The following is a 57,181-nucleotide window of genomic DNA, read 5'->3' as shown; positions in this document are numbered from 1 at the left end:
ACTCGGCGCCTCCGTCATGTTCTGCTCCGCCCCGCTCACAGGGCGCCCTTGGTGGACGGGACCACGCCGGCCATGCGGGCGTCGGGCTCCACGGCTTCGCGTAACGCCCGCGCAAGCGCCTTGAACTGGGCCTCGGCAATGTGGTGCGGATCACGGCCGCGGATCACTTCCACGTGCAGGCACAACTGGGCGTGGTAGGCCAGGGACTCGAAGACGTGGCGGGTCATCGACCCGGTGAAGTGACCACCGATCAAGTGGTATTGCTGGCCCTCCGGTTCACCCGTGTGCACCACGTAGGGCCGCCCGGACACGTCCACCACGGCGGACGCGAGTGCCTCGTCGAGCGGCACGGTGGCCTGCCCGAAACGGCGGATCCCCCGCTTGTCCCCGAGTCCCTGGCGCAGCGCATCACCCAGGACGATCGCTGTGTCCTCGACCGTGTGGTGGACGTCGATGTCCGTGTCCCCGTGGGCCTGGATGTCCAGGTCGATCAGGGAGTGCTTGGACAGTGCCGTGAGCATGTGGTTGTAGAACGGCACCGTGGTCTCGATCGAGGACGTACCCGTCCCGTCCAGGTCCAGGCTCACGCGCACGCTGGATTCACTGGTCACGCGTTCCACCGTGGCGGTGCGGTGGTTCTCGACTGCGCTCATGAAAGACGACATCTCCTCGGGGACGGCGCCCGGCGACGGCTCGGCGGGCGGGTCCAGTCTAGATGGCTGGGGTGGGACCATGGGGCCGCGGCCCGACCGGTCCCACGGTTCGAGACGAGCCGGGCCGGCTCAGAATCTTGGCCCGGACGGTCCGGCTCAGGACCGGGCGAGGTAGGACTCCACGGCCTCGAGAAACGCGGTGGTCTCCGCTTCCGTCCCGGCGGTGACCCGTAGGTGGCCGGGGATCCCCACGTCCCGCACGAGGACGCCCTGGTCAAGCAGACCCTGCCACATGGCGTGGGCGTCCCCGCCGCACTCGAAGAACACGAAGTTGGAATCGGATTCGGCGGGGGTCAGGCCCAGTCTCTTGAGCTCGTCCACGATCCGGTCGCGCTGCAGTTTGATGTCCTCGACCGTGCCGAGCAGTGTCTCGTGGTGTTCGAGTGCGGCCAGTGCGGTCGCCTGGGTCACCGAGGACAGGTGGTACGGCAAGCGCACGAGGCGGATAGCGTCCGCGACGGAGCGGTCCGCGGCGAAGTACCCGAGCCGTGCACCCGCTAACGCGAACGCCTTGCTCATGGTGCGCGTGACGATGAGCCGGGGACGGCCGGGAAGCAGGGTTAGCGCCGAGGGGGTTCCGAAGCGCGCGAACTCGGCGTAGGCCTCGTCCACGACGACGATGGTGTTGCGGTCCTCCCCCGCCTCGTACACGGCCTCGACGACATCCAGTCCGAGCGCGGTCCCGGTGGGGTTGTTAGGCGAGCACAGGAACACGATGTTCGGGGCGTGCTCCCCCACCTGGCGAGCCGCCGACTCCGCGGACAGGGAGAAGTCCGCGGCGCGCTCCCCCGCGATGAACCGCGTTCCGGTCCCGAGGGCGAGCAACGGGTACATCGAGTACGTGGGGACGAAGCTCAACACGGAGCGCTCCGGCCCACCGAAGGCCTGCAGGATCTGCTGCAGGATCTCGTTGGACCCGTTGGCGGCCCACAGATTGTCCTCGGTCAGCTCGTGACCCAGATAGGACGCTAGGGTGGTCCGCAGATTGGTGAAGTCCCGGTCCGGGTAGCGGTTCAGGGACGCCGCGGCATCGGTGACGCGCCGCGTGATGGCCCGAACCACGGGCTCGGGAACCGGATGGGTGTTCTCGTTGGTGTTCAGTGCGACACGGACTTCCAGCTGGGGAGCACCGTAGGGAGACAGGCCCCGCAGGTCGTCGCGCAGCGGAAGGGCTTCGAGGGAATCATCACGAGAATTCACCAGACCAGTCTATGGACTCGGCGCATATCCGGTCACACGACGTCTCACGGTGTGTCGATTCCCGGACCAGTCGTGACACCGCCCGGAGCTTGTCGGCGCACCAGGAGTCGCTCACTTGGCACCGACGGATCACGTCACCGACGGGTCACCGTCAGCGGGACGGGACCTCCAGGACCTGACCCGTGTGCAGGGTGGAGGACGTCAGACCGTTGAGCTCGGCGATGTCGTTCATGACCTCGCGGGTGTCCCGCTGCGGGTCCGCGACGGCGGCGATCTCCCACAGGGTCTGGTTCGCCTGCACCGTGACACCGTGGGTCACGGGCGCCCCCGCCGGTTCCGTGGATGCCTTGACCGTGGGCGGCAGCAGGAAGACAGCGGCGACCACCAACAGGGCCGCCGCTCCCGTGACGAAGGGCAGCCCGATCAGGAAGAACCGGCCGCGGCGGGTGAGCTGCAGCGGCGAGCGAGCGGCGCGCGGGGCGGCCTGGACGGACGCGGCGCGGGCCGACGTACGAGCGCGCACGGCGGCGGAGGACGCAGCCGTGGCGGAACGAACGGATCGCGACAAGGTGAGAGCGGTCATGGCTACCTCCTGGTGATCTGACCGGATCCACCCGAAGGTGGCGGTGTTCGAACGCGGAGCGTATTTAGAACACATTTTCGAATCTCTACCCACAGTTCTAGCACGGGTGTACGAATGCTGTCGAGGACCTTTTCGAACACATATTTGAACCCGGGGACGCGCGCGGGTTAAGCTCGAGGTCACACAGGAGTTAGTTGACCCCACGTCTCCGACACGCATAAGCGGCCTCCGCAGCCCACCGCAGGGTGTGCACAGCGTGGACGGTGAAAGGACCCCGCACGTGAGCACTTCTTCCCCGAATCAGCAGGCGTCCGACCGACGCCCGCGCACGCTCACCCCTCGACAAGCACGAATCCTCGGTGCCGTGCAGCGCTGCATCACCACGCGCGGCTACCCGCCGTCCATGCGTGAGATCGGTGACACCGTGGGTCTGGCGTCCCTGTCCAGCGTGACCCATCAGCTCGGCCAGCTCGAGAAGTGGGGCTACCTGCGCCGGGATCCGCGCCGACCCCGCGCCATGGAGGTCCTGCGCCCGTTGAGCGCGGAGGAACTCGACCGCCACCTGGGGCCGGCCGACGAGCCCGCGGGTTCCGTGGAATCCTTGGCGACCCGCGCATCGGGCGCCGCGTCCCCCGCGGTGCACACCATGGGCGACCTGCCCGCCGCGGATGACGACGACGCCATGGTCCCCGTACCGCTCGTGGGGCGCATCGCCGCCGGTGGCCCCATCACCGCCGAACAATCGGTCGAGGAGGTCTACTCCCTGCCACGGCAGTTCGTGGGTCACGGCCAGTTGTTCATGCTCAAGGTCTCCGGGGACTCCATGATCGACGCAGCCATCTGCGACGGCGACTGGGTCGTGGTGCGCCAACAGAACTCCGCGCAGAACGGGGACGTCGTGGCTGCCCTGCTGGACGACGAAGCGACCATCAAGACCTTCCGCCAGCGCGACGGCCACACGTGGCTGCTGCCCCAGAACACCCGCTACGAACCCATCCTGGGTGATCACGCGACCGTGATGGGAAAGGTCGTCTCGGTCTTCCGCTCCCTGTAGCTCGCCCTCCGAACGGTTCCGGGAACCGCGCGTCGCGTCACGCGGGACGGCACCACGGACGTGAGCACAGCGACGTCGAACGCTCAGGAGCGCGCCAATCGCTCTAACGCCCCGAGAACGGTCGAGCGGTCCGTGGTGGGCCACAGCGGCGGGAGGGACTGGGCCAGGAAGGACCCGTAGCGCGCCGTGGCGAGCCGCGAGTCCAGCACGGCGACGACGCCCTTGTCCCCGCTCGCACGGATCAGTCGGCCGGCGCCCTGCGCCAGGCGCACCGCGGCGTGGGTGGCCGAGACCGACATGAACCCGTTGCCGCCTGCCCGTTCGGCCGCGCGTGTACGGGCGGTGCCCAGGGGATCGTCCGGGCGCGGGAACGGGATCCGGTCGATCACGACCAGTCGGCATGACTGTCCCGGCACGTCCACTCCCTGCCACAGGCTCATGGTTCCGAACAGGCTCGCTGAGGGATCGTCGGTGAACTCCTTGACCAGGGACGGCAGGGAGGCGTCCCCCTGGCACAGGATGGGCAGCTCTGTACGATCGCGCAGCGCCTCCGCCGCGTCCTCCGCGGCCCGGCGGGACGAGAACAGACCGAGCGCGCCGCCGCCCGAGGCCTCGAGCAGCCCGAACAGTTCCTCGAGTTGCTCCTCCGAGACGCCACGGCCGGGTTTCGCGAGGTGCTTGGCCACGTAGAGGATGCCCTGGCGGCGGTAGTCGAAGGGGCTGCCCACGTCCACGCCCCGCCACGCGGGGGACCCCGGGCCCTGCAGGCCGAGAGCCCCGGCCGTGGACGAGAACGATGACCCCACGGCCAGGGTCGCCGAGGTCAGCACGACCGTGCGCCCGTCGAACAACCCCTCCCGCAGGGGCCCCGCGACGCTGAGCGGCGCGATGTTCAGGGTCGCCGGTTCGCCTTCGGACGCTCCCACGTATCCCTCGGTGGGCGACCAGCGACCCACGCGGGAGATCCACAGGACGTCATGGGCGGTGTCCGCCGACAGCATGCGCTCGGCGGTGTCCAGCAGCTCGGACAATCGTGAGCGGGCCGCGTGACGTGCCGCGTCCTCGCCCTTGGAATCGCCCTTGGTGTCACTGAGCCCCGTGCGCGCGGCATCCTGAACGCCACCGACCGCGTAGACCTGCTCCTCAGTGAAGCCTCGTGGCAACAGTCCGGACGGGTCGGGGTCGAAGGCGAGATCGAAGGCCTGCGCGGCCTTCTCGAGTGCATCGCTCGACGCCGCGGTGTGCTTGCGCACGGCCGTGGCCGCCGCTCGTATCGCGGCGGCGGACAGCGACGCGGTCACGGCACCCGTGACCCGGTCCCGCAGCTCATGGGCCTCGTCAACGATCACGACGTCGTGCTCGGGCAGGACCGCGAGCCCCTCGAACGCGTTGATCGCGAGCAGCGCGTGGTTGGTGATCACCACGTCCGCCTCGCCGGCCTCGGCCCGGGCGCGCTCGGCGAAGCACTCCTCCACGAGGGGGCACTTGCGCCCCAGGCACTCCTTAGCGGTCACGGAGACCTGCCGCCACGCGGCGTCCGTGACACCCGGCTGGACGTCGTCCCGGTCCCCGGTCTCGGTGGTCTCGACCCATTCCCGCAACCGCAGCACCTGCTGGGCCAAGCCACCGAGGGGGCGATCCGCGCCCCCTGCGGCGGGTCCCGAACCGGGGACGTCGAACAGGGCGCCGTCGTCGTCCGGGTAGCCGCCCTCGACCTTGTGCAGGCACGCGTAGTTGGAGCGGCCCTTGAGCAGCGCGACGACGGGGCGGTCGTCCAGTTCGTCCTCGAGCGCGTCGAGCAAGCGGGGGACGTCCCGGCCCGTGATCTGGGACTGCAGGGCCAGCGTGGCCGTGGCCACGACCACGGGCTTGTCCGCGGTGCGGGCGTGACGCAGGGCCGGGACGAGGTATGCGAGCGACTTACCCGTACCGGTCCCTGCCTGGACCAACAGATGCCGGCCGGTCTCGAGGGCCTCGGCGACCTTGGCCGCCATGAACCGCTGTCCCTCCCGGCGCTGCCCGCCCAGCGCGGTCACGGCGGAGTCGAGGAGCTCGAGCGTGTCCACCGCGCCGGGCAGCGTTTCGGGGCGGACGTCTGAGAGGTCGTGCCCCGCTTCGTCGACGAACGATGCGCTCATGCCCCGGCGGGATCCTCCGCGGTGGGCGCGGCGGCCGGGCTCCCGGGCTCCGCCACGCGGTAGGGCTCGAGTTCGCCCACGAGTTCCTCGCGAACGCGCACACGCAACCGCGTGCCCTCGGGAGTGTGTTCCGTGCGCAGGATCTCGGCGTCCTGGGCGTGCAGCCGGGAGACCACCTCGCCGTGAACGTAGGGCACGAGCAGTTCCATGTCGTGGTTTGGGCGCGGAATGGCGGAGGAGATCAACCGCTGCAATTCCTCGATGCCCTCTCCCGTGCGCGCCGACACGGCCACCGACGGGTGCTCGTGATTGCGTAAACGACCCAGCACCACGGGATCCGCGATGTCGGCCTTGTTCAGGGCCACGATCTCCGGGATGTCATTGGCCCCCACGTCCGTGAGGACGTCCCGCACGGCCTTGAGCTGACCCTCCGGATCCGGGTGGGAGGCATCCACCACGTGCACGATGACGTCTGCGTCCCCGACCTCTTCCAGGGTGGAGCGGAACGCCTCGACCAACTGGGTGGGCAGCGAGCGCACGAAGCCCACGGTGTCCGCGAGCGTGTAGCCGATCCCGTCCGGGGTCTCGGCCTTGCGCACCGTGGGATCCAGCGTGGCGAACAGCGCGTTCTCCACGAGGACCCCGGCATCCGTCAACCGGTTGAGCAGGGACGACTTACCCGCGTTGGTGTACCCCGCGATCGCGACCGAGGGCACGGAATGACGCTTGCGGTTGAGTCGCTTGGTCTCACGCGCCGGCTTCATGGCCGCGATCTCCCGACGCAACTTGGCCATGCGCTGGCGGATCCGGCGCCGGTCCAGTTCGATCTTGGTCTCACCGGGACCACGGCTACCGATGCCCTCACCCGAGGCCGCACGGCCACCGGCCTGCCGGGACAGCGACTCACCCCAACCACGCAGACGCGGGAGCATGTATTCGAGCTGCGCCAGCTCCACCTGCGCCTTGCCCTCCTTGGACTTGGCGTGCTGGGCGAAGATGTCCAGGATGAGACCCGTGCGGTCAATGACCTTGACCTTCACGACGTCCTCGAGGGCACGACGCTGCGAGGGCGCGAGCTCGGCATCCACGATGACGGTGTCCGCACCGGTCGCGGCCACCACGTCCTTGAGTTCCAGGGCCTTGCCCGAGCCGAGGTACGTGCCGGGGTCCGGGGTCACGCGCCGCTGCAGCAGACCGTCCATGACCTCGGAACCGGCGGTCTCCGCGAGCGCCGCGAGCTCACGCAGCGAGTTCTCCGCATCGGCCAGGGTCCCGCTCGAGAACAGACCCGCCAGGACGACGCGCTCGAGCCGCAGCTGCCGGTACTCGACCTCGGTGACGTCCTCGAGCTCGGTGGACAGCCCGGCGACACGGCGCAGCGCGTGACGTTCGGCGAGGTCCTGCTGATCGCCGTCGGATTCGACGTGGACGTGGTCCTCGTCCGCGAGCTCACGGGCGCGGCCCAGGTGATCGTGTCCGCCACCCGCGGCATACGACGCGTCGTGGTCGCGGGCGCCGTGGACGCCCCGTTCATCGTCGAAGACGTCCTGACCGGCGTCGTGGACGTGGGTGGGTTCGGAGCGTGTGCGCGCACGGGCCAGGACACGCGAGACGACGTCCTCCAGTTCCGGTCCGGTCAGTTCCGCGGAGTGTCCGGGCTGCTTCGGAGCGGGATTCTGGTGCTGGTGAGATTGCGTCATATTTCCTTGATCTATGGCTGGAGACGGTTGACCAAGTCTAGCGCCGGGCACTGACACGACGGGCGGGGGCACTAGCATGTGGAGCCATGGCCCCCGAGAATCCCGCGCAGCATTACTTCGTGTCCGACCCGTCCGTCGCGGAGAAACCGCGGCGGATCACCGTGGAGCTGCGGGGCCGCACCGTGGACGTGGGGACGGCCGCGGGGGTCTTCTCCCCCTCGGACCTGGACAAGGGAACCGCCGCGCTGCTGCGCAACGTGCCCGATCCGCACGGGCGGAACCTGCTCGACATCGGGTGCGGGTGGGGGCCGATCACCCTGGCCCTCGCGCTCGCTGCACCGAGTGCCACGGTCACCGCGGTGGACGTCAACGAACGCAGCCTGCGGCTGACTGCGGCGAACGCGCGGGAGCTGGGTCTCGCGGGCGTGGAGACCCATCTACCCGAGGACGTACCCGCGGATCGTACGTTCGACACCATCTGGTCCAACCCGCCGATCCGCGTGGGGAAGCAGGAACTGCACGACATCCTCATGATGTGGCTCCCCCGCCTCGCGCCCGGTGGTACGGCGTGGCTCGTGGTACAGAAGAACCTGGGTGGGGACTCACTGCAGCGCTGGCTCGCGGCCACCCTGGGTGAGGGGTATTGCGTGGACCGGGCCGCAACCGACAAGGGCTTCCGCGTCATCACCGTCCAGCGCGCCTGAGGCGCGCGGAGGCACGCATGCCGGGCCGGGAACCGGGGTCGCGTGTACGGCGTTGGAACCTATACCCCCGGGCGTTGGGCCGAAAACAGGAGCCAAGGGTGCCGCTCCGGGAGCCGGCGCGCAGCGTCGTCGTCGGACGATGCATGCAACAGGGCCGCGCGGCGAGGCCCTCCCGACTCAGCCCACCACGGCACGAACGCGACTGACTCAGACGAGCTGGGCGGTGGCCACCACGCGCACCGGACCCGCGAGGACGACATGCTCGGTGCCGTCCGGGGCGGGCACGAACGTCACGGACAGCACGCCCCCGGGGACGCGCACGAACCAGCGGTCCGGGGAGTCGGGACCGCCCCAGAACCGGGTGGCCGCCGCGGCCGCGCACGCTCCCGTGCCGCACGAGTACGTCTCGCCGACACCCCGTTCGTGGACGCGCATCTCGAGGCGACCGAACTCGGAATCGCCGTCGTCCGAGGGCACCACGAACTCCACGTTGGTCCCCTCGGGAGGTGTGGGTTCCACGACGGGCACGGTGTGTAGGTCCAGCCCGTCCAACTTCTCGCCCTCGGACAGGGCCACGACCGTGTGGGGATTGCCCATGCTGATGGACACCCCCGGGCGCGGGACCGTGAGGCCCTCCGCATTCACGAGGCAATCCGAACCGCGCTCGCGCGCGGCGTCCCCGTCCTCGAAGCTCCACGGACCCATGTCCACGGCGTAGCCGTCGGACGTACGAACCACGGTGCGCATCCCCGCGCGCGTGCCGATGCGCAGTTGGGAACCGCGCGGGAGGCTCACGAGCCCCTCGCGCACGAGGTGGTCCACGAACACCCGCACCCCGTTACCGCACATCTGCGCCACGGAACCGTCCCCGTTGCGGTAGTCCATGAACCACTCGACGTCCGGGTGCGCTTCGGCGAGCTCGCCGGCATCGGCCACGTGCTCGGTGCGCACGGCGCGGATCAGGCCGTCACCGCCCAGCCCGAGGTGTCGATCGCACACCGCCGCGACCGTGTCCGGTGAGACGTCCAGGGTGCCGTCCCGGTCCGTGAAGACCACGAAGTCGTTTCCCGTGCCGTGCGCCTTGGTCACGCGCACGCCCGCCAGTTCCTGCCAGTTCACGCTGCCTACCGTCCCCTCGGTCGTGTCAGTCATCGCCGCCATCATACTGAGCCCGGACGACGTCCATTGCCCGTTCCGGCAGCGCGGACGGTCCCGCGGGATCGTCCGCGCGCAACCAGTGCACGCGAGGATCCGCCCGGAACCACGTGCGCTGGCGCTTCACGAACCTGCGGGTGGCGGTCACGGTCTCGTCCCGGGCGCGCTCGAGCGTACTCGTGCCGTCGAGCACCGCGAGCAACTGGGGGTACCCCAGGGCCTTCCCGGCGGTGGGGCTCTCGCGCAGCCCCCGGGCCGCGAGCGCTCGTACCTCGTCCAGCCACCCCCGCTCGAGCATGGTGTCCACGCGGCGGGCCACCCGCTCGTTGAGCACGTCCCGCTCCATGGCGAGACCGATCTGCACCGTGGGCCGCACGTACCGGCGCTCGGGCATGAACGACGTGAAGGGCCGTCCGGTCAGCCGATGCACCTCGATCGCCCGCACCAGTCTGCGGTCGTCCTTGACCGTGGCCGCCGATTCGGGATCCACGTCCGCGAGCCGCTGCAGCATGCGGGCATGCCCGTGCTCGTGCAGCTCGGCTTCGACCCGCGCTCGCAGCTGCGGATCGGTTCCGGGGAATTCGATGTGGTCGAGCACCGCGCGCACGTACAGTCCCGAGCCGCCCACGAGGACGGGCACGTTGCCGCGTTCCTCGATCTCGGCGATGACGGTGCGAGCGCGAGTCTGGAACGCGGCGACCGACGCTTCCTCGTGCAGGTTCAAGATGTCGAGCAGGTGGTGCGGCACTCCCCCGCGTTCCTCCGGGGGCAGCTTGGCGGTCCCGATGTCCATGCCCCGGTAGAACTGCAGGGCGTCCGCGTTGACGATCTCCCCGCCCACGCGCTGGGCGATCGCGATCCCGAGGTCCGACTTCCCGGTCCCCGTGGGCCCCACGACCGCCACGACCGGGCGTTGCGTCCCCCGGGTCATACCGCGCTCAGGGCTTCCGCAGCGACGGCATGCCCAGCCCCACGGCGGCGGGTTTGCCCGACGACGACGGCACACCACACGATTCCGCCTGGGCGGCCTCCCACGCGTCCCCGCCGCGGGAGCGCCGTACGCTGTACTCGTTCGCGTCCCGCGGGTCCGAGAGCAGGTGGTACGTGGCGGCCCCGGTCACCGGAACCGTGACGAAATCACCCGGGCGCGGTTGTGCGGCTCCGTCCGGGACACTGAAGTGCACGAGCCGCTGATCCGGGCCCCGCCCGCTCAGTCGGTGCGTGGCTTCCGATCTACGGCCCGATTGGGCGCTCACGAGCACCTCCGTGCGCGCGCCCACGAGCTCGCGGTTCAACTCCGCGCTGATTCGGTCCTGCAGGGCGGTCAACCGTTCGAAGCGTTCCTGCACCACGGGGGCGGGGACCTGGTTCGCCATCTCCCCGGCGGGAGTGCCCGGGCGCACCGAATACTGGAAGGTGAACGCGGAGGAGAACCGGGAGGCCTCCACGACGTCCAGGGTGTCCTGGAAGTCCTGCTCGGTCTCCCCTGGGAAGCCCACGATGATGTCGGTGGTGATCGCGGCGTGCGGGATCCGCTCACGCACCCGGTCCAGGATGCCCAGGAACTTCTTGGAACGGTACGAGCGCCGCATGTCTTTGAGGATCCGGTCCGAACCGGACTGCAGCGGCATGTGCAACTGAGGCATCACGTTGGGGGTCTCCGCCATGGCATCGATCACGTCGTCCGTGAAGGCCGCGGGGTGCGGACTCGTGAAGCGCACCCGCTCCAACCCCTGGATGTCCCCGCAGGCGCGCAGCAGTTTGGCGAACGCACCGCGGTCACCGAACTCCACGCCGTACGAGTTCACGTTCTGCCCCAGCAGGGTCACTTCCACCGCACCGGAGTCCACGAGCGCCTGGACCTCGGCGAGGATGTCCCCGGGACGGCGGTCCTTCTCCTTGCCGCGCAGCTGGGGGACGATGCAGAACGTACACGTGTTGTTGCACCCCACCGAGATGGACACCCACCCCACGTAGGCCTGTTCCCGCTTGGTCGGCAGTGCCGACGGGAACGTCTCGAGGGCTTCCAGGATTTCCACCTGGGCCTGCTCGTTGTGCCGGGCGCGTTCCAGCAGGACCGGCAGGGACCCGATGTTGTGGGTCCCGAAGACCACGTCCACCCACGGGGCCTTATCGACGATAGTGGCGCGGTCCTTCTGGGCGAGGCAGCCGCCCACCGCGATCTGCAACCGTTCGTTGCGCCGCTTGACGGGGGCCAGCTGACCCAGCTGGCCGTACAGCTTGTTGTCCGCGTTCTCCCGGACGGCACACGTGTTGAACACGACCAGGTCCGGATCACGGTTCACCGCGGGAACGTATCCGGCGCTCTCGAGCAGTCCCGTGATGCGCTCGGAGTCGTGGGCGTTCATCTGACATCCGAGAGTGCGCACCTCGTAGGCGGGTGCATCGGTGGCGATCACGGGTTCCTGCACGGCATGGGGCATCTGAGTCACCTCACCATTTTAGGGACGGGGTCAAATTGCTGGAACTCGGCCGTCCACGGCCAAAGGGGCACCGATCAGGGCGTGTCCCACACGTGGGCGTCGTCCGGGTCCGGCCGATCGCGCCCGCCCACTGTGGACCCGCCCGCGGCGTAGTCATCTCCCGAGAAGCCGTCTCCTGGGAACCCGTCTGCGGAGAACTCGTCGCCGGCGAACTCGTCACCCGCGGACTCCTCCGATTCGAACTCCTCCGCCGAGGACTTCAGCGCGCCCAGCTCCTCCTTGACCACGGCGAACGCGAGTCCCGGCGGATACCCCTTGCGTCCGAGCATGCTCACGAGCCTGCGGATCAGCCGGTCGCGTTCCTTGCGGTCCGACGGGTCCAAGGAGGCGGGCAACTTCTTGCGCACGAGGACGTGGGCGTCCCGCAGTTCGTCGTGGTCGGAGCGCTGTTCGAGGGCCTCGTCCGCGATCTCACCCGTGATCCCGCGCTGCGCGAGTTCCCGGCGCAGAGCCGAGCGGGACAACCGGCGGGTCTCGGCGCGGGACCTGACGAACATCCCCGCGTAGGCCCGATCGTCCACGAGGTTCACTTCCTCGAACCGGTCGAGCACCTCCCGGGCGACGTCCTCGGGGACGTTGCGGTCCGCGAGTTTGTCCTCGAGCTGGCGCCGCGACTTGGCCGATGCGCTCAACTGGCGCAGGACGATCGCGCGGGCGACCTCGCGGGGATCGGCCTCCGCCTCACCCGGTGACTCCGTGGACGCGGGCGGCGCCGCCGGGCCCCAATGGGAATCGGAGGCCCGGCGGCGCCGGGAACCATAGCGTTCGGACTCAGTCATGAAGGGACGGCGTCAGCTCAGAATGCCGGAAGTTCGGTCTCGTCCTTGGCCGGTGCGAACGGGGCATCCGGATCCAGGTCCTGGGGATCGTCGCCGAACCCCTCCATGTCCTGGGAGGCCTGGTCCGGGTCCTCGCTGATCCCGAGCTTGACCAGGATCTTGCGTTCGATCTCCTGGGCGAGTTCCGGGTTGTCCTTGAGGAAGCGGCGCGAGTTCTCCTTGCCCTGGCCGAGCTGGTCCCCCTCGTAGGTGAACCACGCACCGGACTTCTTCACGATGCCGTGTTCCACGCCCATGTCGATCAGGCCGCCCTCGATGGAGATGCCCTGACCGTAGAGGATGTCGAACTCGGCCTGCTTGAAGGGCGGGGCCATCTTGTTCTTGACGATCTTGGCGCGGGTGCGGTTACCCACGGGGTTCGCACCGTCCTTGAGGGTCTCGATCCGGCGGACGTCCACGCGCACGGAGGCGTAGAACTTCAGCGCCTTACCACCCGTGGTGGTCTCCGGGGAGCCGAAGAACACGCCGATCTTCTCGCGCAGCTGGTTGATGAAGATCGCGGTGGTGTTGGTGTGGGACAACCGACCCGTGATCTTGCGCAGAGCCTGGGACATCAACCGGGCTTGCAGACCCACGTGGCTGTCGCCCATTTCGCCCTCGATCTCCGCCTTGGGCACGAGGGCCGCCACGGAGTCGATCACGATGATGTCGATGGAGCCCGAACCCACGAGCATGTCCATGATCTCGAGCGCCTGCTCACCGGTGTCCGGCTGGGACACCAGCAGGTTGTCCGTGTCCACACCGAGCTTCTCGGCGTAGACCGGGTCCAGCGCGTGCTCGGCGTCGATGAAGGCGGCGATCCCGCCGGCCTTCTGGACGCTGGCCACGGCGTGCAGGGCCACGGTGGTCTTACCCGAGGATTCCGGGCCGTAGATCTCCACGACACGGCCGCGGGGGAACCCGCCGATACCCAGTGCGACGTCCAGCGCGATGGAACCGGTGGGGATGGTCTCGATCTTGTTGGCGGGGCGATCCCCCAGCCGCATGACCGATCCCTTGCCGTAGTTCTTGTCGATCTGGGACAGGACGGTGTCCAGTGCCTTCTGACGATCGGATCCGGCCACCTGAGAGGGTGCCGGTGCGCCCTTGGACTTGGCTGCCATGTTTCACCTCGGTTCTCGGGGGCCGGGGCGGCCCTGTCGATGTCTTCACGTTCCACGGTACAAAGGGGGTCCGACAGCCATAAGCGACCGGACGGGTTGTGGAGCGCGCGTGAGCTGATTCGAATATACCTTCGAAGACGGCGTGGCGCACGCCGCCCACGGCGAACTCAGCGCCGGGGCGGTTGATCCGGACCCCACCACCGGGACTCGGGGATCTCCTGGGCGCGGCACACCGCGAACCACACCGTCTTGGGGTCCGTCCCGGACTCGAGGGCCTCCGCGGCCGTGCGCTCACCCAACTCGGTTAAAACCAGATCCCGAGCGAGAACCCGGCTGTACGCCGCCCCGAATTCGTGGGACATCAGGTCCCAGAACGCACTGACTCGCATGAACAACTTCTCCTCGGTATCGACGCTGCATAGATCCGCTAACTCTCCACGCTGTGCGGACCCCACGGTGCTGCAATGAGCAACGGACCCGCCCACCGGGCGGGTCCGTTCGTTGGTCTGGTGCACCGCGGCCGGTTCGGCCGTAGCGAGCGGGGTCTGACTCAGTGCGCGCCGGCGGCGGTGCCACCGCGCAACTGACGCATCTCCCGCGTGAACTCCTCCGTGAGCTCGGACGGCACGGTGTCAGGGATGAACGTGCCCTCGGCGTAGGCGAGACGATCCGCGACCTCGCGCAGCATCTGGGACATGGGGATGTCCAGTGCCGCACAGATGGACGCGAGCAATTCGGAGGAGGCTTCCTTCTGTCCTCGCTCCACCTCGCTCAGGTACCCCAGCGAGACGCGGGCACTGTGCGAGACCTCGCGCAGGGTCCGGCCCTGACGCTGGCGGACGTTGCGCAGCACCTCGCCTATCTCCTGACGCAGGACACCGACCTTGACATCATTGGTTTTCCCGTGAGCTTCATCGGACACACCCACGTCCTTCCAACGGACAACACCATTGACAGACACGGGTTGCTTCGTCATGTGAATTGCTTCTCCTCGTACGAATTGACGGGGCCTTCTGCATCGCTGACGACGCAGTGGTCGAGGCCTCTTGAGCCCATCGGGCTCAACCTCTGATATCCATAACGGGCTTACGTGTTCGATTGTTCCCGCTCGGCGGCCTAAAAACACTAGGCGTTGGCTGGGAATGAGATTTGAGTCGTCAATGCGTCAAGCGCGCGGCCCACGGTGGCTTGCCGGATCTCGGCCCGGTCACCGCTGAGATCCAAACGCTCCACCCGCTCCACACCCGGACCCGCGATCCCCACGAAGACGGTTCCCACGGGGTGTCCGTCGTGCGGTTCCGGCCCGGCGACCCCGGTGGTGGACACGGCCCAGTCCACGCCCAGGCGCTCGCGCGCCCCGCGGGCCATGGCCACCGCGACCTGCGGGTCCACCGCGCCGCGTTCCTCGAGCAGCTCGTGGGACACACCCAGCACGCGTTCCTTGACGGCGTGCGAGTAGCTCACGACCGCTCCCTCGAAACACGCCGAGGCACCCGCCACGGTCACGATCGCGGATGCGAGCGCGCCCCCGGTGAGGGATTCGGCCGTGCCCACCGTGACCCCGCGGGCGACGGCGCGGCGCACGAGCTCCGCGGCGTCGTACCCCGGCCGGTCCTCTGTCACGCCGCATCCCCGCGCACGGCCCGGTTGCGCAACTGCACGGCCTTGATCACGTAGTCGATGCCCGTGATCACGGTGGCGAGCAACGCGAGCGCGGTGAGCACCCACGCGAACCACAGCCACCACTGCCCCACGAAGGGGGTGAGCGGCAACAGCAGGGCGATCAGCGCCGCGGTCTGCAGGACGGTCTTGGTCTTGCCGCCCTTGGACGCGGCCATCACGCCGTAGCGGATCACCACGAATCGCATGAGCGTGATGCCCCACTCGCGCACCAGGATCACGATCGTGACCCACCACCACAGCTCCCCGAGCATGGATAGCACCACGAACGCGGCACCCGTGAGCAGTTTGTCCGCGATGGGATCGGCGATCTTGCCGAAACTCGTGATGAGGTTGCGCGCCCGGGCGATGTCCCCGTCGAGCTTGTCCGTGAGCATCGCGAGCCCGAACGTGACCACGGCGGCCCAGCGCATGCCCATGGAGTCCTGGCCGTGGGTCCCCCCGGCCACCAGGAACCACACGAAGAACGGGACCATCACGATCCGCAGTGCCGTCAGGGCATTCGGCAGGTTCCAGTTGGAGGCGTTGGGGGCGGGCGCCCCGGGCGCCGCCGCGCCGTCGTTAACCGTCATCGTCCCGTCAACTCCCATGCATCCTCGGATTGGTCGGACCCGTCGTGGTAGTTGTGGGCCACGTTCGACAGCGACGCCGCCACGAGGTCCTCGCCGGACGCCGACGCCGCGAGCGCACCGTCTGCGGCGCCCGGTGCACTCTGCGCGGGTGGTTCCTCGCCGCGGATCAGGGCGAGGGTCGCGGCGAGGTCATCCGGCTTGACGAGGACGTCACGTGCCTTGGACCCCTCGGACGCCCCGACCACGCCGCGTGACTCGAGCAGGTCCATGAGCCGCCCGGCCTTCGCGAAACCCACGCGCAGCTTGCGCTGGAGCATGGACGTGGACCCGAACTGCGTGGTGATGATCAGCTCGGCGGCCTGCAGCAGGACGTCGAGGTCGTCCCCGATGTCCTCGTCGATCGTCTTCTTGGGCGCTTCCTGCACGACGTCGTCGCGGTAGTGCGTGCTCATCTGCGACTTCACGTGCTCCACGACCTTGTGGATCTCCGACTCGGAGACCCACGCGCCCTGCACACGCATGGGCTTGGACGCACCCATGGGCAGGAACAGGGCGTCACCCTGACCGATCAGCTTCTCCGCACCGGGCTGGTCCAGCACCACGCGGGAGTCGGTGACCGAGGACGTCGCGAACGCCATCCGGGACGGGACGTTGGCCTTGATCAGACCGGTCACGACGTCCACCGAGGGCCGCTGCGTGGCGAGCACGAGGTGGATGCCTGCGGCACGCGCGAGCTGGGTGATCCGCACGATCGCGTCCTCGACGTCCCGCGGGGCCACCATCATGAGGTCCGCGAGCTCGTCCACGATCACGAGCAGGTACGGGTAGGGGCGGATGGTGCGCTTGGACCCGGGTTCGGGTTGCACCTTCCCGTTGCGCACGGCCTTGTTGAAGTCGTCGATGTGCTTGTACCCGAAGTGGGAGAGGTCGTCGTAGCGCGCGTCCATCTCCCGCACGACCCACTGCAGGGCCTCGGCGGCCTTCTTGGGGTTGGTGATGATCGGGGTGATCAGGTGCGGCACGCCCTCGTACGCGGTGAGTTCCACACGCTTGGGGTCCACCATGACCAGGCGCACCTCGTCCGGGGTGGAGCGCATGAGGATCGAGACGATCATGGAGTTCACGAACGAGGACTTACCCGCACCGGTAGCACCGGCCACGAGCATGTGCGGCATCTTGGCGAGGTTCGCGAGCACGAAGCCGCCCTCCACGTCCTTGCCCACGCCCATGATCATGGGGTGTTCGGACGCCCGGGCCTTCTGCGAGCGCAGCACGTCCCCCAGCGCCACGGTCTCACGATCCGTGTTGGGGATCTCGATGCCGATCGCGGACTTGCCCGGGATGGGCGAGAGGATCCGCACGTCCGCGGACGCCACCGCGTACGCGATGTTCTTGGACAGCGCCGTGACGCGCTCCACCTTGGTCCCGGAGCCCAGTTCGATCTCGTAGCGCGTGACCGTGGGCCCGCGCGAGAAGCCGGTGACCTCGGCGTCCACCTTGAACTGTTCGAGCACGCTCGTGAGCGCCCGGACCACCTGGTCGTTCGCCTCGGAGCGTTCCTTGGCGGGCGGGCCCTGCACGAGGTCCGCCACGGGCGGGAGGCTGTAGGCGACGTCGCCCTGCAGCTTGAGCTGCTCGGAGCGGGCCGGGATGGGTGTCGCGGGCGTGTGGGTGCGCGGCTGGGCGTCATCGTCCACCTTGAGGGCGGGCGCGTCCGACGCCGCCGCGGTGTCCGCCGCGGGCGCGATCCCCTGCTCCTCGCGTAATTTCTGGGCGGCGCGCTGGGACTTGGTGGGGCGCTTCTCGCCGGGGCGCAAGGCGACCTCCGGGTTCGGGATCGCGTCGGTGTCCTGGACCTCGGACGCCGCGGTAGAGCCCTCCGCCTGCGCGGCGTCGCGCACGGAGGAGGACCCACCGGCAGAACCCCGGCGCGCGGAGCGTTCCGCGTGCGAGCCGACGTCGAACACGCTCGTCGATCCCGCGTCCCGTGCCTCGCGGCGGTTGGCCTCGCCCACGACAGCGCGCTCGAACGCCTCGTCACCGTCGTAGCGTTCCAGCTCGTGGCGCTGCTTGCGTCGCTCGGAGCGCCGGGAGCGCTTCTCGCGTGTGGGCCGGGTGGGATCGAGGTAGGAGCGGTCGTGCGCGGGATCGGTGACGTCGGTCGCGCGGGACTCGTACTGGCCCGTGAGACGGCGGTAGAGCTCGCGCAAGCGCGGCCCGATCTCCCCCACGGGCGTGGCGGTCATGACGAGCACGGCCAACGCCGCGAGCAGCACGAACACCGCGAGCGCGCCCCACCGGGTGATCAGGGACGCCAACGGGTCCGCGGCCAGGAAACCCACGAAACCACCCGCGCGCCACACGGCGTCGAACCCGTCACCCAGACCGGGCGCGCCGCCCAGCAGGTGCGCGGTGCCCGCGCCGGCGACGGACAGCGCGAGCAGACCGATCGCGATGCGGTTGTTGGCCTGCGTGGCCTCGGGGTGACGGAAGACGCGGATCGCGAAGAAGAAGCAGAAGATGGGCAGCACGAGGGCCATGAACCCGAAGGTCCCGCCCACGATCGCGTGCACCCAGGACGCGGGGATCGCCACGAGCGCGAGGTCCACGCCGCGCAGGTTCCACCACTCGACCGCGGCGATCACGACGGCGAGCACGAGCCACACGAGCGCACCGCCGTCGCGGCGCTGTTCGGGAGCCATGTCCGTGCGCACGGTCCCCACGCGGCGCACCGCGGCCCCCACCACGTGTCCGGCGCCGGACCACGCGTTGACCACCCCGTGCAGGGCGGTGGAACCGGCCGAGGGCCCCGTGGATCCGGAGCGTGCAGACGTGGACCGTGCGGGGGCCTTCTTGCCGTTCTTAGGGGAACGCGCGGAACTCGAGGACCTGCCGGAGGCCTTCGAGGAGCGCGCGGGGGAAGTTCGAGACGCCATGCCCCCAGGGTACCCGGACGCGCAGCGGCCCGCCCGGAGTCGGATCCAGGCGGGCCGCTGCTCAGTGCGGTGGTTCGGGGCGTCAGGCCTCGACGACCACGGGCACGATCATGGGCTTGCGCCGCAGCTTGCGGGAGACCCACGAGCCCACGGTGCGCCGCACGATCTGCTGCAACTGGTGGGTCGTGTGGTTTTTGCCGCTCTCGCCGAGCGCGTCCTCGAGGGCCGCGGAGATCCGGGGGCGGATCTCGTTGAACACGGTGTCCTCCTCGGCCACGCCGCGCGCGTGGATGTCCGGGCCGGAGACGATCTTGCCGGTGTCCCGGTTGACCACGGTGATCACGGAGATGAAGCCCTCCTCACCGAGGGTCATGCGGTCCTTGAGGTCCGCGTCCGTGATCTCACCCACGGAGGAGCCGTCCACGTAGATGAACCCGCATTCCACCTGCCCGGTGATTTTGGCCGCGCCGGAATGCATGTCCACCACGGTGCCGTTCTCCGCGAGCAGCACGTGGTCCGCGGGGACGCCGGTTTCCTGGGCCAGGTTGCCGTTGGCGATCAGGTGCCGGATCTCGCCGTGGACCGGCATGACGTACTCGGGTTCCACGATGTTGTAGCAGTACAGCAACTCGCCCGCCCCGGCGTGACCCGAGACATGGACCTTGGCGTTTCCCTTGTGCACCACGTCCGCGCCCAGGCGCATGAGCCCGTTGATCACGCGGAACACGGAGTTCTCGTTGCCCGGGATCAGTGAGGACGCCAGGATCACGGTGTCCCCGGCGTTGACCTGGACCTTGTGGTCCCCGTTGGCCATGCGGGACAGCGCGGCCATGGGCTCACCCTGGGAACCGGTGCACATGATGACGATCTGGTCGTCCCGGTAGTCGCCCACCTTCTTCTGGTCCACGAGCACGTTGGGCGGCACGTCCAGGTAGCCGAGCTTCTCGGCGATCGCCATGTTGCGGATCATGGATCGGCCCATCAGGACGACCTTGCGACCACTGGCCACGGCGGCGTCGAGCACCTGCTGCACGCGGTGGACGTGGGAGGAGAACGACGCCACGATCACACGCTGCTTGGCGCGGGCGACCACGTCTGCGAGCACGGGACCGATGGCCTTCTCGGACGCGATGAACCCGGGAACCTCGGCGTTGGTGGAGTCCGTGAGGAACAGGTCTACACCCTCCTCGCCCAGGCGGGCGAAGTGACGCAGGTCCGTGATCCGCCCGTCCAGGGGCAGCTGGTCCATCTTGAAGTCACCGGTGTGCAGCACGGTCCCGGCCTTGGTGCGCAGGAACACTGCCAGGGCGTCCGGGATGGAGTGGTTCACGGCCACGAATTCGCACTCGAACTCACCGAGGCGCTCCACCTGGCCCTCGCGCACGGCCATGGTGAAGGGCTTGATCCGGTGCTCCTGCAGCTTGGCCTCGATCAACGCGAGCGTGAGCTGCGAGCCCAGGATGGGGATGTCCGGGCGGCGCTTGAGCAGGTACGGGACCGCGCCGATGTGGTCCTCGTGCCCGTGGGTGAGCACGATCGCGACGATGTCGTCGAGGCGCTCACGGATGTGGTTGATGTCCGGCAGGATCAGGTCCACGCCGGGCTGGGTTTCCTCGGGGAACAGGACACCGCAGTCGACCACGAGCAGCTGCCCGTTGATCTCGAACACGGTCATGTTCCGACCGACCTCGCCCAGACCGCCCAGGGGGATGACTCGCAGGGTGTCCTTCGCGAGTGCCGACGGTTCGGAGAGGTCGGTGGTGTTCCAATGGGTCATGAGACCCCTTTCATCTCAGGTGGTCAGCGTGTCGGCGATGACCGACGTGCTCAGGTCCGAGCGGATCTGCTCCAGCTCGGCCTGTGTGGGTGTCACGTGCGGCAAGCGCACCGTGTTGTTCGGCAGGCGGCCCTGCCAATGAAGAATGGTCTTCGCGGCCACGGCCCCGGGGATCCGGGTCATGGTGGCACGCACGAGCGGCAACAACTCCTCATTGAGCCGCTGCGCGGTCTCGAGGTCCCCCGCCAGGGAGGCGTCCACGAGTTGGCGGTAGCGCGGGGTGTCGATGTGGGTGGTCACACCCACGAGCCCGGACGCGCCGAGCGCGATCCACGGGAGGGTGAGACCGTCGTCGCCGGAGTAGAAGAGCAGGTCCGTCTCGGCCATGACCCGGGCGGCGGCCATGAAGTCCGCCTTGGCGTCCTTGACGGCCACGATGTTCGGGTGGGAGGCCAGAGAGATCATGGTCTCGGGCTCGATCGGGATCCCCGAGCGCCCGGGGATGTCGTACACCATGACGGGCGTGTCCACGGAGTCCGCGAGCGAACGGAAGTGCGCCTCGACCCCCGCCTGGCTGGGCTTGTTGTAGTACGGGGTGACGATCAGCAGGCCGTCCATCCCGATCTTCTGCGCCTCGAGGCACAGGAAGCGAGAGTGCTCGGTGTCGTTCGAACCGGTCCCCGCGAGCAGCGGCACGCGCCCGCCCACGGCATCCTTGACGGCACGGAAGACCGAAAGGTTCTCCTGGTCGGTCATAGTGGAGTACTCACCGGTGGTGCCGCACACCACCAGACCGTCACAACCGTCGTCCACGAGTTGCTCGGCGAGGCGACCCGTGGCCTCGAGATCCACCGAGCCGTCGTCGTGGAAGACCGTGACCATGGCAGTGAGCAGGGACCCGAACATGGGCGCGGACCGCTGCGTCCGCGCAGGTGCGCTGTCGTGTGTCATATCCACAGGTTACCGCCCAGAGCGGGCGAGCACCGTTTCCGGATCCGTCCCCCGATGTAGGGCTATGGCGGTGCGCATGGACCTGCGGGCCCGCCGGCCGTCGCCGCTCGCGGAGTACGCGAGGCTCAGTCGGTACCACCCGCCCCAGTCTGCGGGGAACGCCTCGACCTCGCGGCGCACGACGTCGAAGTGCTCGTCCGCGGCGGCCCGCACGTACCGTCCGGACGGGGTCCTCGGCAGATCGTCCGCGGGAAGCTCACCGCGCGCGGCGAGTTCCCGGCCGAGGCGTTCTGTGCGGGCGCCGAAGACGATCTCGCGCACCATGGCCCACGTGCCCACCGCGGGGATCACGAGCATGGCCACGCCCAGCAGGGTGGGCAGCCAGCCCCCCGTGCCGAGCAACAGGACCGCCCGGTGGAGGGCCAAGGCGAGGTACAGGGCCAGCAGCCCGATCATGAGCGCGGCCAGGATACGACCCTTCGCACCCACCTCGAGCACGGTGAACACCGCGGCGAACGCGAGCATGGCGACGAGCCAGATCTTGGAGCCCACGGAGATCGGCAGGATAAGCACCGTGATCACGAGCAGCACGATCACGGCCGTGGCCCACCAGCGCAGACCGGAGAAGGAACGGGCGCGGCTCACAGCCCCAGGTCCATGTAGCCGTCCAAGCCGTGGGTCAGCCCCGGGTGCTTCGCGACCGAGCGCACGCCCAACAGCACACCCGTCATGAAGGACACGCGGTCGAAGGAATCGTGGCGCACGGTCAGCTGCTCCCCCGTGTTGCCCAGCAGGGTCTCCTGGTGGGCCACGAGCCCGCGTAACCGCACCGAGTGCACGTGCACACCGTCCAGGTCCGCACCGCGTGCGCCGTGCGGATCGGATTCCGTGGCATCCGGCGACGGCGCCACACCGGCCCGTTCGCGCGCGGCGGCCACGAGCGCGGCGGTTCGCGCCGCGGTACCGGACGGGGCGTCGAGCTTCTGGGGGTGGTGCAGCTCCACGATCTCCACGGACTCGAAGAACGCCGCGGCCATCTCGGAGAACTTCATGGCGAGCACCGCACCCACCGCGAAATTGGGGGCGATCAGCACACCCGTGTCCGGGGAATCGGCGAGCCACGACTCGAGCTCGGCCAGAGTGGCGTCGTCCCAGCCCGTGGTCCCCACGACCGCGTGGATACCGTGTTCCACGGCGAAGCGCACGTTCTCCCGCGTGGCGCTCGGGACCGTTAGGTCCACGACCACCTGGGCGCCGGAGCTCACGATCTCCTGCAGGTCGTCACCGCGACCGAGGGCCGCGACGAGTTCCATGTCCGAGGCGTCCGTGATGGCCTTCACTGCCTCGGAGCCCATGCGTCCGTTGCGGCCCAGTACGGCCACCTTGATCTGCTCGTTCATGTGATCCCGCCTCATTCCTGGTTCTGCTCGACGTGCGGCCCCACCACGGTGCGCACCGTGGCGTCCGCGGACAATTGCGCTGCCAGTGCCTGCACGTCCTCGGACGTCACGGCGCGGATGCGCCGCAGGGACTCGTCCACGTCCATGAAGATGCCCGTCTTCAGTTCCGCGGACCCCAGCCGGGACATCCGTGACCCTGTGTCCTCGAGGGCGAGGACCGTGGCACCGCTGAGTTGGCCCTCGACCTTCGCGAGTTCTGCCGCATCCATCCCGTCCTGGGCGAGCCGGTCCAGCTCGGCGCGCATGAGCTCGCTGACCTGGTCCACGCGCTCGCCCGTGCACCCCGCGTACATCCCGAAGAACCCGGCGTCCGAGTAGGAGCCCGAGAAGGAGAACGTGGAGTACGCGAGCCCCTTCTGCTCCCGGATGGTGTGGAACAACCGCGAGGACATCCCGCCACCCAGGGCGGCGTTGAGCACGGTCATCGCGAAGCGACGCTCGTCCCCCGACTGCAGTCCGGCGCCGCCCAGCACCACGTGGGCCTGCTCGACCGGGCGCTCGAACGTGTGGGTCCCCACCAGGGGCGTCAGCTGCGCCGGCGAAGAGTCCCGCCGGGCACCGGCGTGACCGGTCGCGTCCGGGTCCCAGCCCGCGCGGGCCAAGGACTCGCGCACGAGTTCGACGACGCGGTCGTGGTCGAGACCCCCGGCCACCGTGACCACGAGGTTCTCGGGGCGGTAGGAGCCGCGGTAGTGCTGCCACACCGCGTCACGGGTCACGGAGCGGATCTCCTCGGGGGTGCCCGCGATGGGCCGCGCGAGCGCGGATCCGTGGAGCACCTCGGCGTTGAACTGTTCGAACGCGAAGTCCGTGGGATCGTCCCGGTCCATGGCGATCTCCTCGAGGATCACGCCGCGTTCGCGGTCGAACTCCTCGGGGTCCAGGACGGCACCGGTGAACATGTCCGCGAGCACGTCCACGGCCATGGGCAACTGCTCGGAGAGCACCCGTGCGTGGTAGCACGTGTGTTCGTGGGCCGTGAACGCGTTGGACTCCCCGCCCACGCGGTCGAAGGCCTCCGCGATCTCGAGCGAACTGCGCCGGGAGGTGCCCTTGAACAGCAGGTGCTCCAGGAAGTGCGTGGAACCGAGCATGCCCGGGGCCTCGTCACGCGAGCCCAGGCTCACCCAGAACCCCACGGACACCGAACGCTGCCCGGGCATCTTCTCGGTGAGCACCCTGGTCCCGCACGGCAGGACGGTGCGCATGATCACGGCGCCCTCGGCGTCGTCGTGCACCACGTGGGTGAAGCCCGGCGCCTGCGCCGCGGCCGAATACGCCCGAAGGCGGGCGGCCCCGCCGGAGACGTGCTCCGCGGGATCGCCCGCCCTCAGGGGAAGGTGAACAACTGTCATCTAGTAACGAACACCCTCTGCTCAGTTCTCGTCGTCGGAGGACTCGGCCGGGGCCTCGGACTCGGCCACGACGGGCGCGAGGGACAGCTTGCCGCGGTCGTCCACCTTGGTGATCTCCACCTGGACCTTCTGGCCCACGGACACGACGTCGTCGACCTCGTTGACGCGCTTGCTGTCGTTGAGCTTGCGCATCTCGGAGATGTGGAGCAGACCATCCTTGCCCGGGGTCAGGGACACGAACGCACCGAACGTGGTGGTCTTGACCACGGTGCCCAGGTAGCGCTCGCCCACCTCGGGGACCTGCGGGTTCGCGATCGCGTTGATCGCCGAGCGCGCGGCCTCCGCGGAGGGGCCGTCCGTGGCGCCGATGTACACGGTGCCGTCGTCCTCGATGGAGATGTCGGTGCCGGTGTCCTCCTGGATCTGGTTGATCATCTTGCCCTTGGGGCCGATCACCTCACCGATCTTGGACACGGGCACGTTCACCGAGATCACGCGCGGCGCGAACTCGCTCATCTCGTCCGGGGCGTCGATCGCGGAGGTCAGCACGTCCAGGATGTAGAGCCGGGCCTCGCGGGCCTGGGTCAGGGCCGAGGCCAGGACCGAGGCGGGGATACCGTCCAGCTTGGTGTCCAGCTGGATCGCGGTCACGAACTCGGACGTACCGGCGACCTTGAAGTCCATATCACCCAGCGCGTCCTCCGCACCGAGGATGTCGGTCAGGGCCGCGTACTGGACCTCGCCGTTGACGGTGTCGGAGACCAGGCCCATGGCGATACCGGCCACGGGAGCGCGCAGCGGCACACCGGCGTTGTACAGCGACAGCGTGGACGCGCACACGGAACCCATGGACGTGGAGCCGTTGGACCCCAGCGCTTCGGAGACCTGACGGATCGCGTACGGGAACTCCTCCCGAGAGGGCAGCACGGGCGTGATCGCACGCTCGGCGAGCGCGCCGTGACCGATCTCGCGGCGCTTGGGCGAACCCACGCGGCCGGTCTCACCCGTGGAGTACGGAGGGAAGTTGTAGTGGTGGATGTAACGCTTGTGCTTGACCGGGGCCAGCGAGTCGATCTGCTGCTCCAGCTTGAGCATGTTCAGCGTGGTGACACCCATGATCTGGGTCTCTCCGCGCTCGAACAGCGCGGAACCGTGCACGCGCGGGAGCACGTCCACCTCGGCGCTGAGCTGACGGATGTCCGTGAGACCGCGGCCGTCGATGCGCACCTTGTCCTTGAGGATGCGCTGGCGCACGGTCTGCTTGGTCAGGGCCTGGTAGGCACCGTTGACCTCGTCCGCGCGGCCCTCGAAGGCCTTGCCCTCGCCCGTGAGCTCGGCCAGCGTGGACTGGTGCAGTTCGTCGGTCGCGGCCTCGCGCTCCTGCTTGCCAGCGATCGAGTAGACCTCCGCCATGCGCTCGCCCACGAAGTCCTTGACGGCCTCGGCGGCGTCGTCCCCGTACCCGCCGAAGCGAGGCAGGTCCAGCTCGGGCTTGGCGGTGCGGGAGGCGAGATCCGCCTGGGCGTCGCACAGGGCCTTGATGAACGGCTTGGAGGCCTCGAGGCCCTCGGCCACGAGCTCCTCGGTCGGTGCAACCGCGCCCTGGCCCTTGATGAGCTCCCAGGCGTTGTCGGTGGCCTCGGCCTCGACCATCATGATCGCGACGTCCGAGCCGCCGTCCTTGGTGCTCACCACGCGGCCGGCCACGGCCATGTCGAACACGGCGTTCTCCAGCTGCGAGTGCTTAGGGAACGCGATCCACTGATGGGAACCGTTCTCCTGGGCCATGAGCGCCATGCGCACGCCGCCCACGGGGCCCTGGAAGGGCAGCCCGGACAGGGTCGTGGACATGGACGCGGCGTTGATCGCCACGGTGTTGTAGATCTCGTCCGGGGCGATGGACATGACGGTCACGACCACCTGCACCTCGTTGCGCAGGCCCTTGCCGAACGCGGGGCGCAGCGGGCGGTCGATCAGACGGCACGTGAGGATCGCGTCCGTGGACGGGCGACCCTCACGGCGGAAGAACGAACCGGGGATGCGACCCGCGGCGTACATCCGCTCCTCGACGTCCACCGTGAGCGGGAAGAAGTCGAAGCCCTCCCGCGGGTGCTTGCCCACGGCCGTGGCCGAGAGCATGGAGGTCTCTTCGTCGATGTAGACCATGGCCGAACCCGCGGCCTGGCGGGCGAGTCGGCCGGTTTCGAAGCGCACGACGCGCTTGCCGTACGAGCCGTTGTCGATAACGGCTTCTGCACTCTGGATTTCGGGACCCTCCAAGGGTCACCTCCGTTTCTTCGTGGTGCGCGATCCGCGCGACACACCGGTCTTCGATCGAGGCGCTCGCAGCGCGTGAGCGTTGCGAAGGCCACTGTCGAGGACCGCGACATGCAGCGCGGTCACGCCATGACGTGATTTCTCGTTGGATTGTCCGGACACGCGGTCCGGGTGGCGGTGTTCGTCACGAACAGCGCCGGTTGCGGCGGTTCCCCGCGCTCCGACAGGGCACGGGGAACCGGTCACATCACTTGCGCAGGCCGAGGCGCTCGATGAGCGCACGGTAGCGGGCGATGTCGGTGCGACGCAGGTAGTCCAGCATGCGACGACGCCGTCCCACCAGGGCCATGAGGCCACGGCGGGTGTGGTGGTCGTGCTTGTGCATCTTCAGGTGCTCGGTCAGATCGGAGATCCGACGGGACAGCACCGCGATCTGCACCTCGGGCGAACCGGTGTCACCCTCGTGCGTCGCGTACTCGGTGATGATCTGGTTCTTGATCGTGGCATCCAGGGCCATGTGTAACTCCTCGAGTCAGTACCGTGACCGCCCGGTGCGTGAGATTCTCGCCCGGGGTCCGGGAGCGAGCTCCCGGGGTCGGACCGCCACGGACCGCAGTCAGACCAGCGTCCATCCTAACCGATCCTCCGCCGGGGCACCGTAAGGGCCGTCACCACTCGGCGGACGACGGCGCGGCGCACCGCTGCAGGGCCCCGCACCCCCACGGTGCGGCAGCGCCGTCGCAATCCCGCGGGAGGGCCAGCGCCGTCCAACGGGAGCGACGTCGCCGCCCCGCGGGAGCGCCCCGGACGTGCGAAGCGGGACCGACCTGGAACAATGGGGGCATGCAGAAGATGAACGTCGAATCATTCAACCTGGACCACCGCAGCGTGGCCGCCCCCTATGTGCGGATCGCGGATCGGAAGGAACTGCCGGGTGGTGACACCCTCGTGAAGTACGACGTCCGCTTCACCCAGCCCAACCAGGCGCACCTGGAGATGCCGGCGGTGCACTCGATCGAGCACCTCACCGCGGAGCACATGCGCAATCACACGGACGCCCTGATCGACTTCTCCCCCATGGGCTGCCAGACCGGTTTCTACGCGCTCATGCTGGGAGTGGAGACCGAGGAGTTCGAGCGCCTGCTCGAGCGCACCTTCCGAGACATCCTCGAGGCGGACGAAGTCCCGGCCGCGAACGAGGTGCAGTGCGGCTGGGGCGCCAACCACAGCCTCGAGGCCGCCCAGGACGCGGTGCGCGGATTCCTGGCCGAACGCGAGCACTGGGACGAGGTCACGCGGTGACGGACGACGCCGCACGGTTCGCCGCGTGCGTGGGCGCACCGGCCGTCGTGGTCGCCATGGCGGAGGAGGCCGAACCGTTCCTCGCGGACGCCGACTCCCGCTGCGAGAACCCCCATGTGATCGGCGGTGCCGAGCTGTACGCCGTCGAGGCCGCGGGGCGCCCCGTGCTCGTGGTGCGCACCGGGATCGGATTGGTCAATGCCGCGTCGACCCTGAGCGCGATGCTGGAACGGTTCGAACCGAGCGCCGTGATCTCCGCCGGTTCCGCCGGGGGCCTGCGCGCGGACGTCAACGTGGGTGACCTGGTGATCGGCACCGAGTTCCGCTACGCGGACGCGGACGCGACCGCCTTCGGGTACGAACCGGGACAGGTGCCCGGGATGCCCCCGGCCTTCGCGGCGTCGTCGGAGCTCGTGACGGCCGCGAGCAGCCTCGCGGCCGCAGAGGGCTACGCCGCGTGGCGCGGGACGATGCTCTCGGGCGGCGCGTTCGTCACGACGCGCAACGTGGGAGCGACCCGCGAGGTGTTCCCCGAGGCCCTGAGCACGGACATGGAGACCACGGCGCTCGCGCACGTGTGCCACGACCGTGGCGTGCCCTTCCTGGCCGTGCGCGCGATTTCGGACCTGTGCGGTCCCGCCGCGGACCAGCAGTTCCACATGGAACTGGACATCGTGGCCCGGATCAGCGCCCAGGCCGTGACCGAACTGCTCGGCGGGCTCCCGCCCGTCCAGCCACCCACACGTCGAGGAGAACGAGGAACGCATGAGTGACGACAAGACCAAGGACCTGAAGGACGCCGCCCCGGACGTCGCCAAGCACGTGCTGCGCGACGGTCACGAGATCCCCCAGCTGGGGTTCGGCACGTACCCCATGGACGACGCCGAGGCCGAGGCCCTGATCCCCGAGGCCGTGTGGCGCGGCTACCGGCTCATCGACACCGCGGTGAACTACGGCAACGAACGCGGCGTGGGCCTCGGTGTGCGCTATTGCGACATCCCCCGCTCGGACCTGTTCCTCACGTCCAAGCTCCCGGGCCGGGACCACGGTACGGACAGCGTGCGGCGGTCACTCGAGGGCACGCTCGAACGGCTCGGCACGGACTACCTGGACCTCTACCTGATCCATTGGCCCAACCCCAGCGTGGACCGCTACCTGGACACGTGGCGCGCCATGATGGCCGCGCGCGACGAGGGCCTCATCCGCTCGATCGGTGTGTCCAACTTCCTGCCCGAGCACCTCCTGCGCCTGGAGCGGGAGACCGGGGAAATGCCCGTGGTCAACCAAGTGGAGCTGCACCCGCAGTACCAGCAAGAGACCCTGCGGGCGTTCCACGAGGAGCACAAGATCCTCACCGAGGCGTGGTCCCCGCTGGGGCGCAAGACGGACCTCCTGCAGGACCCGTGGCTCGTGGAGATCGCACGCAAGGTGGGACGCACCCCGGCCCAGGTGGCGCTGCGCTGGCACGTGCAGTCGAGCATCGTGGCGATCCCCAAGTCCTCGAACACCGAGCGCATGGCGGAGAACATCGACGTGTTCGAGTGGGAACTCACGGACGAGCAGATGGAACGGGTGCGCATGCTGCACACCGGCATCAGCGGTTCGGGGTTCGACCCCTCCATGCACGAGGAGATGTGATCAGCCCCACCGGGTGAGCTCAGTCGGTCCCGCGCGCCTGTTCCCGCAGGATGTCGCGGGACCGATTCACGTCGTCGCGCATCTGGGACACGAGCGCGTCGATCCCCCGGTAGGCCACCATCCCGCGCAGGCGTTCCACGAATTCGACCACCACGGTCTGCCCGTAGAGGTCGAAGTCCTCCACGGCCTCGTCCGGGCGGTCGATCACGTGGGCCTCGACCTGGCGGTTCACACCGTCGAACGTGGGATTCGACCCCACGGAGATCGCCGTGGGCCAGCGGGTGCCGTCCTGGTCCACGAGCCAGCCCGCGTAGACCCCGTCCGCCGGGATGAACCCCGTGGCCTCGGGTGCCAGGTTGGCCGTGGGGAAGCCCAGTTCACGCCCGCGTGCGGCCCCATGCACCACTTCCCCGCGCATGCGGTGGTGCCGGCCGAGCAGTTTGGCAGCACCGCGGATGTCCCCCGCCTCGAGGCACGAGCGCACCCACGTGGACGAGCAGCGACGGTCGTCGCTCCAGCCCACCAGACCGTTGAGTGCATCCGAGTCCTCGGGGACCAGACCCGCGACGTCGTCCACGACCTCGACCTCGAAGCCGTGTTCACGGCCGAGCTCCCTGATCACCGGCAGGTCCCCCGTGTTGTCACGCCCGAGCCGGACGTCCGACCCGATCACGAGACACACCGCGCCCAGCGGTTTCACGAGGTAGTCGACCACGAACTCCTCGGGGCTCAGCTCGGAGAACTCGAGGCTGTACGGCAGCACGAGGACGGCATCCACGCCTGTGGCCTCGAGGGCGTCGAGCTTGTCCTCGAGACCCATGATGAGTCCAGGGTGAGATTCGGGCCGGTGCACGAGAGCCGGGTGCGGATCGAAGGTCACGACCACGGAGCGGGCCTCGAGACGCCGGGAGGTCTCGAGCAGCCGCGCGAACACGTGTTGATGACCGCGGTGGACACCGTCGAAGTTGCCGATGCTCACCACGGAGGGACCGAATCCCGGGGTGACCTCGTCCAGGCTTCTCCAGCGAATCACTGTTCTCCTTGATATCTTCTGCGTGGTCAGGGTGTGTGCGGGCGACGTCTAGAGCCTACCGCTCCGCCGGGAGGGCCGTGTCAGCCACAACCACACGAGCCCTACGATCGGGAGCACGAGCGGCACGTAGCCGTAACCGGCACCGAAGTGGGACCACACGCTCGCCTTGGGGAACAACTGCGGTTCCAGGACACTGAGCAGGCCCACGCCCAGCACACCCACGAGCTCCACGACCACGGCCACCGTGGCGACCCTGTGCCAGCCCGGACCGGACTTGGCCAAGGCGATCGTCGCCAGGACGTAGATCGCGGCGGAGATCGTGGACAGGATGATCGCGAGCGGGGCCGCGGAGAACTCGGTGGCGAGCTGGTAGAGCGAGCGCACCCCCGCGGAGAGCGAGAAGACGGCGTACACCACGATCAGCAGCCGCCCGAACCCCGAGTTCTTCCGGTCGGATCCCGCGCGGGGCCCCGACCGCCCGAAACGGTTCTGCAGCGTGGTGCGTGAGGGCTCAGCCATGCTCGTCCTTCCCCCGGCGGCCCGTCCCGGCCGCTGCGGCGTCACTGGTAGTAGTAGATGAAGTTCATGCGGTAGACCATCACGGCCACCACGGGACCGGCGGCGGCCAGGATGAGGGTGGACCACCGCGAGCGTTCCACGAGGGACCACACGAACGTCCCCGCGGGGATCAGCAGCGCCGTGAGCAAGTAGCCCCAGTACTCGAGCAGGCTCCCGGAGGGATCCGGACCCAGCACGGGCAGGAACACTGAGCCCACCGCGTAGACCAGCAGGAACGCCTCGAGCACGAGCACGGAACCCTGGGAGAAGTCGTCCGGCGCACGGCCGCGCGCGGCCTGCACGAGGCAGATCACGCACGAGAGCGCACCCAGGACCACCGATGCCCAGAACCACCCGTCATAACCCCACAGCATCAGTCGTGCGTCCGTTCCGTTCGCTTGGTTCCGTCCTGTCCCGCTCCGGGGTCACCCGCCCCGGGTTTTTTCACGCCTGTATCATCTGGCGCCGCGGCAGCCGTGAACGTCACCCCCGCCGCGATCCCGAGCACCGACGTCGTGTACCGGCGGTCGGCGGGGCCACGGTCGTCGGCGAGGGCCACGAGTGTCCCGTCCGGTGCGAAGCATGCGACGGGCAGCTCCGCCCGGGATCCCTCGCGCCCCTCGGAGCCCGACGCCGCGGCGTCGCCGGCGGATGCGGTGTCACCGGCTCCTGCCCCGCAACGAGACGCGGCGCCGTCGACCTGCGAAGCGCCGCCAGGATGAACCTGCGTCGCGGCGATCCTGCGCCCGTGCGACAGGTCCGTGGCCTCCCGGGCGGTGAGCTCGCGCACGGGGAACAGTCCGCGCGCGGCGTCGTCGATCGGCAGCGTCGAGACCGTGCCGCCGGCGCGCACCTGCTCCGTGAGCTCGTCGAGCGTGTGCGACTGCTCGAGCGTGAACGACCCCACGCGCGTGCGCCGCAGCGCCGTGAGGTGCCCGCCCACGCCCAGGGCCTCCCCGAGGTCGCGCGCGAGGGCGCGGATGTACGTCCCGGAGGAGCACGTCACGGTCGCATCGACATCCACCGCGGTGGGCTCAGCGTCGGTCGGCTCGCGGGAGATCCCGTGCACCGTGAACTCGTAGACGGTGACCGGTCGCGCGGGCAGCTCCACGTCCTCGCCCTTGCGCACGCGGGCGTACGAGCGCTGCCCGCCCACCTTGATCGCGCTGACCGCGGACGGGACCTGCTGGATCTCACCGGTCAGCTCGGCGACCGCGGCCAGGACGGCGTCATCGGTGAGCGCGGCGAGCCGCTCGGGCGCGGCCGTGCTCGTGACGTCCCCCTCGGCGTCGTCGGTCACGGTCGCGGCACCCAGGCGGATGCTCGCCCGGTACGTCTTGTCCGTGCCCGTGACGTAGGTCAGCAGCTTGGTGGCCTTCTCGACCCCCACGACCAGCACGCCCGACGCCGCGGGGTCCAGCGTGCCCGCGTGACCCACCTTGCGGGTCCCCGCGAGGCGGCGCATGCGCGAGACGACGTCGTGCGAGGTCCAGCCGAGCGGTTTGTCCACGACGACGAGCCCGGCCACCCTCGGGAGCGAGGGTGCCGGGCTCGGGATTTCCTGGCGATCGGTCACCGGGTCAGTCCCGCGACCGGCTCTCGGGGGCTTCGTCATCCGCGTCGGACGTGCGGTAGGCGTCCTCCCCCGCGGCGTACTGAGCGCCCTGGGCCTGTTCAGCCACCTGGGCGTCCTTCTCACGCGCGGTGCGCAGCAGCGACTCGAGACGTGCGGCGTCCGCGGGGATCTCGTCCGCGACGAAGGTGAGCGTGGGGGTCAGGCGAGCGGTGATGTTCTTCCCGACCTCGGAGCGCAGGATGCCCTTGGCGGACTCCAGGGCCCGCGCGGTCTCCTGCCGCTGCGTCTCATCCCCGTAGACGGTGTAGTACACGGTCGCATGCTGCAGGTCGTTGGTGACCCGCGCGTCCGTGACGGTCACGAAACCCACCCGGGGGTCCTTGATCCTGCGTTCGAGCGCCTGGGCCACGATCACCTTGATGCGATCGGCCAGTCGAGCGGCGCGGGCGGCGTCGGCCATGGTGGTACTCCTCGTGTCCGGGCAACGCCGGGGCGTTGCACTGTGCGGGGGTGGTGCGCCGTGACGCGCCACCCGGTGCGATCCGCCCATCACGGAACGGATCGCGGTGCGGGCGGGGGGCCCGCGTGATCCCGTGGGAATCACACGGGCACCCGGACCCGCTGTCACGTGGTCGCGGCCGGTGCGCTCGCGTGAGTGCACCGGCCGCGGGAACCCGTCAGTCGCGCGGCTTCTCGCGCATCTCCCAGGTCTCGATGAGGTCGCCCTCGCGGATGTCGTTGAAGGAACCGAGTCCGATACCGCACTCGTAACCCTCGCGCACCTCGGTGGCGTCGTCCTTGAACCGGCGCAGCGAATCGATGGTGAGGTTGTCCTGCACCACGTTGCCGTCGCGCACCAGGCGGGCCTTGCCGTTGCGGCGCACCACACCCTTGGTGATGTACGCACCGGCGATGTTGCCCCACTTGGACGAGCGGAAGACCTCGCGGATCTCGGCGGTACCGAGCTCCACCTCCTCGTACTCCGGCTTGAGCATGCCCTTGAGCGCGCTCTCGACCTCGTCGATCGCGTTGTAGATCACGGAGTAGAACTTCATCTCCACGCCCTCGCGCTCGGCCAGGTCCGTCACGCGCTCGGCGGGACGGACGTTGAAGCCGATGATCACGGCGTTGTCCACCGTGGCCAGGTTGACGTCGTTCTGGGTGATCGCGCCCACGCCGCGGTGGATGACCCGCAGCTGGACCTCTTCGCCCACGTCGATCTTGAGCAGCGAGTCCTCGAGCGCCTCCACGGCACCGGACACGTCACCCTTGATGATGAGGTTGAGGGTGTCGATCTTGCCCTCGGCCACGGCCTCGTCGAAGGACTCGAGCGTGATCCGCTTGCGGCGCTTGGCGAGTTGGGCATTGCGGTCCGCGGCCTCACGCTTCTCGGCGATCTGACGCGCGGTGCGCTCCTCCTGGGTGGCCAGGAACGTGTCACCCGCGCGCGGCACGGAGGACAGACCCAGCACCTGCACCGGGCGGGACGGCAGCGCCGCCTCCACGGTGCGGCCCATCTCGTCGAACATGGCACGCACGCGACCGTACGCGGCACCGGCCACGATCGAATCGCCCACGGTGAGCGTGCCGGACTGGACCAGCACGGTGCACACCGCGCCGCGGCCCTTGTCCAGGTTGGCTTCGATGGCGACGCCGCGGGCGTTCTTGTCCGGGTTCGCCTGCAGTTCCAGAGCGCCGTCCGCCGTGAGCACGATGGCGTCCAGCAGGTCGTCGATGTGCAGGTTCTCGCGGGCAGAGACGTCCACGAACATGGTGTCGCCGCCGTACTCCTCGGGCACCAGGCCGTACTCGGTGAGCTGACCGCGGATCTTCTCCGGGTTGGCGTCCGGCTTGTCGACCTTGTTCACGGCGACCACGATCGGCACGTTCGCCGCCTGGGCGTGGTTGAGCGCCTCGACGGTCTGCGGCATCACGCCGTCGTCCGCGGCGACCACGAGCACGGCGATGTCCGTGACCTGCGCACCACGGGCACGCATCGCGGTGAACGCCTCGTGACCCGGGGTGTCGATGAACGTGATGAGCCGTTCCTGACCGTCCACCTCGGTGGAGATCTGGTACGCACCGATGTGCTGGGTGATGCCGCCGGCCTCACCCTCGATCACCTTGGTGTTACGGATCGCGTCCAGCAGGCGGGTCTTACCGTGGTCCACGTGACCCATGACGGTGACCACCGGCGGGCGCGGTGCCAGGACGTCCTCGCCCTCAGCCTCCAGTTCCGCCTCGAGGTCGATGTCGAAGGACTCGAGCAGCTCGCGCTCCTCGTCCTCCGGGGAGACCACCTGGATCTGGTAGCCGAGCTCGGCACCCAGCAGCTGGAAGGTGTCCTCGTCCAGGGACTGGGTCTGCGTGGCCATCTCACCCAGGTGGATGAGCACGGTCACGAGCGACGCCGGGTTCGCGTTGATCTTCTCCGCGAAGTCCATGAGCGAGGCACCGCGGCGCAGCCGCACCACAGTGCTGCCGTCGCCGTGGGGAACCGACACGCCGCCGACGGCGGGTGCGCTCATCTGCTCGAGCTCCTGGCGCTTCGCCCGCTTCGACTTGCGGTGCTTGCCGCGGGCACCACCGCGACCGAAGGCACCCTGCGTGCCACCGCGGCCACCGCGGCCGCGGAAACCACCGCCGCCACCGGTACCACCGCCGCCGGCGCCACCACCGCGGCGGGGTCCCCCACCGGGTGCCGGGCGGCTACCGATCGGGGCCACACCCGTGGTGTGACCGGGCATCATGTTCGGCGAGGGGCGGGGTCCACCGGGACGGGGGCCGCCTTGACCCGTTCGCGGTGCACCCGTACGGGGCGCACCGGGACGCGGGCCACCCTGGCCCGCCTGAGCGGGACGGGGGCCACCCGGACGGGGACCGCCGGGACGGGGTCCGCCCTGACCGGCATTGCTCGAACGCATCCCCTGCTGGGACGCGAACGGGTTGTTACCGGGACGCGGTGCTCCGGGCTTGGCCGAGCGCTGCTGGCCGGGGCGCGGCGCACGCTGACCACCGTCGGAACCGCGGCCCATGCCCTGCTGGGACGCGAACGGGTTGTTCCCCGGACGCGGTGCGGACTGACCCGGCTTGGCACTACCAGGCTTGGGTGCGTTGGCACGGGGGCCCGGGGTCGCCGCACTGCGCGGCGTGGCCGAGTCGGAGGCAGCGGGCTTCGCGACCGGGGTCTCGGAGGCCTGGGGCTCGGACGCCGACTTCGCGGGGGCCTTGGGGGCACCCGGGGTCGGCGCGGCGGATCCGGCAGCGGGCTTGGCAGGGGCGTCGGAACCGGCGGGCTTGGACTGGACCCTGCCCCCGGGCTTGGGCGCGGAGGACTTCTCCGCGGGCTTCCTGGCGCCCTGCTGCGCGGGCTTGCCGGAGTTGCCCCCGGCGGAGTTCTTGGACTGCGCGGCGGAATCGCCACCGGCGGGGTACGCCGAACGCAGCTTCTTGGCCACGGGCGGTTCCACCGTGGAGGACGCTCCGCGAACGAATTCGCCGAGTTCCTGAAGTTTGGAAATAGCTTCCTTGGACGTGATTCCGAGCTCTTTCGCGAGCTCGTGGACACGGGGCTTGGCCACTGTTCTCCTGTCTCGGTCCGCACCGAAACAGGTACGAACCGCTTATTTTCCGTTGACGTGGCCACCGGACGCACACGTGCGTCCCGCGTGGCCGCGGGTTGAGTACTCGAAGGCACTCATCGGCCGGCACTCATCGGTTTTCCATGGGCTTCTGACTCGCTTTCCTGGTGTTCGTCCTCCTGCACCGGCAGGAGGACGCGCAGCTGTTGCTCGAGGTCGTCCGTGGTCACGGCGGTACGGAACGAGCGATGGAACGCCCGTTTGCGCACCGCGGTGGCAACGCACTGCCGGGTGGCGTGCACCCAGGCTCCTCGGCCTCCCGCTCGGCGGTGAAGATCCGCCACGACCCGGGGGCCCTGCGGTGTGTCCTCCATCGTCACGCGGACGAGTTGATCAGGGGGGCTCACCTCTCGGCACCCCACACAGGTACGAAGACTGTTGACGCTCATCCCCGCTCCTCATGACCCGTCGTCCGGTTTTCAGGCGGCACGGAACCGCGCGGAAGGACGATGGTCGACCTGATCAGAGCAAAGTCTAGCGCGCCGCGCGGGATTCCCCCGAATCCTGGGGATGTTCAGCGATCCGTCGCGCGGGATTCGGGGACGATGTCGATGCGCCACCCCGTGAGCCGCGCGGCCAGGCGGGCGTTCTGCCCCTCCTTGCCGATCGCGAGGGACAGCTGGGCGTCCGGGACGACGGCGCGCGCGGAACGGGCACCCTCGTCCAGCACGTTCACCCGGGACACCCGTGCCGGGGACAGGGCGTTGCCGATGAACCGGGCGGGATCGTCCGAGTAGTCGATGATGTCGATCTTCTCGTCTCCGAGCTCGTTCATCACCGCGCGCACGCGCGAACCCATGTCACCGATGCACGCGCCCTTGGCGTTGGCCCCGGGGCGCTTGGCGGCCACGGCCATCTTCGTGCGGTGCCCGGCCTCGCGCGCCAGGGTCACGATCTCCACGGAACCGTCCGCGATCTCGGGGACCTCCATCTCGAACAGTCGGCGCACCAGATCCGGGTGGGAGCGGGACAGCGTGATGGACGGACCCTTGAACCCGCGCTTGGCCTCCACGACGAACGCGCGGATCCGCTGACCGTGCTCATAGCGCTCCCCGGGGACCTGCTCGTGCGGCGGCAGCAGTCCCTCCACGGTGCCCAGGTTCACCTGGACCATCTTGGGGTTGTTGCCCTGCTGGATCTGACCGGAGACGAGTTCCCCCTCGCGGCCCTTGAAGTGACCCAGGACGTTGTCGTCCTCGACGTCGCGCAGTTTCTGCAGGATGACCTGGCGCGCGGTCGCGGCGGCGATACGACCGAAACCGGACGGGGTGTCGTCGAACTCGCCCACCCGCTCGTCGTTCTCGTCCAGCTCGGGAGCCCAGATGGTCACGTGTCCACTGCGACGATCGACCTCGGCACGGGCGCCGTTGATGGCCCCCGGCGAGCGCATGTACGCGAGCAGCAGGGCCTGTTCGATCGTGGGGATCAGCACGTCCACGGGGATGTCGCGCTCGCGTTCCAGCAAGCGCAGGGTGCTCATGTCGATGTCCATGTGTCCGGCCTTCCTTCGCACCACGCGGGGGTTCCGCACCGTATTCGGGGCCGGGAACCAAACAGCGCGCCGCACGCGGGGTGCGGAGCGCTGCTGCATGGGTCTGTCTCGTGTTCTTCCGGCTATCGTACATCCCGCGGGGACGTCAGATCTCCACCTCCACCTTGGCTCCGCGCACGTCCACGTAGGCCACGCGCTCGGGGTCCAGGTACTTCACCGGCATTCCCTTCTTGGGTTGGTGCCAGCGCTGGACCACGGCGTGGTCCTCGTGCGCCTCGAGCAGCCGCGCCGAGTAGCGCTCCCCCTCCGCGGGCCGGATCCGCACGAGGTGACCCACGCTGCGCCGCCAGTGCCGCGGCGTCTCCAGGTCGCGCGTGGCCCCCGGCGAGGACACCTCGAGTTCGTACGGCGGGCCGGGCACGGGGTCGTCGCGGTCCAGGGCGTCGGAGACCTGCCGCGCCACCTCCGCCACGCGATCCAGGCTCAGAGAGTCCGTACCGTCCGGCAGGTCCACCAGCACGCGCAGCATCCGGTTCCCGCCCTGGCCCGTGAACTCGCACTGCTCCAGGAAGAGCCCGGCGGCCTCGACCACCGGTTCCACGCTCGCGCGGATGCGCGTCTCGTCCACTGTCGTCATATCCGTCCTCCTCGTGCGGCTCGCGGGGTCACCGCGCCGCGTTCGTCCTGCGTGCTGCTCCCTATCATGGAACAGACCCGTCCCCCGGAGGAATTCGTGAGTTCTCGCCCGCCCGCACCCCCCGCCAGCGCCTGGCGCGTCCTGGCCGTGGCGCTCACCCTGGTCCTGGTGCTCGTGCTCGCCGCGGGTTTGTGGGCTCATTGGCGTTCGTTGTCCGACGACGACGCCGCACGCCTCGGCGCGCGCGCGACCGTCGCCTCCGTGCGTGCAGACCTGGACCCCGATCCCTCGGTCCTTCCCGACGCCGTCCTGACAGATCAGGAGGCCGCGTTCGGTCCGGCGGCAACTCCCTCCCAGGCCCGCCACCTCGAGGCACGCGGTACCGGGGCCCCGCCGAGTTCACTGGCCGACGCCGCAGCCCGGCTCGAGGACGTCGCCAGGACCTCGCCGAACGGGGAGCTGGCGGCCACCGCCGCGAGCGTCGCGGCGTCGTGGTGGGCGGCGGAGCCACCGCCGGCTGGCGCGGACCCCACCGCACGCCGAACAGAAGAGAGCGAGGCGGGTTCGGGGGCCGGTTCCCCCGCGGCATCGAAAGTACCCACCGAGGAAAGGGACGGCGGGGACACCGACGACGACGCGGCGTCGTCGTGCGAACCTGCGCAGCTCGCCGCGGTCACGGCCCTGGACCGTGCGCGGTTCACCACCGAGGCGGCCGCTGCGCGGATCCCGGCCGACGCCGCACAGAGGGGCACCATGGACGCGGTCATGGACACGCTCGATGCCACGCTGCGTGAGCCGGCGGTGACTCCGATGTTGTCGTGCGATCCCGCACCCGTCGCGGGCGGTCACGTCCTGCCCGCCGGCTTCGCGGAGGACCCCGCCCGAGCGGTGGGCGGGACACTGCGCGAGGCGAGCGCCGCCCTCGTGTCCGCCGTGGGGGCGTCGTCGCCCGAGGACCGGGACTGGCTGCTCACGGCGCTGCTGGAGACGGCCGTCGCAGCGCAGCGCCTGGACCCCGAACACCCGGTGCCCGCCCTGCCGGGGAGGGACTGACGCGCGGCGCACGCGCCGGTCAGCGACCCGTGAGGACGTCCCACCCGAGCTTGGCGATCAACACCGTGACCACCGTGAAGAAGACCACGCGGATGAACGCGCTGCCCCGGGCCACCGCGGTGCGTGCGCCGAGGTAACCCCCGGCCATGTTGCTGAGCCCGAGCACGAGACCCAGCCCCCACAGGACGGAACCGTGCGCCGCGAAGACCGCGATGGCGCCGACGTTCGTGGCCAGGTTGACGATCTTGGCCTTCGCGCTCGCCGCGAGGAAGCTGTAGCCCAGTAACGATACGAGCCCGATGATCAGGAACGACCCCGTTCCCGGGCCCATGACGCCGTCGTAGAAACCGATCAGGGCGCCCAGCGCGACAGCCAGTCCGTAGTGCCGCGCGCCGGTGTGTCGCAGCGCGGTGAGCTGACCCATGGACGGCTTGGCCACCGTGAACACGAGCACGGCGATCAGCGCGAGCACGATGATCGGCTTGAACACCGCGGCCGGGAGTGTGGCGGCCACGGCCGCACCCGCCCCCGACGCGACGAGGGCCACGACGGCCATGGGCAGCGCGGTGCGCAGGTCCGGGTGGATACGACGGTAGAACGTCACCGCGGACGTGGTCGTGCCGAAGACCGAGCCCATCTTGTTCGTCGCGAGCGCCTGGACCGGTGTGATGCCCGGGATCAGCAGCATCACGGGCAGTTGGAGCAACCCTCCACCGCCCACCACGGCGTCGATGAACCCCGCGGCGAAACCCGTGAGCACCAGCAGCACGACGAAGCCGGAGGCGGCGGAGTCCAGACCGGAGCCCGCGAGGGAGGACAGGTCCATGACGGAACACCCGGGCCGGGACTACAGGGTGTCGTCCGCGGGGGTGTCCGATCCGCGCCGCTCGGCGGTGAGTTCGGCAACCACGTCCTCGCGCGCGATGTCCCGGGACTGCCTGCTGCGGCGGTCCTTGAGCTCGAGCATCCCGTCCTTGAGCCCGCGGCCCACCACGAGCACGGTGGGTACGCCCAGCAGCTCGGCGTCGCCGAACTTCACACCCGGGGAGACCTTGGGACGGTCGTCGAACAGGACGCTGATCCCGGCGTCCTCGAGGTGCGCGACGATCTCCTCCGCGGCCTCGAGCACCTCCGTGCCCTTGCCCGTGGCCACCACGTGGACGTCCGCGGGGCTGAGGTCGCGCGGCCACAACAGGCCCTTGTCGTCGTGGTAGAACTCCGCCACGGCCGCGAGCGCGCGGGTCACGCCCACACCGTAGGAGCCCATGGTCACGGTCACGAGTTTGCCGTTGCTGTCCAGCACCCTGAGCCCGAAGGCATCGGCGTACTTGCGCCCGAGCTGGAAGACGTGGCCCATCTCCATGCCACGCGCGATCTCGAGGGGCCCGGAACCGTCCGGTGCGGGGTCCCCGTCACGCACGGTGCAAGCCTCGAGGGTGCCGTCCCACGTGAAGTCGCGCTCGGCGACCAGGTGGTAGACGTGGGTCTCGGCCACGTTCGCGCCGGTGATCCACGAGGTGCCCGGCACCACGCGGGGGTCCACGAAGTACGGGATGCCCGTGCGGGACGCGGAACCGAGCAGGGCGTCGTCGCGGCTCAGACCCGGACCGATGTAGCCCTTGACGAGTTCGGGCACGGCACGCAGCTCGTCCTCGGTCGCGGCGGCGACCTCGAGTTCACCGCCCTGTCCGAGGGCCTCACCGATCCCGGCTTCCACGCGCTTGAGGTCCACGTCGCGGTCCCCGGGAACGCCCACGGCCACGAGCTGACGCTTACCACCGGGCAGCGAGACGGACAGCACGACGTTCTTGAGCGTGTCCGCGGCGGTCCACGGCTCGCCTTCGCGGGGGTGCAACTCGTTGGAGCGCTCCACAAGCGTCTCGATCGTGGGGCTCGCGGGGGTGCGGTGCACTTGGGCCGCAGGAGCGTCCGCGTAGTCGATCGGTTCCGGGACCACCGTCGTCACGGCTTCCACGTTCGCGGCGTAGCCTCCAGCCGAGCGCACGAAGGTGTCCTCACCCACGGACGAGGGGTGCATGAACTCCTCGGACCGGGATCCGCCCATGGCCCCCGAGGTCGCGGACACGGCCACGACCGGCAGGCCGAGGCGTTCGAAGATCCGCACGTACGCCGCGCGGTGCTTAGCGTAGGACTCGTCCAACCCCGCGTCGTCGATGTCGAACGAGTAGGAGTCCTTCATGATGAACTCCCGCCCGCGCAGCAGACCCGCGCGGGGGCGGGCTTCGTCCCGGTACTTGGTCTGGATCTGGTACAGCGAGACCGGGAGGTCCTTGTAGGACGAGTAAAGATCCTTCACGAGCAGCGTGAACATCTCCTCGTGCGTGGGCGCGAGCAGGTAGTCCGCGCCCTTGCGGTCCTGCAGCCGGAAGAGGTTCTCACCGTACTCGGTCCAGCGGTTGGTGGCCTCGTAGGGTTCGCGCGGCAACAGCGCCGGGAAGTGCACCTCCTGGGCGCCGATCGCGTTCATCTCCTCGCGCACGATCCGCTCGACCTTCCCCAGGACGTTCAGCCCCAGGGGCAACCACGTGTAGATCCCGGGCGCCGCGCGGCGGATGTACCCGGCGCGCACCAGGAGCTTGTGGCTGTCCACGTCTGCGTCCACGGGGTCTTCGCGCAGCGTGCGCAGGAACAAGGAACTCAGGCGAAGGGGCATGAAGGGATCCTATCCACCCGTGAAGGGATCGATCGAAGCGGCGGGTATCCCCGCGAGTCTATCGCTGAGCGGCACCGGCGCACGCCGGGCCCGGGGGCTCACAGGAGGACCGTGGCGAAATCCCCGTGCCGCCGGAAACCCACTCGGCGGTATGTGGCCAGGGCGGGTGCGTTGAACGAGTTCACGTAGAGGCTCACGGTCGGGACGTACTGCCGGGCGAGCGCCACGGTCGCGGCCATACACGGCACGGCCAGTCCCCTCCCCCGGTACTCGGGGTCCACCCACACGCCCTGGATCTGGCACACGGACCCGTGCAGCGACCCGATGTCCGCCTTGAAGATCACGGTGCCGTGCTCGTCGGTGAGCACCGCGGTCCTGCGATCGCGCACGAGGGAGCGTACTCGCTGGCGGTAACCCTCCGCCCCGGTGGTGAAGGGGGAGTACCCCACTTCCTCGGTGAACATGGCCGCGGCCGCGGGCAGCACGCGAGGGAAGTCCTCGTCCTGCGCCCATCGCACATCGCGGGCGGGCCCCGTGAACAACTCGGGTGCGGGATCACGGTCCATCACGAGTAGCGGTTGCACGGGACGGACGTCGAAGGGTTCGGGCCACGTGTCCCGCAATCGTTCCCACAGTCCGAGCACGGGATCAGCGGGACCGAAGAACGAGGCGAAGCGGGGGCCGCCGCGGGCCAGGACGTCCGCGACGAGGTCCGTCCCGGTCCGGTCGAGCACCACGGGGACCACGTTGGTTCCCGCCCAGCACGCGCCCACGAGCTCGCCGGAGGAGTCCACCACACCGATCACGGGCGGCTGCCGCCGACCGCGGGCGGCCCGGATCCGGGCCACGTGCGCCGCGACGAACACCCCGGACACCGCGTGCCGCGCCAGCAGGCGGTCCAGTGCCGACTGGTTCACGGCGGCGGGTGAGAGCACCCGCGGGGCGCGGCGCAGGATCACCCGGCGGTCACAACCGGCGCGCCCTCGACCGGCTGGCCGTTCTCGTCCAATTCCATGCTCTCGGCCATCTCATTGGCCTGGGCGAGCAGGGTCTCCACGATCTGGTCCTCGGGAACGGTCTTGATGACCTCACCGCGCACGAAGATCTGGCCCTTACCGTTGCCCGAGGCCACGCCCAGGTCCGCTTCGCGGGCTTCTCCCGGGCCGTTGACGACGCAGCCCATCACGGCCACGCGCAGCGGCACGGTCAGGTGTGCCAGGCCCTCGTTGACCTCCTCGGCGAGCTTGTAGACGTCCACCTGCGCGCGCCCGCACGAGGGGCACGAGACGATCTCGAGCTTGCGCGGGCGCAGCCCAAGCGACTGCAGGATCTGATTGCCCACCTTGACCTCTTCGACCGGAGGCGCGGACAGGGACACGCGGATGGTGTCCCCGATGCCCTGACCGAGCAGGATGCCGAAGGCGGTCGCGGACTTGACGGTGCCCTGCAGGGCCGGGCCGGCCTCCGTGACACCCAGGTGCAGCGGCCAGTCCCCGCGCTCGGCAAGCAACTGGTAGGCGCGCACCATGGTCACGGGGTCGTTGTGCTTGACGGAGATCTTGAAGTCGTGGAAGTCGTGCTCCTCGAACAGCGAGGCCTCCCACACGGCGGACTCCACGAGCGCCTCCGGGGTGGCCTTGCCGTACTTCTGCAGCAGGCGCTTGTCCAGGGAGCCCGCGTTCACGCCGATCCGGATGGACACGCCCGCGGCCTCCGCCGCACGGGAGATGCCCTCGATCTGGTCGTCGAACTTGCGGATGTTGCCCGGGTTCACGCGCACACCGGCGCACCCGGCGTCGATCGCGGCGTAGACGTACTTGGGCTGGAAGTGGATGTCCGCGATCACCGGGATCGGGGACTTCATGGCGATGATGGGCAGGGCGTCGGCGTCGTCCTGGGACGGGCACGCCACGCGCACGATGTCGCAACCGGCGGCGTTGAGCTCGGCGATCTGCTGCAGCGTGGCGTTGATGTCCGTGGTGGGGGTCGTGGTCATCGACTGGACGCTGATCGGGTGCTCCGACCCCACACCCACCGCACCCACCTGGATCTGGCGGGTCTTGCGCCGGGGCGAGAGCACCGGTTGGGGCGCGGCGGGCATACCGAGATTGACCGAGGTCACGAATTGCCTCCCAAGGAAGTGGCGTCCGGGGCCCGTGACGCGCGCCCCGCGATGTTGCACTGTCCATTGTGCCCCACTCCTCCCACGTGCTACAGCCGCACGTGATGCGCCGAACACGACGCCGCCCCCGGAATGTTCCAGGGGCGGCGTCGCCATGGTACGGGGCGCGTGAGCGTCAGCGGCGCATGATCCTGCGCGCGAGCCAGTTGCCGAAGAACTGCACGAGCTGGACCAGGATGATGATCACGATCACCGCGGCCCACGTGACCTGGTCGTTGAAGCGCTGATAGCCCAGGCGCAACGCGAAGTCACCCAGACCACCGGCACCGATCGCACCGGCCATCGCGGACATGTCCGTGATGCCGATGACCAGGAACGTGTACCCCAACACGAGCGGGCCGAGCGCCTCCGGCAGGATCACCGTGGTGATGATCTTCCAGCGCGAGACCCCCATGGACCGCGCGGCCTCGATCACCCCGGGATCCACCGTCATGAGGTTCTGCTCCACGATGCGGGCCACCGCGAACGTAGCGCCGATGGTCATGGTGAAGATCGCGGCGTTGGGGCCCAGGCGCGTGCCCACGACCGATTCCGTGACCTGACCCAGGGCGGCCAGCAGGATGATGAACGGGATGGGACGCACGAAGTTCACCAGGAGGTTCAGCGCGGTGAACAGTGGACCGTTCTCCAGGATGCTGCCCCGCCGGGTCACGTAGAGCCCCATGCCCACGGCCAGGCCGATGAGCCCGGCCAGCACGAGGGTCACGGAGACCATATACAGCGTCTGCCCGGTTGCGTCCAACAACTGCGGGCCCAGAGCAGACCACTCCATCACTCACTCACCTCCCGCACCGTGGTGACGGCGCGCAGACTCTCGACGGCGCGGTCCACGGACTCGTCCGAACCGGTCAGGGACAGCGTGAGCGTTCCGAAGGACTGTGACTGCAGGATGGAGATCCCCCCGAAGGCAATGTTGAAGCTGACACCGTCACGGGCGGCGTCCGAGAGCACGTCCCCGATCCGGTTCTGGTCGGTGACGTCCACCAGCACGAGCCGCCCGGGGTGTTCCCGGCGCAGCTTCTCGATCTCGTCCGCGCGCGGCACGGTGCGCGTGACCGAGGAGACGAACTTGCGCGTGGTCTGCGCCCGCGGGTGGGCGAAGACCTCCGCGGTGGTCCCGGTCTCCACCACCCGACCGCTGTCCATCACGGCCACGCGGTCCGCGGTGGCCCGCACCACGTCCATCTCGTGGGTGATCAACACGATGGTGATCCCCAGCTCACGGTTGACGCGCTTGAGCAGACCCAGGACCTCCTGGGTGGTCTCCGGGTCCAACGCCGAGGTGGACTCGTCCGCGAGCAGCAGTTCGGGATTGCTCGCGAGCGCGCGGGCGATCCCCACGCGCTGCTTCTGACCACCCGAGAGCTGCTCGGGGTAGTTCCCGGCGCGCTCGGTCAAGCCCACGAACTCCAACAGTTCCGCGACCCGCGCCTTGCGTTCCTCGGGCTTCCACCCGGCACGCTTGAGCGGGTACTCGATGTTGCCCGCCACGGTGCGTGACGTGAACAGGTTGAACTGCTGGAAGATCATCCCGATCTTGCGGCGGATGGGCGCCAGCTGGGACTCGCTGCGCCCGTCCACACGGTTACCGGCGACCTCGAGCGTCCCGGACGAGATCGGTTCCAGGCCGTTGATCAGCCGCACGAGGGTGGACTTGCCCGCCCCCGAGTAGCCGATCACCGCGAAGATCTCACCGCGGCGGATGTCCAGGTCCACGGAGTCCACCGCGGTCACGGTGCGCGGGCGGCGTTTGGACCCCGTGACGAAGACCTTGCTCACGTCCCGGAAACTGACCAGGGTGTCCGCCGTGGCGGACGGGCTCACTTGGTCTGCTCCTTGAGGTCCTGCGAGTAGCGGGCCAGCAAGTCCTTGAGCTCCTGCTGATCCACCTTGGTGGGCACCGCGGTGCCCTTGGTCTCGGTCTTCTCCGCCTCCTGGACCTTGTCGTCGTAGTAGAAGCTCGCGACCTTCTTCAGGGTCTCGTTGTCCGCGTTCGCCTCGGTCGCGGCGAAGAGGTTGTCGTACACCTTGGCGCTGTCCGCGGTGGGATCGTCCTGAGCCAGCGCGGACTTGGGATCGATGTTCGCGCGGTCCAGGAAGTCGTTGTTGACCACGGAGGCGGCCACTGAGTCCATGGACAGCACGGTCTGCTCGGCGGAGACCGGGCGGACCGTGACCTTGGACTTGGCAGTGTCGATGTCCTGCTCGGTGGGGGCGATCGTGTCCTTGGTGAACTCCACGAGACCCTGCTGGTGCAAGAGGTTCAGGGCGCGGGACAGGTTGATCGAGTCGTTCGGCACGGCGATCTCGTCACCCTGCTTGAAGTCACCCACGGATTTCACGCTCTTGGAGTACAGCCCCAGCGGGAAGATGGACGTGGAGCCCACGGGAGTGATGGTGTCCCCGGAGTTGTTGTTGTAATCGGCGAGGTACGCGATGTGCTGGAACCAGTTCATGTCGATGTCACCGCTCTTCAGAGCGGGGTTCGGCTGGCTGTAGTCACTGAAGTCCACGTACTCGACCGTGATGTCGTTGTCCGCGGCGACCTGCTTCAACGCGTCCTGCACGGGGGTCGAGCCCACGATCCCGACGGTGATCTTGCCGTCCGCGGCCGGGTCCGAGTTGTCGGAGCCGCCGCCGCACGCGGTGAGGGTGAGGCCCAGGGTGGTGGCCAACACGACGGGAATCAAACGCTTGGTTCGCATGATCATGCCTTTCCAGGGGTCTGTGACGGGGACTCGCGGGGCGAACAGTCCCCCCTGGATGAGGGCACACGGGACGGGCACGTGCTGATTTCCGGGGAACCGCACTTGCCGTGATCTGTTGCAACCGCGACCGGATGGTCATCTGGGGCACCCCGCTACGGGAGAGGGTTGCCGTCCGGCCAGCCAGAGCTACGCGCCGGATCTCGTCATCCACTCGGAATTTTAGCACGGCCCTGCCATGGGCCGGCGACCGCCGGAAGGGCCCTATGCCATCCCGGCGATACGTTCGTCCGCGCGGGCCCGGGCCCACTCCTCCGCCCCCAGGACGTCCTCGAGGGTGGGCCGCGTGACGCCGTCGTGATCCTCCAGCACACGCTCGACCATGTCCACGATCTGCGTGAAGCCGAGCGCCCCGCGGTGGAACGCGTGCACGGCCTGCTCGTTGGCGGCGTTGAACACCGCGGGCCACGTCCCGCCGCGCGAACCCGCGTGCTTCATGAGCTCCACGGCGGGGAACGCCTGCGAATCGAGCGGTTCGAACGTCCACTGTGCGGCCCGGGTCCAGTCGCACCCCGCGGCGGCGCCGGTCACGCGGTGGGGCCAGCCGATTCCGAGCGCGATGGGCAGGCGCATGTCCGGCGGGGACGCCTGCGCCAGGGTGGATCCGTCCACGAACTCCACCATGGAGTGCACGACCGATTGCGGATGCACCGTGACGTCGATCCGGTCCAGGGGGACGTCGAACAGTAGGCTCGCCTCGAGCACCTCCAGTGCCTTGTTGACCATGGTCGCGGAGTTCGTGGTGACCATGACCCCCATGTCCCACGTGGGGTGCTGCAGGGCCTGTTCGGGTGTCACACGCGTGAGCTGCTCGCGCGTCATGCCGCGGAACGGTCCGCCGGACGCCGTGAGCACGAGCCGACGCACCTCGGAGGCCGTCCCGGAGCGCAGGGCCTGGGCGATCGCCGAGTGTTCGGAGTCCACGGGGATCAGCGCGTCCTCGAGGCCCGTGTCCGCCGCTGCGCGCAACACGAGCGGACCGCCCGCGATCAGGGACTCCTTGTTCGCGAGCGCCACCCGCCGACCCGCTCCCAGCGCCGCCAGGGTGGGTGCGAGCCCGATGCTCCCGGTGATCCCGTTCAGCACGAGGTCCGAACCCTCCCACTGCGCGATCCGGGTTGCAGCGTCCGGCCCATACAGGACCTCGGGTGCCGCCGACGACGCCGCGCGTGACCGGTCCGCGATCAGCTCACGCAACCGGGTGGCGTCGTCCGCCGTACCGCTCGTGCCCACCGCACGGACACCGAACGTCACGGCCTGCTGAGCGAGCAGCTCGAGGTGACCCGCGCCCGCGGCGAGCGCCACGACCTCGAAGGGCTCGTGGGTGGCATCCGAGACGGGCCGGCGCAGCCCCGCGGCCTCGGACACGACGTCGAGCGCCTGCGTCCCGATGGATCCCGTGGACCCCAGGATCACGAGGCGCCGGGGGGCCTGCCGGGTGGCGGAGTCGAGATCGGGGGTCATGCCGGTGGAGGAAGTCATGACCCCAGTATCGCGTGAGCGCCGCACCCCGCACGCACGGCACCGAGCACACGACTCCGGACGCACGACACGGGAGATACGACAAGGGCGCCACCCGGAGGTGACGCCCTTGTGTGGATGGCCCGTTCAGGACCCGCGGATGATTCAGCGACGGCGGCCGACGACGGCGCCGTAGATGAGCAGCACGATGATCGCGCCGATCACGGACGTGATGATCGTGCCGATGCTGAAGCTGTTGATCCCGTCGCTCAGGCCGGGGATGAAGCTACCCAGCCAGCCGCCCAGGAAGGCCCCCACGATGCCGAGGATGATGGTGACGATGATCCCGCCACCCTGCTTGCCCGGAAGGATCAGCTTGGCGAGCGCGCCGGCGATCAGACCGAGGATGATCCAGCTAATGATGCCCATTTCTCCACCTCTGGTTCTCGTTGTGCGCGTTTGCGGTGTTCCGCAACCGCATGTGGTCAGCGAACTGGTTCACAGTGTAGTACCAGACACCAACGCTACACGGGCCGCCGCGTCCGGATGAAACCGGACACGGCGGCCGTGTCAAGGGGCGGTGAACCAGGTCAGTGCGAGACGGCCTTCTCCGCTCCCACTCCCGTGAGGGAACGCACTTCCATCTCGGACTGCTTGCGCGGGTCCTCCGGCCGGCGCTCGCTGAGCGAGCCCAGGAAACCGAGCAGGAAGGACGCCGGGATCGAGATGATGCCGGGGTTGGACAGCGGGTAGAACGCGAAGTCCGCGCCGGGGATCATGGAGGTCTCCGATCCGGACATCACCGGGGAGAAGATAATGAGCACCACGGAGATGATCAGCCCGCCGTACATGGACAATACCGCGCCGCGCGTGGTGAAGCGCTTCCAGTAGAGCGAGTAGAGGATGGTGGGCAGATTGGCGGAGGCCGCCACCGCGAAGGCGAGGGCCACGAGGAACGCCACGTTTTGACCCTGCGCGCCAATGCCGCCGGCGACCGAGATCAGGCCGATGACCACCACGGTGGTCTTGGCCACCCGCAGTTCCTGACGCGGGTCCGAGGTGCCCTTCTTGATCACGGACGTGTAGATGTCGTGTGCGAAGGACGCGGAGGCCGTGATAGCCAGACCGGCGACCACGGCGAGGATCGTGGCGAACGCGACCGCCGCAATCAGACCCATGAGGATGGACCCGCCGAGTTCGTACGCGAGCAACGGAGCCGCCGAGTTCACACCACCAGGCGCGCCCTTGATCCGGTCCGCACCGATCAGCGCGGCCGCACCGAACCCGAGCACCAGGGTGAAGAGGTAGAATAAGCCGATCAGAGTGATCGCCCAAACCACGGACTTGCGGGCCTCCTTGGCGGTGGGCACCGTATAGAAGCGCATGAGCACGTGCGGCAGGCCGGCGGCGCCCAGGACGAGGGCCAGACCCAGCGAGATGAAGTCCAGCTTGGAGATCTCGCTCACGCCGTACTTCAGTCCGGGATCGAGCATCGCGGGGTTGTTGTTCGTCTCCACGGCCGCGCCGAGCATGGTCGAGAAATTGAACCCGAACAAGACCAGGATCCACACGGTCATCACGGCGACGCCGGATACGAGCAGGCACGCCTTGATGATTTGCACCCATGTGGTGCCCTTCATGCCGCCCACGAGCACGTAGACGATCATGATGACGCCCACGATCACGATCACCAGGGACTGCCCGGCCCGGGAGCCGATCCCCAGCAGCAGGGACACCAGGGCCCCCGCCCCGGCCATTTGCGCCAGGAGGTAGAAGAACGTCACGGCCAGGGTGGAGATGGACGCCGCGACCCGCACGGGCCTCTGCCGCAATCGGAACGAGAGCACGTCCGCCATGGTGAACTTGCCGGTGTTGCGCAGCGGCTCGGCGATCAGTAGCAGGGCTACGAGCCACGCGACGAAGAAGCCGATCGAGTACAGGAACCCGTCGTAGCCCTGCAGGGCGATCGCGCCCACGATGCCCAGGAACGACGCCGCGGAGAGGTAGTCACCCGCGATGGCCAGACCGTTCTGGGTCCCGGAGAACGAGCGCCCACCCGCGTAGTAGTCCGCGGCCGTGGCGGTGGACTTGGACGCCCGGATCACGACCACGAGCGTCACGAGCACGAACGCCAGGAAGATCGAGATATTGATCGCGGGGTTGCCCACGGTGGACGTGGCGGTCTCCGCCAGGTGCACCGCGGGTGTCGAGAGGGCGGGGACGGCGATCATGGCCGGGCCTCCTGGTGGTCGTCGGCCCGGTGGCCGGAAGTGGATTCGAGGTCCTCACGCAACGCGGTGGCCTGCGGATCGAGCTTGCGGTTGGCGAAGCTCACGTACGCGGCGGTGATCCCGAATGTGGTGACGAACTGCAGCAGACCCAGGATCAGACCCAGGTTGACGTTGCCCACGACCCGCGTGGACATGAAGCCCGGCGCGTAGATGGCGAGGACCACGTAGAGCAGGTACCAGACCAGGAACGCGATGGCCAGGGGGAAGACGAAGGATCGGTGGGTCGAGCGCAGCCGTTGGAACTCGTGCGAACGCTGGACCGCGGGGAAGTCGATGCCCCGGGTTGCCGTGGAACCGTTGGGGTCGACAGGGGGCGTGGACGCCATGTGTGCCTCCTTGTGTGATGGCCACCACAGTACGCACTGTGTATCCAATGACACAAGACATGCCCGTCACAACGTCGAAAAACCCCTGAAATTCGCGGTTTGGTTAGCCCACCTTACAATTTTGATCGATCTGTGTATACATTCAGCGTCATGGCGCGCCGCTACGGCCGCATGGCCAGGACGAACTCCACGGCCCGGTCCAGGAACGCGTCCACCTGTTGTTCCTCGTAGCTGCGCTGACCCTGGGCGGATCGAAAGACCGCCGTCCTCACGAGCCGCGGGTCCACCTCGGGTTCACCGCGCAACGCGTCCATGAGCCGGTCGCACAGCACGTCCACGTCCGCCGCCGCGTAACCCAGCGTGCGGTGCGAACTCGGCCGGCGGAAGCGTTCACCGTGCGGGCGGTTGAGCCGCCCCAGCAACAGCCCGGCCAACAGCTCCAGGTGCTCCTCCCAGCGCCGGGCGCCGTGCTCGGCCACGAACGCGGCCTTCTCCCGCGCGAACAGCTCGTCCTCCACGGCGTCCAGGTGGGCGTCCACCGCTCCGGGGTCGTAACCGCCCTTGACGCGGTCGAACACGCGCTCGCGCACCTGCCGGCTGCCCAGCCGACGACGCCGCTGCGCCGCCTCCGCGCTCTCGGGTTCACGGTCCGCGTCGGTCGCCCCGGCGGTGTCCGCGGACGCAGCAGAGTCCTCGGCGGTGACGGGGTCCGTGACATCGGCCGGGTCAACGACCGGCTCAGCGACCGTCCCGGGGCCCGCGACCGGGTCCGCGTGGCCACCGGGGGCGGGCAGCGTCGTCGTATGCATGACCGCGGCGAGGCGGTCCAGGAAGTCGTCCACCTGGGCGGGGTCGTAACCCCAGGCCCGCTCGCCGAGGCGATCGAAACGTTGCTGAGTACTCATACCCGCCCTTCCGCGGCCGGGACGCGACCCGCGAGGGGCGGCGTCCGTGCGTCCCGGGCGCGCGGGCGGTCGGCCCGCGACCGCGTCACCCCAGGACGGTGAACAGTTCGAAGATCACGTAGCCGGTGATCACGGCGAAGACGATGGAGTCGATGCGATCCATCACTCCGCCGTGACCAGGCAGCAGGGTCCCCATGTCCTTGATCCCGATCTCCCGCTTGATCATGGACTCGGAGAAGTCGCCCACGGTGGCCACGACGACGATCGCGACCGCCAGGACCGCGCCCTGCCACCACGGCATCTCCACGAGGAAAAGCGCGCACAGTACGCCCACGACCACGGCACCGCCCACGGATCCGGCGAAACCCTCCCACGACTTCTTGGGAGAGATCTTGCGGGCCATGGGGTGTTTGCCCCATACGACCCCCACCGCGTAGCCGAAGGTATCGGAGCTGACGGCCAGCAGGATGATCGTGAGGACCTTGTGGGGGCCGTCCGGGGAGTGGTAGAGCAGCACCGCCGTACTCAGCAGGAACGAGGCCCACACGAGCGCGAACACCGAGCCCATGATGGACAGCATCATCCCCTGCTTGGGCCCGAAGGCCCGCCACACCACCACGAGCGTCACGGCGAGCACGAGCGCCATGGACAGCGCCTCCGCCCCGCCGAAGAACGCCGCGAGCGGCATGAGCACCGCCGCGATCACCGCGGGGACCTGCGGGATCTGCACGCCCTTGTAGGTCAGTGACCGCGCGATCTCCCACACCCCGATACCCGCCGCGGTCCCGGCCAGCAGGGCCAGTACGAGCGGGACGAAGAACAGCCCCGTGACGAGCGCGCCGATGAGCACGACGGCCACGGCCACGGCGGCCGGGAGGTTACGGCCCGCCCGCGAGGGGGCCTTGTGCTCGGTGCTGCGCTGTAAGGGGCGGGTGAGGGCCTGCCGCAGCGAGCCCGTGGTGACCAGGGGGTCGTGCGCCCGCCCCTGCTCCCCCGCCGGGGCGGGAGACGGCTGGCGGGTGTCGCGGTGCGGGGAGCCGGGGGAATCAGCCGATGCCATCAGGCGCCGAGCAGTTCGGCTTCCTTGTTCTTAAGCAGATCGTCGATCTGGTCGATGTGTTTCTTGGTCGCAGCGTCCAGGTCCTTCTCGCCGCGCTTGCCGTCGTCCTCGCCGACCTCACCGTCCTTGACGAGCTTCTCGATGGCCTCCTTAGCGTGGCGGCGCACGTTGCGCACGGACACCCGGCCCTCTTCCGCCTTGTTCGAGACAATCTTCACGTACTCCTTGCGGCGCTCCTCGGTGAGCTCGGGCATGACCACGCGAATCACGTTGCCGTCGTTGGCGGGGTTCGCGCCGATATCCGAGTCCCGCAGGGCCTTCTCGATGTCGTTGAGAGCGCTGCGGTCGTAGGGGGTGATCAGCAGGGTGCGGGCCTCGGGGGTCTGGAACGACGCGAGCTGCTGCAGCGGGGTGGGCGTGCCGTAGTACTCCACGAGCAGGCTCGAGAACAGCGCCGGGTTGGCCCGGCCGGTACGAACCGTGGAGAAGTCCGTCTTGGCGGCGTCCACCGCCTTACCCATCTTGGTCGTGGCATCCGAGAGGACATCTGAAATCACGGGTGTTTCTCCTTATGAGCTGGCCGGCCGGCGGTACTGACGCCGGTGGCGACGGTTCGTTCTCCCCACTCTAACGGGCAGGGGGTGGCTGGTCGCGCGATGCGACGGCCCGCGAGACCTTACGGGGTGACCAGGGTCCCGATCTCCTCGCCCAGCACCGCGCGGGTCACGTTGCCCGCGCCCTCCATGCCGAACACGCGCATGGTCACGTTGTTGTCGCGGCACAGCGCGAACGCGGTCTGGTCCATCACGCGGATGTCCCGCGCGATTGCCTGGTCGTATGTGAGGCTCGCGAGACGCTGCGCGTCCGGGTCCTTACGCGGGTCCGCGGTGTAGACGCCGTCCACACCGTTCTTGGCCATGAGGACCTCGCTCGCGTGCACCTCCAGGGCGCGCTGCGCGGCCACGGTGTCCGTGGAGAAGTAGGGCAGGCCCGCACCCGCACCGAAGATCACCACGCGGTCCTTCTCCATGTGGCGGATCGCACGGCGGGGGATGTAGGTCTCCGCGACCTGCTCCATCTTGATGGCGGACTGCACGCGCGTGTCCACGCCGCACTGCTCCAGGAAGTCCTGCAGCGCCAGGCAGTTCATCACGGTGCCCAGCATGCCCATGTAGTCGGCGCGCGAACGGTCCATCCCGGCCTGGGAGAGCTCCGCGCCGCGGAAGAAGTTGCCGCCACCGACCACCACGGAGGTCTCCACGCGGCCCACGGTCGCGGCGATCTGTTCGGCGATCTCACGCACCACCGAGGTGTCCACGCCCACGCTGCCGCCACCGAAGACCTCGCCCGAGAGCTTGAGCAGGACCCTGCGACGTGCCGGTTCGGTGCGCCGCAGCTGCCGGTCCCCGCCGAGGGCCTCGTCCTGGGGTTCCGATTCGATGATGCTGGGCATGGATCCTCCCGGGGGCCGATTCGTGGTCATGAGGCGGCCCGCCCGTGGCAGACCGCCCTCCAGCATACAGAAGCGGCGGGGCACCCCCGGTCCCCCAGTGGTGCCCCGCCGCTTCAGTGCGGGACGCGCGACGGTCTCCCGTCGAGACGTCGCTGTGGGCCTCACGTGCTCGGCGCACGCGGGACCCCGCGAACGGGTGCTCAGGCCCCCACGCGGAACCGCGCGAACGCGGTGGCGGTGGCGCCGGCCTCGGACAGCACCTGGCCCACGGACTTCTTGGCGTCCTTGGCGAAGTCCTGGTCCACGAGCACGACGTCCTTGTAGTAGCCCTTCAGGCGACCCTGGACGATGTTCGGGATGATCTTCTCGGGCTTGCCCTCGTTGCGAGCGGTTTCCTCCGCGACGCGCTTCTCGTTCTCCACGGTCTCCGCGGGGACGTCCTCCTCGGAGAGGAAGGACGGGGACATCGCGGCGATGTGCACGGCAACGTCGTGCGCGGCGGTCTCGGCGTCAGCACCGGACACGGCCAGCAGGACACCCACCTGGGCGGGCAGGTCCTTGGAGGTCTTGTGCAGGTACACGGCCACGTGGTCACCGGCCACACGGGCCACACGACGCACGACGACCTTCTCGCCCAGCAGCGCACCGGTCTCGGTCACGAGATCGGAGATGGTCTTGCCGTCCACCTGGGCGGCCAGCAGGGACTCGAGGTCCGCGGCGTCGGAGGCCACGGCGGCGTCGAGCACCTTGTTGCCGAACTCCACGAACGGGGCGGACTTGGCCACGAAGTCGGTCTCGGAGTTGACCTCGACCATGTAGCCCACGTTGTTCTCGGTGCGGGCCACAATGATGCCCTCGGCGGTCGAGCGACCCTCGCGCTTGGTCACACCCTTGAGGCCCTTGACGCGGATGATCTCCTGGGCCTTCTGGGCGTCACCGTCGGCCTCATCCAGGGCCTTCTTGACGTCCAGCATCCCGGCACCCGTGCGCTCGCGCAGGGCCTTGATGTCGGCAGCGGTGTAGTTCGCCATGTGAACTCCTCTGTTGTCGGTTCGTCCGTGCCGGACGCCTCAGGACGCCCGGCACGGTTCCGGTCACCACGATGGGTCACCGGGAAGAATGGAAGGTGAACTCGCTCACCGGCCTTATTCGGCGGCGGGGGCGTCCTTCTGCTCGGTCTCGGCGGGCTGCTCGGCGGCGGGCGCGGCCTGCTCGGCCGGGGCCGCCTGCTCGGCGGTCTGCTCCTTGTGCTGTTCCAGCAGCTCGCGCTCCCACTCGGCCATGGGCTCCTCGACGGCGTTGGACTTGCCGTTGTTGCGCTCCATGAGGCCCTCGGCCACGGCGTCGGCGATCACGCGGGTGAGCAGTGAGACGGAGCGGATGGAATCGTCGTTACCCGGGATCGGGAACGCGACCTCGTCCGGATCGCAGTTGGTGTCGAGGATCGCGACGATCGGCACGCCGAGCTTCTGCGCCTCGTCCACCGCGAGGTGTTCCTTCTTGGTGTCCACGATCCAGACCAGGGACGGGGTCTTGGTGAGGTTGCGGATGCCGCCGAGCGTGCGCTCCAGCTTCTCCTTCTCGCGGCGCAGCAGCAGCAATTCCTTCTTGGTGTACTGCGAGCCGGCGACGTCGTCGAAGTCGACCTCTTCCAGTTCCTTCATGCGGTCGATCCGCTTGGAGACCGTCTGGAAGTTGGTGAGCATGCCACCGAGCCAACGGTGGTTCACGTAGGGCATGCCCACGCGGGTCGCCTGCTCGGCGATCGCTTCCTGCGCCTGCTTCTTGGTGCCGACGAAGAGAATGGTGCCGCCGTGGGCCACGGTCGACTTGACGGCCTCGTAGGCCTTGTCGATGAAGCCCAGCGACTGCTGAAGGTCGATGATGTAGATGCCGTTGCGCTCGGTGAAGATGAAGCGCTTCATCTTCGGGTTCCAGCGACGGGTCTGGTGGCCGAAGTGGACGCCGTTGTCGAGCATCTGGCGCATGGTAACGACAGGCATGTCGTCTCCTCATGAATAATGGACGGCCCGCGGGCCGTCTCGGTGTTTACGGTTGTCGACCGGCCGTGCCGGTCCCTGGCGCGATTCGTGAGTCCTACTCGTGGAGCAGGCTCCCGTGGTTCCATACCGCGACCACCCGGTAACCGGGGCCTCGGACCGAGGACCACGCACCCGGGCGGACCGTGTCCGCCGTGGGTTCCCTCGCGCGCGAAGTCAGCCATCCCGCATTGGCGCGCACCCGCGAGCGGGCACGGCGAACCAATGGCAGAGTGACTGCACCCTGTAGGATACAGCATCGCGCGGCGTCCTCGCTCCACATCGGAGCGCCACCCCGCCCCTTCGGACCGGGCTGCCGCACGCTGTCGTCATGTGTTCCTCCGGTCACGACGACGCCGCCCCGCCCATTCCTCGTCACCCACCCGTTCCAACG

The 57,181-nt window shown here is 69.0% G+C and carries 55 protein-coding genes and 1 riboswitch (1 of these 56 cut by a window edge); of the genes, 6 read left to right on the top strand and 49 right to left on the bottom strand.

Annotated features, from left to right (window positions below):
• From hisH to J1M36_RS12040, 4 genes are all read right to left on the bottom strand, one after another.
• Nucleotides 1-18: the start of an imidazole glycerol phosphate synthase subunit HisH gene (gene hisH, locus J1M36_RS12055; protein WP_206479851.1), read on the bottom strand. The gene continues 678 nt to the left of window position 1, outside the view; the window shows 18 of its 696 coding nt (coding positions 1-18); it begins with the start codon at nt 16-18; the stop codon falls past the left edge of the window.
• A gap of 17 nt (nt 19-35) precedes the next feature.
• Entirely contained in the window at nt 36-653 is a 618-nt protein-coding gene (gene hisB, locus J1M36_RS12050) for an imidazoleglycerol-phosphate dehydratase HisB (RefSeq protein WP_064845944.1), read from the bottom strand.
• Nucleotides 654-809: 156 nt separating this feature from the next.
• The gene (locus tag J1M36_RS12045) at nt 810-1,913 is read right to left on the bottom strand and encodes a histidinol-phosphate transaminase (RefSeq protein WP_064845945.1); all 1,104 of its coding nucleotides are present in this window, start codon (nt 1,911-1,913) and stop codon (nt 810-812) included.
• 151 nt (nt 1,914-2,064) lie between these two features.
• Nucleotides 2,065-2,496, bottom strand: coding sequence for a LysM peptidoglycan-binding domain-containing protein (locus tag J1M36_RS12040; protein ID WP_082943240.1), 432 nt, complete (start codon nt 2,494-2,496; stop codon nt 2,065-2,067).
• A gap of 280 nt (nt 2,497-2,776) precedes the next feature.
• Between J1M36_RS12040 and lexA the strand changes: the two genes are divergently transcribed.
• Nucleotides 2,777-3,550, top strand: coding sequence for a transcriptional repressor LexA (gene lexA, locus J1M36_RS12035; RefSeq protein WP_064845946.1), 774 nt, complete (start codon nt 2,777-2,779; stop codon nt 3,548-3,550).
• 83 nt (nt 3,551-3,633) lie between these two features.
• Here lexA and J1M36_RS12030 read toward each other — a convergent pair whose 3' ends face one another.
• Nucleotides 3,634-5,688, bottom strand: a complete 2,055-nt coding sequence (locus tag J1M36_RS12030; protein WP_206479850.1) for an ATP-dependent DNA helicase — start codon at nt 5,686-5,688, stop codon at nt 3,634-3,636.
• The gene (hflX, locus tag J1M36_RS12025) at nt 5,685-7,388 is read right to left on the bottom strand and encodes a GTPase HflX (RefSeq protein ID WP_206479849.1); all 1,704 of its coding nucleotides are present in this window, start codon (nt 7,386-7,388) and stop codon (nt 5,685-5,687) included. Before hflX ends, J1M36_RS12030 begins: the two co-directional genes overlap by 4 nt.
• A gap of 86 nt (nt 7,389-7,474) precedes the next feature.
• On the opposite strand from hflX, the gene J1M36_RS12020 reads away from it, so the two are divergent.
• Entirely contained in the window at nt 7,475-8,092 is a 618-nt protein-coding gene (locus J1M36_RS12020; RefSeq protein WP_064845948.1) for a class I SAM-dependent methyltransferase, read from the top strand.
• Nucleotides 8,093-8,299: 207 nt separating this feature from the next.
• Here J1M36_RS12020 and dapF read toward each other — a convergent pair whose 3' ends face one another.
• The 17 genes from dapF to rpsO all read right to left on the bottom strand — a co-directional run bounded on the left by dapF (nt 8,300) and on the right by rpsO (nt 27,218).
• Nucleotides 8,300-9,244, bottom strand: coding sequence for a diaminopimelate epimerase (gene dapF, locus J1M36_RS12015; protein ID WP_241247078.1), 945 nt, complete (start codon nt 9,242-9,244; stop codon nt 8,300-8,302).
• Nucleotides 9,237-10,178, bottom strand: coding sequence for a tRNA (adenosine(37)-N6)-dimethylallyltransferase MiaA (gene miaA / locus J1M36_RS12010; protein ID WP_206479837.1), 942 nt, complete (start codon nt 10,176-10,178; stop codon nt 9,237-9,239). The genes dapF and miaA overlap by 8 nt, the downstream gene beginning before the upstream one ends.
• Nucleotides 10,179-10,185: 7 nt before the next feature.
• Entirely contained in the window at nt 10,186-11,691 is a 1,506-nt protein-coding gene (miaB, locus tag J1M36_RS12005) for a tRNA (N6-isopentenyl adenosine(37)-C2)-methylthiotransferase MiaB (RefSeq protein ID WP_206479950.1), read from the bottom strand.
• A gap of 74 nt (nt 11,692-11,765) precedes the next feature.
• Nucleotides 11,766-12,530, bottom strand: coding sequence for a regulatory protein RecX (locus J1M36_RS12000; protein ID WP_206479834.1), 765 nt, complete (start codon nt 12,528-12,530; stop codon nt 11,766-11,768).
• Nucleotides 12,531-12,547: 17 nt separating this feature from the next.
• On the bottom strand, nt 12,548-13,693 hold the full coding sequence (gene recA / locus J1M36_RS11995; RefSeq protein ID WP_064845951.1) for a recombinase RecA: 1,146 nt from the start codon (nt 13,691-13,693) through the stop codon (nt 12,548-12,550).
• A 167-nt stretch (nt 13,694-13,860) separates the two neighbouring features.
• Nucleotides 13,861-14,082 carry a DUF3046 domain-containing protein gene (locus tag J1M36_RS11990; protein WP_035963868.1) on the bottom strand — a complete coding sequence of 74 codons (222 nt, stop codon included), beginning with the start codon at nt 14,080-14,082 and terminating at the stop codon, nt 13,861-13,863.
• A gap of 161 nt (nt 14,083-14,243) precedes the next feature.
• Nucleotides 14,244-14,669, bottom strand: a complete 426-nt coding sequence (locus J1M36_RS11985) for a helix-turn-helix domain-containing protein (RefSeq protein ID WP_064845953.1) — start codon at nt 14,667-14,669, stop codon at nt 14,244-14,246.
• 149 nt (nt 14,670-14,818) lie between these two features.
• Entirely contained in the window at nt 14,819-15,316 is a 498-nt protein-coding gene (locus J1M36_RS11980; protein WP_145005462.1) for a CinA family protein, read from the bottom strand.
• Nucleotides 15,313-15,945, bottom strand: coding sequence for a CDP-diacylglycerol--glycerol-3-phosphate 3-phosphatidyltransferase (gene pgsA, locus J1M36_RS11975; protein ID WP_064845955.1), 633 nt, complete (start codon nt 15,943-15,945; stop codon nt 15,313-15,315). The genes J1M36_RS11980 and pgsA overlap by 4 nt, the downstream gene beginning before the upstream one ends.
• Entirely contained in the window at nt 15,942-18,881 is a 2,940-nt protein-coding gene (locus tag J1M36_RS11970) for a DNA translocase FtsK (protein WP_206479831.1), read from the bottom strand. Before J1M36_RS11970 ends, pgsA begins: the two co-directional genes overlap by 4 nt.
• Nucleotides 18,882-18,963: 82 nt before the next feature.
• Entirely contained in the window at nt 18,964-20,658 is a 1,695-nt protein-coding gene (locus tag J1M36_RS11965) for a ribonuclease J (RefSeq protein ID WP_064845957.1), read from the bottom strand.
• 15 nt (nt 20,659-20,673) lie between these two features.
• Nucleotides 20,674-21,609, bottom strand: a complete 936-nt coding sequence (gene dapA / locus J1M36_RS11960; RefSeq protein WP_167318654.1) for a 4-hydroxy-tetrahydrodipicolinate synthase — start codon at nt 21,607-21,609, stop codon at nt 20,674-20,676.
• 9 nt (nt 21,610-21,618) lie between these two features.
• A complete protein-coding gene (locus J1M36_RS11955; RefSeq protein ID WP_064845959.1) occupies nt 21,619-22,254 on the bottom strand; it encodes a hypothetical protein in 636 nt (211 codons plus the stop codon).
• On the bottom strand, nt 22,251-23,009 hold the full coding sequence (gene dapB / locus J1M36_RS11950; protein WP_064845960.1) for a 4-hydroxy-tetrahydrodipicolinate reductase: 759 nt from the start codon (nt 23,007-23,009) through the stop codon (nt 22,251-22,253). The genes J1M36_RS11955 and dapB overlap by 4 nt, the downstream gene beginning before the upstream one ends.
• Before the next feature lie 11 nt (nt 23,010-23,020).
• Nucleotides 23,021-24,424 (bottom strand): pitrilysin family protein, encoded by a 1,404-nt coding sequence (locus J1M36_RS11945; RefSeq protein WP_206479829.1) that lies wholly within the window; start codon nt 24,422-24,424, stop codon nt 23,021-23,023.
• A gap of 21 nt (nt 24,425-24,445) precedes the next feature.
• Entirely contained in the window at nt 24,446-26,704 is a 2,259-nt protein-coding gene (locus tag J1M36_RS11940) for a polyribonucleotide nucleotidyltransferase (RefSeq protein ID WP_206479827.1), read from the bottom strand.
• A gap of 244 nt (nt 26,705-26,948) precedes the next feature.
• Complete coding sequence (rpsO, locus tag J1M36_RS11935) at nt 26,949-27,218, bottom strand: 30S ribosomal protein S15 (protein ID WP_035963435.1); 270 nt, start codon at nt 27,216-27,218, stop codon at nt 26,949-26,951.
• A 326-nt stretch (nt 27,219-27,544) separates the two neighbouring features.
• Between rpsO and J1M36_RS11930 the strand changes: the two genes are divergently transcribed.
• The 3 genes from J1M36_RS11930 to J1M36_RS11920 are packed head-to-tail and all read left to right on the top strand — an operon-like array spanning nt 27,545 to nt 29,641.
• Nucleotides 27,545-28,003, top strand: a complete 459-nt coding sequence (locus J1M36_RS11930) for an S-ribosylhomocysteine lyase (RefSeq protein ID WP_035963447.1) — start codon at nt 27,545-27,547, stop codon at nt 28,001-28,003.
• Complete coding sequence (locus J1M36_RS11925) at nt 28,000-28,776, top strand: 5'-methylthioadenosine/adenosylhomocysteine nucleosidase (protein WP_342358348.1); 777 nt, start codon at nt 28,000-28,002, stop codon at nt 28,774-28,776. Before J1M36_RS11930 ends, J1M36_RS11925 begins: the two co-directional genes overlap by 4 nt.
• A complete protein-coding gene (locus J1M36_RS11920; protein WP_206479826.1) occupies nt 28,769-29,641 on the top strand; it encodes an aldo/keto reductase in 873 nt (290 codons plus the stop codon). Before J1M36_RS11925 ends, J1M36_RS11920 begins: the two co-directional genes overlap by 8 nt.
• Nucleotides 29,642-29,660: 19 nt before the next feature.
• On the opposite strand, the gene J1M36_RS11915 is transcribed toward J1M36_RS11920, so the two are convergent.
• From J1M36_RS11915 to rimP, 9 genes are all read right to left on the bottom strand, one after another.
• The gene (locus tag J1M36_RS11915) at nt 29,661-30,674 is read right to left on the bottom strand and encodes a bifunctional riboflavin kinase/FAD synthetase (RefSeq protein ID WP_085106675.1); all 1,014 of its coding nucleotides are present in this window, start codon (nt 30,672-30,674) and stop codon (nt 29,661-29,663) included.
• A gap of 48 nt (nt 30,675-30,722) precedes the next feature.
• Entirely contained in the window at nt 30,723-31,193 is a 471-nt protein-coding gene (locus J1M36_RS11910; RefSeq protein WP_186317216.1) for a hypothetical protein, read from the bottom strand.
• Between the two features lie 41 nt (nt 31,194-31,234).
• Complete coding sequence (locus J1M36_RS11905) at nt 31,235-31,606, bottom strand: hypothetical protein (protein WP_035963481.1); 372 nt, start codon at nt 31,604-31,606, stop codon at nt 31,235-31,237.
• The gene (truB, locus tag J1M36_RS11900) at nt 31,606-32,808 is read right to left on the bottom strand and encodes a tRNA pseudouridine(55) synthase TruB (RefSeq protein WP_342358347.1); all 1,203 of its coding nucleotides are present in this window, start codon (nt 32,806-32,808) and stop codon (nt 31,606-31,608) included. Before truB ends, J1M36_RS11905 begins: the two co-directional genes overlap by 1 nt.
• A gap of 4 nt (nt 32,809-32,812) precedes the next feature.
• A complete protein-coding gene (gene rbfA, locus J1M36_RS11895) occupies nt 32,813-33,268 on the bottom strand; it encodes a 30S ribosome-binding factor RbfA (protein ID WP_085106673.1) in 456 nt (151 codons plus the stop codon).
• Between the two features lie 217 nt (nt 33,269-33,485).
• Entirely contained in the window at nt 33,486-36,389 is a 2,904-nt protein-coding gene (infB, locus tag J1M36_RS11890; RefSeq protein WP_206479814.1) for a translation initiation factor IF-2, read from the bottom strand.
• A 116-nt stretch (nt 36,390-36,505) separates the two neighbouring features.
• Nucleotides 36,506-36,838 (bottom strand): YlxR family protein, encoded by a 333-nt coding sequence (locus J1M36_RS11885; protein WP_064845966.1) that lies wholly within the window; start codon nt 36,836-36,838, stop codon nt 36,506-36,508.
• Between the two features lie 125 nt (nt 36,839-36,963).
• On the bottom strand, nt 36,964-37,941 hold the full coding sequence (gene nusA, locus J1M36_RS11880; RefSeq protein ID WP_064845967.1) for a transcription termination factor NusA: 978 nt from the start codon (nt 37,939-37,941) through the stop codon (nt 36,964-36,966).
• Nucleotides 37,942-38,086: 145 nt separating this feature from the next.
• Nucleotides 38,087-38,578, bottom strand: coding sequence for a ribosome maturation factor RimP (gene rimP, locus J1M36_RS11875; RefSeq protein WP_085106671.1), 492 nt, complete (start codon nt 38,576-38,578; stop codon nt 38,087-38,089).
• A 96-nt stretch (nt 38,579-38,674) separates the two neighbouring features.
• On the opposite strand from rimP, the gene J1M36_RS11870 reads away from it, so the two are divergent.
• Complete coding sequence (locus tag J1M36_RS11870) at nt 38,675-39,631, top strand: hypothetical protein (protein ID WP_206479812.1); 957 nt, start codon at nt 38,675-38,677, stop codon at nt 39,629-39,631.
• A 19-nt stretch (nt 39,632-39,650) separates the two neighbouring features.
• On the opposite strand, the gene J1M36_RS11865 is transcribed toward J1M36_RS11870, so the two are convergent.
• The 17 genes from J1M36_RS11865 to rpsB form a co-directional block, all read right to left on the bottom strand.
• Nucleotides 39,651-40,457 (bottom strand): TSUP family transporter, encoded by an 807-nt coding sequence (locus J1M36_RS11865; RefSeq protein ID WP_035963513.1) that lies wholly within the window; start codon nt 40,455-40,457, stop codon nt 39,651-39,653.
• A 21-nt stretch (nt 40,458-40,478) separates the two neighbouring features.
• On the bottom strand, nt 40,479-42,305 hold the full coding sequence (locus tag J1M36_RS11860) for a proline--tRNA ligase (RefSeq protein WP_206479810.1): 1,827 nt from the start codon (nt 42,303-42,305) through the stop codon (nt 40,479-40,481).
• A gap of 98 nt (nt 42,306-42,403) precedes the next feature.
• A complete protein-coding gene (locus tag J1M36_RS11855) occupies nt 42,404-43,264 on the bottom strand; it encodes a GNAT family N-acetyltransferase (protein WP_206479808.1) in 861 nt (286 codons plus the stop codon).
• A complete protein-coding gene (gene ispG, locus J1M36_RS11850) occupies nt 43,261-44,427 on the bottom strand; it encodes a flavodoxin-dependent (E)-4-hydroxy-3-methylbut-2-enyl-diphosphate synthase (protein ID WP_064845973.1) in 1,167 nt (388 codons plus the stop codon). Before ispG ends, J1M36_RS11855 begins: the two co-directional genes overlap by 4 nt.
• 175 nt (nt 44,428-44,602) lie before the next feature.
• Nucleotides 44,603-45,259, bottom strand: a complete 657-nt coding sequence (locus J1M36_RS11845) for a methionine ABC transporter permease (protein WP_035963525.1) — start codon at nt 45,257-45,259, stop codon at nt 44,603-44,605.
• Nucleotides 45,259-46,311 carry a methionine ABC transporter ATP-binding protein gene (locus J1M36_RS11840; RefSeq protein ID WP_064845974.1) on the bottom strand — a complete coding sequence of 351 codons (1,053 nt, stop codon included), beginning with the start codon at nt 46,309-46,311 and terminating at the stop codon, nt 45,259-45,261. The genes J1M36_RS11845 and J1M36_RS11840 overlap by 1 nt, the downstream gene beginning before the upstream one ends.
• Complete coding sequence (locus J1M36_RS11835; RefSeq protein WP_206399333.1) at nt 46,308-47,192, bottom strand: MetQ/NlpA family ABC transporter substrate-binding protein; 885 nt, start codon at nt 47,190-47,192, stop codon at nt 46,308-46,310. The genes J1M36_RS11840 and J1M36_RS11835 overlap by 4 nt, the downstream gene beginning before the upstream one ends.
• Before the next feature lie 96 nt (nt 47,193-47,288).
• Nucleotides 47,289-47,403, bottom strand: a riboswitch (SAM riboswitch).
• 53 nt (nt 47,404-47,456) lie between these two features.
• Entirely contained in the window at nt 47,457-48,716 is a 1,260-nt protein-coding gene (dxr, locus tag J1M36_RS11830) for a 1-deoxy-D-xylulose-5-phosphate reductoisomerase (RefSeq protein ID WP_206479947.1), read from the bottom strand.
• 162 nt (nt 48,717-48,878) lie between these two features.
• Entirely contained in the window at nt 48,879-49,142 is a 264-nt protein-coding gene (locus tag J1M36_RS11825) for a GlsB/YeaQ/YmgE family stress response membrane protein (protein WP_035963529.1), read from the bottom strand.
• A 161-nt stretch (nt 49,143-49,303) separates the two neighbouring features.
• Nucleotides 49,304-50,944 (bottom strand): cation acetate symporter, encoded by a 1,641-nt coding sequence (locus J1M36_RS11820; RefSeq protein WP_064845976.1) that lies wholly within the window; start codon nt 50,942-50,944, stop codon nt 49,304-49,306.
• On the bottom strand, nt 50,941-51,330 hold the full coding sequence (locus tag J1M36_RS11815; RefSeq protein ID WP_064845977.1) for a DUF485 domain-containing protein: 390 nt from the start codon (nt 51,328-51,330) through the stop codon (nt 50,941-50,943). The genes J1M36_RS11820 and J1M36_RS11815 overlap by 4 nt, the downstream gene beginning before the upstream one ends.
• Nucleotides 51,331-51,491: 161 nt before the next feature.
• Nucleotides 51,492-52,235, bottom strand: coding sequence for a DivIVA domain-containing protein (locus J1M36_RS11810; protein ID WP_064845978.1), 744 nt, complete (start codon nt 52,233-52,235; stop codon nt 51,492-51,494).
• Between the two features lie 85 nt (nt 52,236-52,320).
• On the bottom strand, nt 52,321-53,295 hold the full coding sequence (locus J1M36_RS11805) for a phosphatidate cytidylyltransferase (protein WP_206479806.1): 975 nt from the start codon (nt 53,293-53,295) through the stop codon (nt 52,321-52,323).
• Entirely contained in the window at nt 53,295-53,852 is a 558-nt protein-coding gene (gene frr / locus J1M36_RS11800; protein ID WP_035963538.1) for a ribosome recycling factor, read from the bottom strand. Before frr ends, J1M36_RS11805 begins: the two co-directional genes overlap by 1 nt.
• 119 nt (nt 53,853-53,971) lie before the next feature.
• Nucleotides 53,972-54,748: a UMP kinase gene (pyrH, locus tag J1M36_RS11795; protein WP_064845980.1), complete on the bottom strand. Its 777-nt coding sequence runs from the start codon at nt 54,746-54,748 to the stop codon at nt 53,972-53,974.
• 200 nt (nt 54,749-54,948) lie between these two features.
• Nucleotides 54,949-55,779 (bottom strand): translation elongation factor Ts, encoded by an 831-nt coding sequence (gene tsf, locus J1M36_RS11790; protein WP_085106658.1) that lies wholly within the window; start codon nt 55,777-55,779, stop codon nt 54,949-54,951.
• A gap of 114 nt (nt 55,780-55,893) precedes the next feature.
• Nucleotides 55,894-56,751, bottom strand: coding sequence for a 30S ribosomal protein S2 (gene rpsB, locus J1M36_RS11785; RefSeq protein WP_193519694.1), 858 nt, complete (start codon nt 56,749-56,751; stop codon nt 55,894-55,896).
• Between the last annotated feature and the right edge of the window lie 430 nt (nt 56,752-57,181).

The organism is Kocuria sp. KRD140, assembly GCF_017168375.1.
Classification (GTDB): domain Bacteria; phylum Actinomycetota; class Actinomycetes; order Actinomycetales; family Micrococcaceae; genus Kocuria; species Kocuria marina.
The sequence above is the reverse complement of the archived record's forward strand: the minus strand, read 5'-3'. Positions and strand labels throughout refer to the sequence as shown.

Bases quoted from the DNA above. Each gene is read 5' to 3' on its own strand.
- hisB (WP_064845944.1), bottom strand. From the start codon at position 653: ATGAGCGCAGTCGAGAACCACCGCACCGCCACGGTGGAACGCGTGACC.
- J1M36_RS12040 (WP_082943240.1), bottom strand. From the start codon at position 2,496: ATGACCGCTCTCACCTTGTCGCGATCCGTTCGTTCCGCCACGGCTGCG.
- J1M36_RS12030 (WP_206479850.1), bottom strand. From the start codon at position 5,688: ATGAGCGCATCGTTCGTCGACGAAGCGGGGCACGACCTCTCAGACGTC.
- hflX (WP_206479849.1), bottom strand. From the start codon at position 7,388: ATGACGCAATCTCACCAGCACCAGAATCCCGCTCCGAAGCAGCCCGGA.
- J1M36_RS12020 (WP_064845948.1), top strand. From the start codon at position 7,475: ATGGCCCCCGAGAATCCCGCGCAGCATTACTTCGTGTCCGACCCGTCC.
- dapF (WP_241247078.1), bottom strand. From the start codon at position 9,244: ATGACTGACACGACCGAGGGGACGGTAGGCAGCGTGAACTGGCAGGAA.
- miaA (WP_206479837.1), bottom strand. From the start codon at position 10,178: ATGACCCGGGGGACGCAACGCCCGGTCGTGGCGGTCGTGGGGCCCACG.
- miaB (WP_206479950.1), bottom strand. From the start codon at position 11,691: ATGCCCCATGCCGTGCAGGAACCCGTGATCGCCACCGATGCACCCGCC.
- J1M36_RS12000 (WP_206479834.1), bottom strand. From the start codon at position 12,530: ATGACTGAGTCCGAACGCTATGGTTCCCGGCGCCGCCGGGCCTCCGAT.
- recA (WP_064845951.1), bottom strand. From the start codon at position 13,693: ATGGCAGCCAAGTCCAAGGGCGCACCGGCACCCTCTCAGGTGGCCGGA.
- J1M36_RS11990 (WP_035963868.1), bottom strand. From the start codon at position 14,082: ATGCGAGTCAGTGCGTTCTGGGACCTGATGTCCCACGAATTCGGGGCG.
- J1M36_RS11985 (WP_064845953.1), bottom strand. From the start codon at position 14,669: ATGACGAAGCAACCCGTGTCTGTCAATGGTGTTGTCCGTTGGAAGGAC.
- pgsA (WP_064845955.1), bottom strand. From the start codon at position 15,945: ATGACGGTTAACGACGGCGCGGCGGCGCCCGGGGCGCCCGCCCCCAAC.
- J1M36_RS11970 (WP_206479831.1), bottom strand. From the start codon at position 18,881: ATGGCGTCTCGAACTTCCCCCGCGCGCTCCTCGAAGGCCTCCGGCAGG.
- J1M36_RS11965 (WP_064845957.1), bottom strand. From the start codon at position 20,658: ATGACCCATTGGAACACCACCGACCTCTCCGAACCGTCGGCACTCGCG.
- dapA (WP_167318654.1), bottom strand. From the start codon at position 21,609: ATGACACACGACAGCGCACCTGCGCGGACGCAGCGGTCCGCGCCCATG.
- dapB (WP_064845960.1), bottom strand. From the start codon at position 23,009: ATGAACGAGCAGATCAAGGTGGCCGTACTGGGCCGCAACGGACGCATG.
- J1M36_RS11945 (WP_206479829.1), bottom strand. From the start codon at position 24,424: ATGACAGTTGTTCACCTTCCCCTGAGGGCGGGCGATCCCGCGGAGCAC.
- rpsO (WP_035963435.1), bottom strand. From the start codon at position 27,218: ATGGCCCTGGATGCCACGATCAAGAACCAGATCATCACCGAGTACGCG.
- J1M36_RS11930 (WP_035963447.1), top strand. From the start codon at position 27,545: ATGCAGAAGATGAACGTCGAATCATTCAACCTGGACCACCGCAGCGTG.
- J1M36_RS11920 (WP_206479826.1), top strand. From the start codon at position 28,769: ATGAGTGACGACAAGACCAAGGACCTGAAGGACGCCGCCCCGGACGTC.
- J1M36_RS11910 (WP_186317216.1), bottom strand. From the start codon at position 31,193: ATGGCTGAGCCCTCACGCACCACGCTGCAGAACCGTTTCGGGCGGTCG.
- J1M36_RS11905 (WP_035963481.1), bottom strand. From the start codon at position 31,606: ATGCTGTGGGGTTATGACGGGTGGTTCTGGGCATCGGTGGTCCTGGGT.
- rbfA (WP_085106673.1), bottom strand. From the start codon at position 33,268: ATGGCCGACGCCGCCCGCGCCGCTCGACTGGCCGATCGCATCAAGGTG.
- J1M36_RS11885 (WP_064845966.1), bottom strand. From the start codon at position 36,838: ATGAGCGTCAACAGTCTTCGTACCTGTGTGGGGTGCCGAGAGGTGAGC.
- nusA (WP_064845967.1), bottom strand. From the start codon at position 37,941: ATGGACATCGACATGAGCACCCTGCGCTTGCTGGAACGCGAGCGCGAC.
- rimP (WP_085106671.1), bottom strand. From the start codon at position 38,578: ATGACGACAGTGGACGAGACGCGCATCCGCGCGAGCGTGGAACCGGTG.
- J1M36_RS11865 (WP_035963513.1), bottom strand. From the start codon at position 40,457: ATGGACCTGTCCTCCCTCGCGGGCTCCGGTCTGGACTCCGCCGCCTCC.
- J1M36_RS11860 (WP_206479810.1), bottom strand. From the start codon at position 42,305: ATGCCCCTTCGCCTGAGTTCCTTGTTCCTGCGCACGCTGCGCGAAGAC.
- J1M36_RS11845 (WP_035963525.1), bottom strand. From the start codon at position 45,259: ATGGAGTGGTCTGCTCTGGGCCCGCAGTTGTTGGACGCAACCGGGCAG.
- J1M36_RS11835 (WP_206399333.1), bottom strand. From the start codon at position 47,192: ATGCGAACCAAGCGTTTGATTCCCGTCGTGTTGGCCACCACCCTGGGC.
- dxr (WP_206479947.1), bottom strand. From the start codon at position 48,716: ATGACCCCCGATCTCGACTCCGCCACCCGGCAGGCCCCCCGGCGCCTC.
- J1M36_RS11825 (WP_035963529.1), bottom strand. From the start codon at position 49,142: ATGGGCATCATTAGCTGGATCATCCTCGGTCTGATCGCCGGCGCGCTC.
- J1M36_RS11820 (WP_064845976.1), bottom strand. From the start codon at position 50,944: ATGATCGCCGTCCCCGCCCTCTCGACACCCGCGGTGCACCTGGCGGAG.
- J1M36_RS11815 (WP_064845977.1), bottom strand. From the start codon at position 51,330: ATGGCGTCCACGCCCCCTGTCGACCCCAACGGTTCCACGGCAACCCGG.
- J1M36_RS11810 (WP_064845978.1), bottom strand. From the start codon at position 52,235: ATGAGTACTCAGCAACGTTTCGATCGCCTCGGCGAGCGGGCCTGGGGT.
- J1M36_RS11805 (WP_206479806.1), bottom strand. From the start codon at position 53,295: ATGGCATCGGCTGATTCCCCCGGCTCCCCGCACCGCGACACCCGCCAG.
- pyrH (WP_064845980.1), bottom strand. From the start codon at position 54,748: ATGCCCAGCATCATCGAATCGGAACCCCAGGACGAGGCCCTCGGCGGG.
- tsf (WP_085106658.1), bottom strand. From the start codon at position 55,779: ATGGCGAACTACACCGCTGCCGACATCAAGGCCCTGCGCGAGCGCACG.
- rpsB (WP_193519694.1), bottom strand. From the start codon at position 56,751: ATGCCTGTCGTTACCATGCGCCAGATGCTCGACAACGGCGTCCACTTC.